This window comes from Microbacterium sp. CH12i (assembly GCF_000685355.1).
Lineage (GTDB): Bacteria > Actinomycetota > Actinomycetes > Actinomycetales > Microbacteriaceae > Microbacterium.
Genome location: NZ_JHET01000006.1, coordinates 56,688 through 111,586 on the forward strand (window position 1 = coordinate 56,688; position 54,899 = coordinate 111,586).

Annotated in this window: 57 protein-coding genes, 3 tRNA genes and 7 pseudogenes (2 of these 67 cut by a window edge); 32 read left to right on the forward strand and 35 right to left on the reverse strand. The window is 63.6% G+C overall.

From position 1 onward, the window contains the following. Positions 1–406, forward strand: partial view of an NAD(P)-dependent oxidoreductase gene (locus tag DC31_RS06715; protein ID WP_036278465.1) — the 3' portion only. 233 nt of this gene lie to the left of the window's left edge; 406 of the gene's 639 nt are visible here — the last part of the coding sequence; the start codon falls outside the window, past its left edge; it ends in the stop codon at positions 404–406. Positions 407–432: 26 nt separating this feature from the next. Here the strand turns inward: DC31_RS06715 and DC31_RS06720 are convergent, their stop codons facing one another. Both DC31_RS06720 and DC31_RS06725 read right to left on the reverse strand, forming a co-directional pair. Next, positions 433–1,740 carry a DUF4032 domain-containing protein gene (locus DC31_RS06720; RefSeq protein WP_036278466.1) on the reverse strand — a complete coding sequence of 436 codons (1,308 nt, stop codon included), beginning with the start codon at positions 1,738–1,740 and terminating at the stop codon, positions 433–435. Between the two features lie 70 nt (positions 1,741–1,810). After that, entirely contained in the window at positions 1,811–2,914 is a 1,104-nt protein-coding gene (locus DC31_RS06725) for an ABC transporter ATP-binding protein (protein ID WP_036278467.1), read from the reverse strand. A gap of 215 nt (positions 2,915–3,129) precedes the next feature. On the opposite strand from DC31_RS06725, the gene DC31_RS06730 reads away from it, so the two are divergent. Together DC31_RS06730 and DC31_RS06735 are read left to right on the forward strand one after the other, a co-directional pair. Then, a complete protein-coding gene (locus DC31_RS06730) occupies positions 3,130–4,071 on the forward strand; it encodes a DsbA family protein (RefSeq protein WP_036278469.1) in 942 nt (313 codons plus the stop codon). Positions 4,072–4,113: 42 nt separating this feature from the next. Then, positions 4,114–4,186, forward strand: a tRNA-Thr gene (locus DC31_RS06735). 14 nt (positions 4,187–4,200) lie between these two features. On the opposite strand, the gene DC31_RS06740 is transcribed toward DC31_RS06735, so the two are convergent. Further along, entirely contained in the window at positions 4,201–5,469 is a 1,269-nt protein-coding gene (locus DC31_RS06740; protein ID WP_036278856.1) for a cation:proton antiporter domain-containing protein, read from the reverse strand. Positions 5,470–5,477: 8 nt separating this feature from the next. Continuing rightward, positions 5,478–5,789, reverse strand: a complete 312-nt coding sequence (locus DC31_RS06745) for a hypothetical protein (RefSeq protein WP_036278470.1) — start codon at positions 5,787–5,789, stop codon at positions 5,478–5,480. 90 nt (positions 5,790–5,879) lie between these two features. Here DC31_RS06745 and DC31_RS06750 point away from each other — a divergent pair, with 90 nt between their 5' ends. Beyond that, a complete protein-coding gene (locus DC31_RS06750) occupies positions 5,880–6,602 on the forward strand; it encodes a tyrosine-protein phosphatase (RefSeq protein ID WP_051606532.1) in 723 nt (240 codons plus the stop codon). Here the strand turns inward: DC31_RS06750 and DC31_RS06755 are convergent. After that, positions 6,588–7,223, reverse strand: coding sequence for an SOS response-associated peptidase family protein (locus DC31_RS06755; RefSeq protein ID WP_036278472.1), 636 nt, complete (start codon positions 7,221–7,223; stop codon positions 6,588–6,590). The genes DC31_RS06750 and DC31_RS06755 overlap by 15 nt on opposite strands. A 93-nt stretch (positions 7,224–7,316) precedes the next feature. Here DC31_RS06755 and DC31_RS06760 point away from each other — a divergent pair, with 93 nt between their 5' ends. After that, complete coding sequence (locus tag DC31_RS06760) at positions 7,317–8,228, forward strand: DMT family transporter (protein WP_036278474.1); 912 nt, start codon at positions 7,317–7,319, stop codon at positions 8,226–8,228. A gap of 6 nt (positions 8,229–8,234) precedes the next feature. On the opposite strand, the gene DC31_RS06765 is transcribed toward DC31_RS06760, so the two are convergent. Continuing rightward, positions 8,235–8,774: a nitroreductase family protein gene (locus DC31_RS06765; RefSeq protein WP_036278476.1), complete on the reverse strand. Its 540-nt coding sequence runs from the start codon at positions 8,772–8,774 to the stop codon at positions 8,235–8,237. Then, the gene (gene msrB / locus DC31_RS06770; protein WP_036278478.1) at positions 8,771–9,181 is read right to left on the reverse strand and encodes a peptide-methionine (R)-S-oxide reductase MsrB; all 411 of its coding nucleotides are present in this window, start codon (positions 9,179–9,181) and stop codon (positions 8,771–8,773) included. The genes DC31_RS06765 and msrB overlap by 4 nt, the downstream gene beginning before the upstream one ends. Before the next feature lie 69 nt (positions 9,182–9,250). Here msrB and DC31_RS06775 point away from each other — a divergent pair. The 4 genes and pseudogenes from DC31_RS06775 (at position 9,251) to groL (ending at position 12,872) form a co-directional block, all read left to right on the forward strand. Then, positions 9,251–10,242: pseudogene (locus DC31_RS06775) on the forward strand (DUF2332 domain-containing protein). Positions 10,243–10,251: 9 nt separating this feature from the next. Further along, entirely contained in the window at positions 10,252–10,509 is a 258-nt protein-coding gene (locus DC31_RS06780; RefSeq protein ID WP_036278480.1) for a DUF3263 domain-containing protein, read from the forward strand. 318 nt (positions 10,510–10,827) lie between these two features. Continuing rightward, positions 10,828–11,142: a LytR C-terminal domain-containing protein gene (locus DC31_RS19265; protein WP_235201381.1), complete on the forward strand. Its 315-nt coding sequence runs from the start codon at positions 10,828–10,830 to the stop codon at positions 11,140–11,142. Positions 11,143–11,254: 112 nt separating this feature from the next. Then, positions 11,255–12,872 (forward strand): annotated as a pseudogene (gene groL / locus DC31_RS06790) (chaperonin GroEL). A gap of 68 nt (positions 12,873–12,940) precedes the next feature. On the opposite strand, the gene DC31_RS06795 reads toward groL, so the two are convergent. The 8 genes from DC31_RS06795 to DC31_RS06820 form a co-directional block, all read right to left on the reverse strand. Further along, entirely contained in the window at positions 12,941–13,228 is a 288-nt protein-coding gene (locus DC31_RS06795) for a WXG100 family type VII secretion target (RefSeq protein ID WP_036278483.1), read from the reverse strand. Between the two features lie 110 nt (positions 13,229–13,338). Then, positions 13,339–15,048: a sensor histidine kinase gene (locus DC31_RS06800; RefSeq protein WP_081813757.1), complete on the reverse strand. Its 1,710-nt coding sequence runs from the start codon at positions 15,046–15,048 to the stop codon at positions 13,339–13,341. An 18-nt stretch (positions 15,049–15,066) separates the two neighbouring features. Beyond that, on the reverse strand, positions 15,067–15,753 hold the full coding sequence (locus DC31_RS06805; RefSeq protein ID WP_036278484.1) for a response regulator transcription factor: 687 nt from the start codon (positions 15,751–15,753) through the stop codon (positions 15,067–15,069). Positions 15,754–15,826: 73 nt separating this feature from the next. Next, positions 15,827–17,470 carry a DNA repair helicase XPB gene (locus DC31_RS06810; RefSeq protein WP_036278486.1) on the reverse strand — a complete coding sequence of 548 codons (1,644 nt, stop codon included), beginning with the start codon at positions 17,468–17,470 and terminating at the stop codon, positions 15,827–15,829. A gap of 27 nt (positions 17,471–17,497) precedes the next feature. Next, positions 17,498–17,986, reverse strand: coding sequence for a hypothetical protein (locus tag DC31_RS19270; RefSeq protein ID WP_051606535.1), 489 nt, complete (start codon positions 17,984–17,986; stop codon positions 17,498–17,500). Next, positions 17,983–18,909 carry a helicase-associated domain-containing protein gene (locus tag DC31_RS19275; RefSeq protein ID WP_051606537.1) on the reverse strand — a complete coding sequence of 309 codons (927 nt, stop codon included), beginning with the start codon at positions 18,907–18,909 and terminating at the stop codon, positions 17,983–17,985. The genes DC31_RS19270 and DC31_RS19275 overlap by 4 nt, the downstream gene beginning before the upstream one ends. After that, a complete protein-coding gene (locus tag DC31_RS19280) occupies positions 18,906–19,298 on the reverse strand; it encodes a hypothetical protein (RefSeq protein WP_051606538.1) in 393 nt (130 codons plus the stop codon). The genes DC31_RS19275 and DC31_RS19280 overlap by 4 nt, the downstream gene beginning before the upstream one ends. A 2-nt stretch (positions 19,299–19,300) precedes the next feature. Further along, positions 19,301–19,576, reverse strand: coding sequence for a hypothetical protein (locus DC31_RS06820; protein WP_036278488.1), 276 nt, complete (start codon positions 19,574–19,576; stop codon positions 19,301–19,303). 94 nt (positions 19,577–19,670) lie between these two features. On the opposite strand from DC31_RS06820, the gene DC31_RS06825 reads away from it, so the two are divergent. Both DC31_RS06825 and DC31_RS06830 read left to right on the forward strand, forming a co-directional pair. Beyond that, positions 19,671–20,051, forward strand: a complete 381-nt coding sequence (locus DC31_RS06825; RefSeq protein WP_036278862.1) for a cold-shock protein — start codon at positions 19,671–19,673, stop codon at positions 20,049–20,051. Further along, positions 20,044–20,634 (forward strand): DUF3027 domain-containing protein, encoded by a 591-nt coding sequence (locus tag DC31_RS06830; RefSeq protein ID WP_036278490.1) that lies wholly within the window; start codon positions 20,044–20,046, stop codon positions 20,632–20,634. Before DC31_RS06825 ends, DC31_RS06830 begins: the two co-directional genes overlap by 8 nt. 16 nt (positions 20,635–20,650) lie before the next feature. On the opposite strand, the pseudogene serC reads toward DC31_RS06830, so the two are convergent. After that, positions 20,651–21,762 (reverse strand): annotated as a pseudogene (gene serC / locus DC31_RS06835) (phosphoserine transaminase). 102 nt (positions 21,763–21,864) lie between these two features. Here serC and DC31_RS06840 point away from each other — a divergent pair. The 4 genes from DC31_RS06840 to DC31_RS06855 all read left to right on the forward strand — a co-directional run bounded on the left by DC31_RS06840 (position 21,865) and on the right by DC31_RS06855 (position 24,562). Next, positions 21,865–22,566: a metal-dependent transcriptional regulator gene (locus DC31_RS06840; RefSeq protein WP_036278492.1), complete on the forward strand. Its 702-nt coding sequence runs from the start codon at positions 21,865–21,867 to the stop codon at positions 22,564–22,566. A gap of 326 nt (positions 22,567–22,892) precedes the next feature. Beyond that, positions 22,893–23,639 carry a M23 family metallopeptidase gene (locus DC31_RS06845; protein WP_036278863.1) on the forward strand — a complete coding sequence of 249 codons (747 nt, stop codon included), beginning with the start codon at positions 22,893–22,895 and terminating at the stop codon, positions 23,637–23,639. Positions 23,640–23,957: 318 nt separating this feature from the next. Then, positions 23,958–24,455, forward strand: a complete 498-nt coding sequence (locus DC31_RS06850; RefSeq protein ID WP_036278864.1) for an HNH endonuclease — start codon at positions 23,958–23,960, stop codon at positions 24,453–24,455. A gap of 35 nt (positions 24,456–24,490) precedes the next feature. Then, a tRNA-Arg gene (locus tag DC31_RS06855) sits at positions 24,491–24,562 on the forward strand. A 10-nt stretch (positions 24,563–24,572) separates the two neighbouring features. Here DC31_RS06855 and DC31_RS06860 read toward each other — a convergent pair. From DC31_RS06860 to DC31_RS06875, 5 genes and pseudogenes are all read right to left on the reverse strand, one after another. Beyond that, positions 24,573–26,941 (reverse strand): annotated as a pseudogene (locus DC31_RS06860) (phosphoketolase family protein). A gap of 44 nt (positions 26,942–26,985) precedes the next feature. After that, positions 26,986–27,882 carry an SDR family oxidoreductase gene (locus DC31_RS06865; protein WP_036278494.1) on the reverse strand — a complete coding sequence of 299 codons (897 nt, stop codon included), beginning with the start codon at positions 27,880–27,882 and terminating at the stop codon, positions 26,986–26,988. 181 nt (positions 27,883–28,063) lie between these two features. Then, on the reverse strand, positions 28,064–29,038 hold the full coding sequence (locus tag DC31_RS06870) for a DNA topoisomerase IB (protein WP_036278496.1): 975 nt from the start codon (positions 29,036–29,038) through the stop codon (positions 28,064–28,066). A 55-nt stretch (positions 29,039–29,093) separates the two neighbouring features. Beyond that, the gene (locus tag DC31_RS18675) at positions 29,094–29,258 is read right to left on the reverse strand and encodes a hypothetical protein (RefSeq protein ID WP_200872879.1); all 165 of its coding nucleotides are present in this window, start codon (positions 29,256–29,258) and stop codon (positions 29,094–29,096) included. 158 nt (positions 29,259–29,416) lie between these two features. After that, entirely contained in the window at positions 29,417–29,731 is a 315-nt protein-coding gene (locus tag DC31_RS06875; protein WP_036278498.1) for a hypothetical protein, read from the reverse strand. Positions 29,732–29,981: 250 nt separating this feature from the next. Here DC31_RS06875 and DC31_RS06880 point away from each other — a divergent pair, with 250 nt between their 5' ends. Beyond that, on the forward strand, positions 29,982–30,860 hold the full coding sequence (locus DC31_RS06880) for a 1-phosphofructokinase family hexose kinase (RefSeq protein WP_235201382.1): 879 nt from the start codon (positions 29,982–29,984) through the stop codon (positions 30,858–30,860). Positions 30,861–30,999: 139 nt separating this feature from the next. Then, entirely contained in the window at positions 31,000–31,797 is a 798-nt protein-coding gene (gene surE / locus DC31_RS06885) for a 5'/3'-nucleotidase SurE (protein ID WP_051606540.1), read from the forward strand. Between the two features lie 51 nt (positions 31,798–31,848). On the opposite strand, the gene DC31_RS20225 is transcribed toward surE, so the two are convergent. The 3 genes from DC31_RS20225 to DC31_RS06895 all read right to left on the reverse strand — a co-directional run bounded on the left by DC31_RS20225 (position 31,849) and on the right by DC31_RS06895 (position 33,038). Further along, positions 31,849–32,016: a DUF1731 domain-containing protein gene (locus DC31_RS20225; RefSeq protein WP_327036832.1), complete on the reverse strand. Its 168-nt coding sequence runs from the start codon at positions 32,014–32,016 to the stop codon at positions 31,849–31,851. Positions 32,017–32,093: 77 nt separating this feature from the next. Next, positions 32,094–32,747 carry an NAD-dependent epimerase/dehydratase family protein gene (locus DC31_RS06890; protein ID WP_327036833.1) on the reverse strand — a complete coding sequence of 218 codons (654 nt, stop codon included), beginning with the start codon at positions 32,745–32,747 and terminating at the stop codon, positions 32,094–32,096. 72 nt (positions 32,748–32,819) lie between these two features. Then, positions 32,820–33,038: a hypothetical protein gene (locus tag DC31_RS06895; protein WP_036278500.1), complete on the reverse strand. Its 219-nt coding sequence runs from the start codon at positions 33,036–33,038 to the stop codon at positions 32,820–32,822. 427 nt (positions 33,039–33,465) lie between these two features. Here DC31_RS06895 and DC31_RS06905 point away from each other — a divergent pair, with 427 nt between their 5' ends. Beyond that, the gene (locus tag DC31_RS06905; protein WP_036278504.1) at positions 33,466–33,783 is read left to right on the forward strand and encodes a DUF7882 family protein; all 318 of its coding nucleotides are present in this window, start codon (positions 33,466–33,468) and stop codon (positions 33,781–33,783) included. A gap of 22 nt (positions 33,784–33,805) precedes the next feature. Next, positions 33,806–34,186: a hypothetical protein gene (locus DC31_RS06910; RefSeq protein WP_036278507.1), complete on the forward strand. Its 381-nt coding sequence runs from the start codon at positions 33,806–33,808 to the stop codon at positions 34,184–34,186. Between the two features lie 3 nt (positions 34,187–34,189). Here DC31_RS06910 and DC31_RS20500 read toward each other — a convergent pair. Next, a pseudogene (locus DC31_RS20500) lies at positions 34,190–36,364 on the reverse strand (MMPL family transporter). A gap of 73 nt (positions 36,365–36,437) precedes the next feature. On the opposite strand from DC31_RS20500, the gene DC31_RS06920 reads away from it, so the two are divergent. After that, positions 36,438–37,031, forward strand: coding sequence for a MarR family winged helix-turn-helix transcriptional regulator (locus DC31_RS06920; protein WP_036278509.1), 594 nt, complete (start codon positions 36,438–36,440; stop codon positions 37,029–37,031). Positions 37,032–37,038: 7 nt separating this feature from the next. On the opposite strand, the gene DC31_RS06925 is transcribed toward DC31_RS06920, so the two are convergent. The 3 genes from DC31_RS06925 to DC31_RS06935 are packed head-to-tail and all read right to left on the reverse strand — an operon-like array spanning position 37,039 to position 38,614. Continuing rightward, on the reverse strand, positions 37,039–37,380 hold the full coding sequence (locus DC31_RS06925) for a histone-like nucleoid-structuring protein Lsr2 (protein ID WP_036278511.1): 342 nt from the start codon (positions 37,378–37,380) through the stop codon (positions 37,039–37,041). Positions 37,381–37,427: 47 nt separating this feature from the next. Then, entirely contained in the window at positions 37,428–37,754 is a 327-nt protein-coding gene (locus DC31_RS06930) for a DMT family transporter (RefSeq protein ID WP_036278513.1), read from the reverse strand. A gap of 2 nt (positions 37,755–37,756) precedes the next feature. Then, positions 37,757–38,614 carry a LuxR C-terminal-related transcriptional regulator gene (locus tag DC31_RS06935; protein ID WP_036278514.1) on the reverse strand — a complete coding sequence of 286 codons (858 nt, stop codon included), beginning with the start codon at positions 38,612–38,614 and terminating at the stop codon, positions 37,757–37,759. A gap of 112 nt (positions 38,615–38,726) precedes the next feature. Between DC31_RS06935 and DC31_RS06940 the strand changes: the two genes are divergently transcribed. Then, positions 38,727–39,074, forward strand: a complete 348-nt coding sequence (locus DC31_RS06940) for a DUF485 domain-containing protein (RefSeq protein WP_036278516.1) — start codon at positions 38,727–38,729, stop codon at positions 39,072–39,074. Next, positions 39,071–40,705, forward strand: coding sequence for a solute symporter family protein (locus tag DC31_RS06945; RefSeq protein WP_036278518.1), 1,635 nt, complete (start codon positions 39,071–39,073; stop codon positions 40,703–40,705). The genes DC31_RS06940 and DC31_RS06945 overlap by 4 nt, the downstream gene beginning before the upstream one ends. Positions 40,706–40,776: 71 nt before the next feature. Here DC31_RS06945 and DC31_RS06950 read toward each other — a convergent pair whose 3' ends face one another. After that, the gene (locus DC31_RS06950) at positions 40,777–41,238 is read right to left on the reverse strand and encodes a methylated-DNA--[protein]-cysteine S-methyltransferase (RefSeq protein ID WP_235201383.1); all 462 of its coding nucleotides are present in this window, start codon (positions 41,236–41,238) and stop codon (positions 40,777–40,779) included. A gap of 258 nt (positions 41,239–41,496) precedes the next feature. Here DC31_RS06950 and DC31_RS06955 point away from each other — a divergent pair. Both DC31_RS06955 and DC31_RS17540 read left to right on the forward strand, forming a co-directional pair. Continuing rightward, a pseudogene (locus tag DC31_RS06955) lies at positions 41,497–45,158 on the forward strand (AAA family ATPase). Beyond that, a complete protein-coding gene (locus tag DC31_RS17540; RefSeq protein WP_081813758.1) occupies positions 45,151–45,369 on the forward strand; it encodes a hypothetical protein in 219 nt (72 codons plus the stop codon). The pseudogene DC31_RS06955 and the gene DC31_RS17540 overlap by 8 nt, the downstream one beginning before the upstream one ends. Positions 45,370–45,446: 77 nt before the next feature. On the opposite strand, the gene mscL is transcribed toward DC31_RS17540, so the two are convergent. The 3 genes and pseudogenes from mscL to DC31_RS06970 form a co-directional block, all read right to left on the reverse strand. After that, a complete protein-coding gene (gene mscL, locus DC31_RS06960) occupies positions 45,447–45,854 on the reverse strand; it encodes a large conductance mechanosensitive channel protein MscL (protein ID WP_036278519.1) in 408 nt (135 codons plus the stop codon). A gap of 26 nt (positions 45,855–45,880) precedes the next feature. Continuing rightward, positions 45,881–46,153: an FmdB family zinc ribbon protein gene (locus DC31_RS17545; protein ID WP_036278520.1), complete on the reverse strand. Its 273-nt coding sequence runs from the start codon at positions 46,151–46,153 to the stop codon at positions 45,881–45,883. A gap of 16 nt (positions 46,154–46,169) precedes the next feature. Then, a pseudogene (locus DC31_RS06970) lies at positions 46,170–46,722 on the reverse strand (5-formyltetrahydrofolate cyclo-ligase). On the opposite strand from DC31_RS06970, the gene DC31_RS19285 reads away from it, so the two are divergent. From DC31_RS19285 to DC31_RS06990, 5 genes are all read left to right on the forward strand, one after another. Continuing rightward, positions 46,630–46,836, forward strand: a complete 207-nt coding sequence (locus DC31_RS19285) for a hypothetical protein (protein WP_235201411.1) — start codon at positions 46,630–46,632, stop codon at positions 46,834–46,836. The pseudogene DC31_RS06970 and the gene DC31_RS19285 sit on opposite strands and share 93 nt — an antisense overlap. Further along, positions 46,818–47,705: a UTP--glucose-1-phosphate uridylyltransferase GalU gene (gene galU / locus DC31_RS06975; RefSeq protein WP_036278521.1), complete on the forward strand. Its 888-nt coding sequence runs from the start codon at positions 46,818–46,820 to the stop codon at positions 47,703–47,705. The genes DC31_RS19285 and galU overlap by 19 nt, the downstream gene beginning before the upstream one ends. 21 nt (positions 47,706–47,726) lie before the next feature. Next, positions 47,727–48,356 (forward strand): GNAT family N-acetyltransferase, encoded by a 630-nt coding sequence (locus tag DC31_RS06980; protein ID WP_036278523.1) that lies wholly within the window; start codon positions 47,727–47,729, stop codon positions 48,354–48,356. Positions 48,357–48,452: 96 nt separating this feature from the next. Next, positions 48,453–49,310: a hypothetical protein gene (locus tag DC31_RS06985; protein WP_036278525.1), complete on the forward strand. Its 858-nt coding sequence runs from the start codon at positions 48,453–48,455 to the stop codon at positions 49,308–49,310. 52 nt (positions 49,311–49,362) lie between these two features. Continuing rightward, positions 49,363–49,435 (forward strand) — tRNA-Ala (locus DC31_RS06990). A 61-nt stretch (positions 49,436–49,496) separates the two neighbouring features. Here the strand turns inward: DC31_RS06990 and DC31_RS06995 are convergent. Continuing rightward, complete coding sequence (locus DC31_RS06995) at positions 49,497–50,378, reverse strand: metallophosphoesterase family protein (protein WP_036278869.1); 882 nt, start codon at positions 50,376–50,378, stop codon at positions 49,497–49,499. A 26-nt stretch (positions 50,379–50,404) separates the two neighbouring features. Further along, a complete protein-coding gene (locus tag DC31_RS07000) occupies positions 50,405–51,325 on the reverse strand; it encodes an AEC family transporter (RefSeq protein ID WP_036278533.1) in 921 nt (306 codons plus the stop codon). 127 nt (positions 51,326–51,452) lie between these two features. On the opposite strand from DC31_RS07000, the gene DC31_RS19895 reads away from it, so the two are divergent. Then, positions 51,453–51,587 (forward strand): hypothetical protein, encoded by a 135-nt coding sequence (locus DC31_RS19895; protein ID WP_268748221.1) that lies wholly within the window; start codon positions 51,453–51,455, stop codon positions 51,585–51,587. Here the strand turns inward: DC31_RS19895 and DC31_RS07005 are convergent. Continuing rightward, positions 51,559–52,452: an IclR family transcriptional regulator gene (locus DC31_RS07005; protein ID WP_081813760.1), complete on the reverse strand. Its 894-nt coding sequence runs from the start codon at positions 52,450–52,452 to the stop codon at positions 51,559–51,561. The genes DC31_RS19895 and DC31_RS07005 overlap by 29 nt on opposite strands. Positions 52,453–52,504: 52 nt before the next feature. Between DC31_RS07005 and hutH the strand changes: the two genes are divergently transcribed. After that, on the forward strand, positions 52,505–54,040 hold the full coding sequence (hutH, locus tag DC31_RS07010; RefSeq protein WP_036278535.1) for a histidine ammonia-lyase: 1,536 nt from the start codon (positions 52,505–52,507) through the stop codon (positions 54,038–54,040). A 22-nt stretch (positions 54,041–54,062) separates the two neighbouring features. Beyond that, a protein-coding gene (gene hutU, locus DC31_RS07015) for a urocanate hydratase (RefSeq protein WP_051606624.1) crosses the window boundary here: on the forward strand, positions 54,063–54,899 show its start. Its footprint extends 846 nt past the window's final position; the window shows 837 of its 1,683 coding nt (coding positions 1–837); the start codon lies at positions 54,063–54,065; its stop codon lies beyond the right edge, outside the window.

The following is a 54,899-nucleotide window of genomic DNA, read 5'->3' on the forward strand; positions in this document are numbered from 1 at the left end:
AAAGGTGCGGCCGGCAACTGCAGAGTTGTTCGCCGCACTGCCTGACAACGTGCGACTTGGGGTTGTCGGCGGTGCCGGGGGCAGCCTCGTCGCTCCCGGCGGTGCGCGTGTGATCGACTCCGGCTTCCCGGAGGAGTTCAAGGCAGAGGCTTCTGAAGCGATCGGTGTGCTGGAAGACCTCCAGGCGAGTCCGGAGAACAAGGACTGGTTCTTCGTGCACCCGGCCGGCACCTTCGGTGCATGGAACCTGGGCGAGCGCACCGGGAAGTACCGCACCGGCGGGCCCGTACTCGTGACAGACGAGAAGGGCGATTCGTACATCTCGGGCCCAGACCTCGGCGTCGCCTTCCTCGATGAGATCGAGAACCCAAAGCACCACCGCGAGAACTTCACCATCGGGTACTGATCCGCGGCACGCTCAACCGCTGAAGGCTAGACGAGGTCGCGCCAGTCGACCTCGTCGTCTTCGTCGCCGGCAAGCGACATCGCCCCGGTAATGACGGGGAGCGACATCGTCTCTGTCGGTGGCCCCATGATCGTGGCTTCGTCGCGGCGATGACGCAGGACCTCGTTGATGTAGGAGGTCAGCACTTCTGCGAGCGGTACCGAGCGTCCGCTGGCTTGCGAGAGGTACCAGCGGTGCTCCAGCACCTGGTGGAAAACCTCGGCGGGCTCCAGCTTCGCTCGGAGCTCGTACGGGATTGCGCGCACGACAGGCTCGAACACACGCGTGAGCCACTCGTGTGCGTACATCTCCTCGTCCACCCATTCCTTTTTGGAGCGTGCGCGGAACTCGTCGAGATCGTTGAGCAGCCTACGGGCCTGGTTCTCTTCGACGTCAAGCCCGGTGAGACGGATGAGGCGGCGCTGGTGGTGTCCGGCATCCACGACCTTGGGCTGAATCTCGACGACCGTGCCGTCAGAAGTGGTAGACATCGACATCTCATCGATGTCGAAGCCCAGAGCGTTCAGCCGCTCGACGCGCTCTGTGATGCGCCAGGTTTCATTCGCGGAGAACGACTCCTGTGCGGTGAGCGCAGCCCACAGCGCATGGTACGACGACACGATGCCATCGGCGATGGCGACTGCATCCACGCCGTGCTCCAGGCGTCCGCCGGCCGCGAGATCCATGATCTCGCCAGCGATGTTCGTACGGGCAAGGTCGAGGTCGTAGTGTCGCTGACCGTCGGTGAGGCCCTCTTCGTGCAGTTCGCCGGTCTCGGCATCCACGAGGTAGGCGGCGAAAGCGCCCGCGTCTCGGCGGAACAGAGTGTTGGACAGGGACACATCGCCCCAGTAGAACCCGACATTGTGCAGTCGCACGAGCAGCAGCGCGAGGGCGTCGACAAGGCGAGTGGCGGTGTCTGGCCGCAACACGCGCGTGAAGAGCGCACGATAGGGCATCGAGAACCGAAGATGTGAGGTGACCAGCGCAGCGGGGAGAGCGGCGCCTTCGCTATCGATTCGACCGGCGATCACGGCGACGCGATCAACGCATGGTACGTCGAGACGCGCCAGGTTGCCGAGCATGTCGTACTCCCGCTGCGCCATCTCAGCCGTCGTCTCCTTGATAGCGACGACACGGCCGGAGAGGTCAGCGAATCGCACCAGGTGCCTGGAGAGTCCCTTGGGCAGCGAGACGATGTGCTCGGATGGCCACTTCGCGAGCGTTGTCGCCCACGGCAGCGACAACAGTTCGGGATTGATCTTGCTTGCGGTGATGCGCAGTGCGTCTTGCATGATGCTCCCGGAGAAACGACGCGGCGCGGGCGACCCGAAGGTCAGCCCGCGCCGCACACGATGGAACTTATTACGCCGAAACGACCGGCTTGTCGTTCAAACGCAGGCCGGACTCGATGTCGAACGCGTGCACGTGACCCGCGGTCGCGGCGAGCGTAACCGTCTGGCCAGCACTCGGGTGGCTACGACCGTCGACGCGCGCGACGAGGTCGGCGCGCTTGCCGTTGATGTCAGCGTGACCGTAGAGGTAGCCGTCTGCACCGAGCTCTTCGACCAGGTCGACCGTGACCGAGAGACCCTTGCCGTCGGCCGGGCCGACGACGATGTCTTCGGGGCGGACGCCGACCGTGACCTGGCTGCCGTTCGCGCGTCCGACCGTGTCGCGGTCGAGCGGGACGACCTCAGTGCCGAACTGCACGCCACCGTCGGCGAGGTCTGTCGCGAAGAGGTTCATGGCTGGCGAGCCGATGAAGCCAGCAACAAACAGGTTCTCGGGCTTCTCGTACAGGTCGCGAGGCGTGCCGACCTGCTGCAGGAGACCATCCTTGAGAACCGCAATGCGGTCACCCATGGTGAGCGCCTCGGTCTGGTCGTGGGTGACGTAAACCGTGGTGACGCCGAGGCGACGCTGCAGCGACGCGATCTGCGTACGGGTCTGGACGCGGAGCTTGGCGTCAAGGTTCGACAGCGGCTCGTCCATGAGGAACACCTGGGGCTGACGGACGATGGCTCGACCCATCGCGACACGCTGACGCTGACCACCGGAGAGAGCCTTCGGCTTGCGGGTCAGGTACTCCTCAAGGTCGAGGAGCTTCGCGGCCTCAAGCACGCGGGAGGCACGCTCTTCCTTGCCGATGCCAGCGATCTTGAGCGCGAAGCCCATGTTCTCAGCGACGGTCATGTGCGGGTACAGCGCGTAGTTCTGGAAGACCATCGCGATGTCGCGGTCCTTCGGAGGCACATCGGTGACATCACGGTCGCCGATGAGAATGCGGCCATCGTTGACCTCTTCGAGGCCAGCGAGCATACGAAGCGAGGTGGACTTACCGCAACCGGAAGGGCCAACCAGGACGAGGAATTCGCCGTCTGCCACTTCGAGGCTGAGCTTGTCGACTGCCGGGCGGGTGCCGCCCGGGTAGAGGCGCGTGGCCTGGTCGAAAGTTACAGATGCCATTATTTTCTCCTTCACCGGCAGGTACGTGCCGGACGATCCGTTGTGATGGATGCGGTGAATTTGGGTCCACCGGGGCCCGTCATCGGGCCATATTCAGTATGGCATGAACGGCGGCACCTGGGTATTTCCCAGACAGGCTGGTTAACATCGAAGACGGTCTGCTTGTGAAAGCGGACGTCGGGGAACCCGTCCCCACCAGACTTTCAAGAGGAACGATGTCGAGCGACGAAACGCCGAACGTCCCCACCCCCCGCAGTTCTCGTGAGGCGGTTCGGGAAAAGGCTCAGCAGGTGAACGCCCGCCAGTCCAAGGCGCGCATTTTGCGTGGAATCATCATCGGCGCTGTTGCGATCATCGCTGTCGGGGCAATTGGCACCGCAGTGACCATGGCAGTAACATCGTCGGTCACAAAGCCGACACTCAGTCCGACCGGCATGGATGGCGACGGCATCGTCGTGCACAACATCACGGATGCCAGTGCTGAGGCAGTACCTGCGACACCAATGCCGCTCGAGACCGAGGCGGGCGCGACTACTGATCCGACCCCGGAGCCGACCGTCACACCGACTGCAGTGGACGTGCACATCTACGTCGACTATCTCTCGCCCGGTGCGGGAGAATTTGAACGAGCTAACGCCCGTCAGCTGGCTGGCTGGATCAAAGAGGACGCCGTCACGGTCACCTACCACCCGGTGTCGATGCTCACCGCGAGCTCGAACGGCACGAAGTACTCGTTGCGATCAGCGGCGGCTGCCGCTTGCGTCGCTACGCACTCGCCGGAGCAGTTCTACGCGTTCAACCACGAGCTGCTCGTAGACCAGCCCGAGGTCGACAGCGACGGCCGCAGCGACGTTGAGCTCGCAGACCTTGCGGTCGCCGTGGGCGTCGACAGTCCTAAGATCGTCCGCAACTGTATCGAGGATGGCGACTTCGCTTCTTGGGCAAAAGAAGCCACTATGCGCGCATTGGACGGGCCGCTCGCCGGATCTAAGGACCTCGTCCTCACCAGTGCGCCCATGATCGTCGTCAACGGCGAGGCGTATATCGGTTCGTTGAAGGACCCGGCGGAGTTCTCGCAGTTCGTCCTCACGGTAGCCAGTGACACCGACGCCACTCCGACACCGACCCCGACTCCGACGGAGACACCCGCTCCATAGGTTCGGAGCCCGCCGCCAGCATCGCTAAGCTGGATGGCGTTCGCCGACTTAGCTCAGCTGGTAGAGCACCTGTCTTGTAAACAGGATGTCGCGGGTTCGAACCCCGCAGTCGGCTCTGTAGATGCCTGTTCAGGCTTCGATGGGTTTCCGCCGCCGCAACAGCAGCGGCGCCGCGGCGCCGTGCAGCAGGATGCTGCCCACCACAGTTGCCACCATCACGGTCAGCACTATCACACCTTCGTCTTCGGGCAAGGCGTTGTACGCGAGGAGCCCGAACACGATCGATGCGGTGCCGCGCGGACCGAGCACTCCGACCAGAAGCCGATCGCCGCGCGACACCGTGCTGCGCATCAGCGCCAGGTACACCGGGACGACCCGCAACAGCGTGAGGGCGAGGAGTGCGAGAACCAGAATCTGCCAGTCTGGTCCGGATGTGATGACGAGGACGGCGGCCCCGCCGAGCACAAACCACACGAAATGGGATGCCAGCACGCCGACCTCGTCGACAAGCAGCAACTCGCTGTGATCGATGCCATCGCTTTCGTTGCCGCGCACTCGAGTCAGGCGGTACCCGATCCCGGCGACGAAGGCCGCGACGAAGCCATTCGCGTTCAAGATCGGGATGCTCGCGACTCCATAGGCGATGAGCGGGAGTAACACCATCACGTAGCGCACACCGACCGCGCTCGCGAGCTCGCGAGCGCGCGCTACGCGAACGAGGTAACCGATTCCTGCGCCGAGGACGATGCCGATGACGATCGCAATCAGAGTGGCTGGCACTGCGTTGAAGAACGACCCGAGAAACTCCAGCACCGGCTTCTCGACGTCGGCCTCAGAGATCTCGGACTCTGACTTGTTGGCAATCGTTGACCATACGACCGCGAGCGCCAGCGACATGCCGAACAACGGCGAGATCACGCCGTCGTTGTACCCGCTTTCGACGTTGACAATCTGCCTGACGCGCGCGGGAACATACCGACTGCGCAGCAGGTGGGCGGCCGGTGCGAAATCGGTCGGCAGGATCACGCAGGCGATCACGATCATCACTAGGAGTCCCGCATGGGGGACGAGTAAGACGCCGCTCACGACCGTCAGCACGATCGAGAGCGGGAGGGCGATGAGCACCAGCCGGGCGATGATCTTCCCTTCGCGGCCGAAGATGCCGCCCTTCACCTCAGTGGCATCGACGAAGAGCAGGATCGCGAGAATGATCTCTACGACTTTCTCGGATACGGAGGAGTCCAGCGCATCGCCGAAGGCATCGACGTTCCAGATGACGGTGGCCGCGCCGAACAAGAGCAAACCTGCGGGTCCTGCCACCCCCCACCGTTCGAAGCGATGGGACACGAGCGCCCACAGCAGGATGGCAGCCAGCCCGATCAGTACGAGATGTGGCATCGCATCACCTACCGGCTGCTGTTCGGCCGACGCCCGCGTTGCGGGCGGTTGTGCCATGCCTCGATTGCCTCGGGCGTGAGATCTTCGCGATCCCATAGGTAGCCGGAGACATTGCCGATCGGGTCGATGAACGCATCGCTCGCCGACGACGCTTCACCAGCGTCGCGGCGGCGCATCGTCTGGCGGAGCGAGACTGGCGTGACGCCGAGCAGTGTCGCGACCTCATCGATTGTGGCGTAGCGCGCGGCGAACCGCGGCTCTGCCGTGCCATCGCGGAGCGCGCGTGGGCGTGACTTTCCGCTCTCGTCTGCCGTCGTCATGTTTGTGTACCGATCTGCCGGTCGAATCAGCTCGTGTCGTGACGCCCCAACGATAGCCGACCATGGCGGCGCCGCCGCTAGGGTGGCGGCATGAATGACCCCGTCACGCGCATTGATCTCCCGGGCACGTTCAACTTCCGTGAGGTTGCTCCCGGTGTCCTGACGCCGGGTCGGCTCTATCGCTCGGATGCTCTGCATCGCCTCAACCGCGCGGGGCGCAGTCGACTGCGCGAACTCGGCATTCGGCAGATCATCGATCTGCGCTCCCGGTTCGACCGGCGCATCGGCGGCCGAGACCGTCTTCGCGGCACCGGCGTCAACTACCTGTCTGTGCCAATCGACGGCGCTCCACACAACCCCGACCCACGCACGCTGTCGTTGCGTGATGTGTACCAGATCGTGCTGACCCGGCATCAGAATGACCTGGGCCGAGTCATCCGCACGATCGCATCGGCGGACGGCCCCGTCATCGTGCATTGCACCGCGGGAAAGGATCGCACGGGCCTGGTCGCGGCGCTCACGCTCACGGCGCTTGGCATCGAGCGCGACATCATCTTGGCTGACTATGCAGCGACGGCGGCGAACCTTTCGGGTGAGTGGACCGAACGGATGCTGCGTAAAGTGCGACGCTTCCGCATTCCTCTCACCGACAACCTCGTCGAAGTGCTTGCAGGATCCCCCGCCGAGATACTCAGCGAAACGTTCAATTGGCTCGACGAGAAGCACGGCGGCGCGGGCGCCTACCTGGAGAAGGCCGGCGGCGTTCGCTGCTCGGAGTGGAGAGCTGAGCCTGCAGCGTTAGGGGCGAGCTGACCGCGCTGTCGCTGCGATCCGCGCGGTCAGCTCATCAGACGCGAGGATTGCTTCGTCGATGACCTCTCGGGTGGCCGCGGCATTCAACCAGTCGTCGCTGAACAGCGGGGGGATCAGCACAGGAACCCGATCATGGATCTCGGCCAGATGCGCAGGCGCTGGCCGCATCACGATGGAGTAGCAGGTGAACCACTCGCCGTCTGCGGTGCGTCCGCGCTGAGTGACCGCTGCCATGCCGAACAGCGCGCGGTTGTCGAGCGCGAACTCGTGCCACACCCGCTCGGGCTTCTTCAGCTCATACCACTCGGTCGACGGCACGATCGCGCGGCTCTTCAGCCCGCTCACCCGCTCTTGAAGGCGCTCAGATCTGGTGTTGATCGACGGAAACTTCGCCGGCTCGCCGTTCACCAGATAGCCCCACCACGCGGGCTCTAACGCGGCCGTGCCGTTGCTCGACACAACGAGCGGGTTTAGGTTGCGGAGGTTCTTGCCGGTGGGGCGTAGCGTCTCATCGGCGTTCTGCTCTCCCCACGTGCGTAGGCCATCGAGAATGTCGGCATCAGCTTCGGCGAGCAGCTCGGCATCGGTGAAGCGGGGATCAAGCCCATAACTCGCGCACATGCCGCAATCGTAAACCCGGCCTCGGACAGCCGGCGGAGAAGCCAACTCGGGTAGTGTGCTCGGGTGACTCAGACACGCAGAATCCCCGCCCCAGTGGCGCTGGGGGGCGCGGTGTCGATCGGCGCGATGACCGCGATCCAAGCGCGCGTAAACGGCGTACTCGGGGTGCGGATCGATGACGGCATCGTCGCCGGTCTGGTCTCTTTCGCCGTCGGCCTGGTCATTCTGATCGTCGTCACGCTCGCGTTGCCGTCGGCGCGCGCCGGCGCAGTACGTCTGTGGCGCGGCATCCGCTCGCGCACCATTCCGACCTGGATGCTGCTCGGTGGCACCTGCGGAGCGCTCACTGTCTCCACGCAGGGCGTGACGGCCGGTGTGCTCGGAGTCTCGCTATTCACCGTCGGAGTGGTTGCAGGCCAAACCGTGCACGGGCTGGTTCTTGACCGCATCGGCTTCGGGCCTGCCGGGGTCGTCGCCGTGACTCCCGGCCGAGTGCTGGGTGGAACATTCGCGCTCGCCGCAGTGGCGATCTCACTCAGCGGTGATGTGCTCCAGACCACACCACTGTGGCTGCTCCTGCTGCCCTTCGCCGCCGGTGTCGGCATCGCATGGCAGTCCGCGACGAACGGACGGCTCGCGCAGCGTGTGCAATCGCCGATGACGGCGACTCTGATGAGCTTCATCGCCGGCACCACGGTGCTCCTCGTCGCAGCATCCATCAGTGTCGGATTGCGGGGGATGCCGGAGGCTCTGCCCGCTGAACCGTGGCTGTACCTGGGCGGCCTGCTCGGCTTCGTTTACATCCTGCTGGGTGCGGCGATCGTCGCGCAGACAGGGGTGCTGCTCCTCGGGCTCGGCTCAGTACTCGGGCAACTCACGACGTCCGTGGTCATCGATCTGTTCTGGCCCGCGGCATCCGGACCTGCCCTCTGGCAGCTGCTCGCGATGATCGTGGTCGCCGTGGCATCCGTCGTCGTGGCGCTGCCGTGGCGGCGCCGGCGCTGACGGGCGCTACTTCTTCGGCATCGGGCTCAGCAGTGCGCGCGCGTCGACGCTCTTTCGGCGTCCTGGACGCTTGCGCTCTGGCTTGCCGCCGACGTACAGCCAGCCCAGCAGCTCTTCGTTCTTCTTCAACCCGTGGGCTTTCGCGACTGCTTTCGCCCGCGTATAGCCGCCGGTTCGCCAGATGACGCCCCAGCCCGCCTCATCGAGAAGCAGGCTGAGAGTGTGTGCGACACCGGAGGCGACGGCCTCCTGTTCCCACCGGGGAACCTTGTCGCTCTTGTGATAACTGGTGACGACCGCGATAAGCAGCGATGCGCGCAACGGCTTCGACGAAGGTTCTTTGTAGCCCTCCGCCTTGGCAATTGCCTTGCCCAGTGTCATACGGTCGTTCCCGCGCAACTCGATCAGTCGCCACGGTCGCAACGAGGAGTGATCAGCAACCCGCCCAGCCGCAGCGATCAGCGGCAGCAGCTCGTCGCGAGTCGGTGCTTCCTCGGTGACCTTCGACCAGGACTGCCGCGCCTGGGCAGCGTCGAGTGCGCTCACGCCTCGGAGTCTCCAGGGGTGAAGGTGAGTGCCAACGAGTTCATGCAGTATCGGTCGCCAGTGGGCGTGCCGAAACCGTCCGGGAACACGTGGCCGAGGTGCGAGCCGCAGTTCGCGCAGCGAACCTCGGTGCGCTTCATGCCGAGCGTGTCGTCTTCGATGAGCTGAACCGCTTCAGGACGGATCGACTCGTAGAAGCTTGGCCACCCGCATCCGGAATCAAACTTCGTGCCGCTCTTGAACAATTCGACGCCGCAGGCGCCACAGGTGTAGAGGCCGGAACGCTTCTCGTCGAGCAGTTCTCCAGTCCAGGCCCGCTCGGTGGCGGCGGTGCGCAGCACCGCAAACTCTTCCTCGCCGAGCTCTGCACGCCACTCGTCGTCGGTCTTCTTCACGCTGTAGTCCATTGATCCTCCTGAGTCTCCTCCATTCTCCACCTCCTAGAGGGTTCTGGCGTCGTCCGTGACAATGGAGGGATGACACAGACGGTGCAGGAGCGATACCGACGATTCGCCCGTGAAGAAGCACCGGGACGTTCAGCGCTCTACGAGCAATGGGCAGCGGGGATAGCCGAGGATGTCGAATCGCAAGAAGTGCTGGCGCGCATTCCCGAAACGCGACGTCAGCCGCCCGTCGTCTTCGCAGTGACACGGATGCTGGGTGCCCCCCTCGCCGGATTCGAGGAGTGGCGTAGGTTCCTGCTCGCGCACGCCGACGAGATCGTCGCCGAGTGCGAGGTGCGCCGCGTGCAGACCAACGAGCCGCTGCGACTCGCCCCGTTACTGCCGATGCTTTCGGAGATTGACGGTCCGATCGCGCTGCTGGAGATCGGCGCATCCGGTGGGCTCTGCCTCTACCCAGACCGCTATTCCTACCGCTTCGTCAATGCCGATGGCGTCGTTCGCGTCGCACTTGACCCGGACGACGGACCGTCCACTGTCGTCCTCACGAGTGAAGTGCGCGGCGATCTGCCTCCGCTGCGGTTGCCGCAGATCGTCTGGCGTGCGGGTATCGATCTCGATCCGCTCGATGCGGCAGTCCCGCGCGATCGTGCCTGGCTGCGGGGCCTGGTATGGCCGGGGGAGACCGGACGGGAAGAGCGGATTACCGCTGCTCTTGACATCGTCGCGGCCGATCCGCCCACGTTGGTACGTGCGACGCGGGCGAGCATCTCGCGGTGCTCGCGGCATCCGCCCCGAAGGATGCCACCCTGGTGATCACGACCCCCGGGGTGCTCGTGCACATCCCATGGGCAGCGCGGCACGCGCTTATCGCACAGATCAGACAACTGTCCGCTCGATGGATCACGATCGATGCCCCCGGCGTGCACGATGCCTGGCACCCTGCGGTGCACGCGAGTACCTGGCCAAGCTCTGTCGTAGCTCTCGACGGCGAAGTGCGGGCGGCAGCTGATCCGTTGGGACGCTGGTGGGAGTGGCGCCCGGGTTCCGTAGAGGTTCGCGCTTAGCCTGGACGCATGCTCGGAGACCTCACTGATCGCGACCGCGCGATCCTTGCGCTCGAGGCCGAGTGGCCGCGGCACGGCGGGACGAAAGAAGAAGTCATCCGCAGCAGACTCGGCATGAGTCCGGCGCGCTATTACCAACTGCTGGGTCGCCTGATCGATACGGAGCAGGCGCTCGAGCACGATCCGCTACTGGTGCGAAGGCTTCGGCGGCTGCGTGAGAGCAGGACTGACCGACGTGTTGCGCGGATGCGGGGATTTGCGGGCTGAGCTGGCGACGCTCGCCCGCTGTGAGTGGATTCTCGGGCGCGGGCAGATAGCATCGACGAGTGCCTAAGCCCGTCAGAGATCGCTTCGATGATGTTCCCCGTTCATCCGGACGTGTGGGGGCGCATCGCGCGGAAGCACCAGGAATGAACGGCTGGGTCGTTCTGCTCTGGTCGTTCGTCGCCGCCCTCGTACTCGTCGTTGTCGGCATCTTCGTCTCGCTCGTGTTGATGGGGCGCATCTCGCTGTTCCCGTCGGCGGAGCCACGGCCCCGCGACCCCGGAGGTCACCGGCGTTGTCGATACGACGTACTCGGTTCTGGTGCTCAACGCCACGCCGGAGGAGGGTCTCGACGTGCAACTGCGAGACACACTCATCAACGCGGGCTGGCCTGCGGGCAGCGTGAGCGCCTCAATCGCCGAATCTCAGGACTTCACGGACACGACGATCTACTACGTCTCGGCTGCGGATGAGCTTGCTGCGATCGGCTTGGCCGATCTCATCGGTGGCGCGCAGATCGAGCAGTCCGATTTCCTCTCAGACCCAAACGACCCTGATCAGAAGCAGCTCGTGATCGTTATCGGCCTCGATCGCTCTAGTGTCGAGCCTGCACCCGCAGACACACCCGCTGAATAGTCCGCACCTCGCAGCTTGCACTCGATGGGGTCGAGTGCCAGAATGGGCGTTAGCACTCGCATACCCTGAGTGCTAATCAGAACGTCTACGTCCAGGAGGGACGACAAAACTCATGGCAAAGATCATCGCTTTCGATGAGGAGGCCCGCCGCGGCCTCGAGCGCGGCTTGAACATCCTCGCCGACGCTGTCAAGGTGACCCTCGGCCCGCGCGGTCGCAACGTCGTGCTTGAGAAGAAGTGGGGCGCTCCCACGATCACGAACGACGGTGTGTCGATCGCCAAGGAGATCGAGCTCGACGACCCGTACGAGAAGATCGGTGCGGAGCTCGTCAAGGAGGTCGCCAAGAAGACCGACGACGTCGCAGGTGACGGAACCACCACCGCGACCGTTCTCGCTCAGGCACTCGTCCGCGAAGGCCTGCGTAACGTTGCAGCTGGCGCCGACCCGATCTCGCTCAAGCGCGGCATCGAGAAGGCCGTTGCGGCCATCACTGCAGAGCTGCTCGCCAGCGCCAAGGAGATCGAGTCCAAGGAGCAGATCGCCGCTACGGCATCGATCTCCGCCGCAGACCCCGAGATCGGCGAGCTCATCGCCGAGGCGATCGACAAGGTCGGCAAGGAAGGCGTTGTCACCGTCGAGGAGTCGCAGACCTTCGGCACCGAGCTTGAGCTCACTGAGGGCATGCGCTTCGATAAGGCTACCTGAACCCGTACTTTGTGACGGATGCAGACCGCCAGGAGGCAGTCTTCGAGGAGCCCTACATCCTCATCGCCAACTCGAAGATCTCGAACATCAAGGATCTTCTTCCCGTTGTCGACAAGGTGATCCAGGACGGCAAGGAACTTGTCATCATCGCTGAGGACGTCGAGGGCGAAGCTCTCGCGACTCTCGTGCTCAACAAGATCCGCGGCATCTTCAAGTCGGCTGCCGTCAAGGCTCCCGGCTTCGGCGACCGTCGTAAGGCTCAGCTGCAGGACATCGCAATCCTCACCGGTGGACAGGTCATCACCGAAGAGGTCGGCCTCAAGCTCGAGAACACCACGCTCGACCTGCTGGGTCGTGCGCGCAAGGTCATCATCACCAAGGATGAGACGACCATCATCGAAGGTGCTGGCGAGGCAGAGCAGATCGAGGGTCGCGTAACCCAGATCCGCCGCGAGATCGAGAACACCGACAGCGACTACGACCGCGAGAAGCTCCAGGAGCGTCTTGCCAAGCTTGCCGGTGGCGTTGCTGTCATCAAGGCAGGGGCCGCAACCGAGGTCGAGCTCAAGGAGCGCAAGCACCGCATCGAAGACGCCGTTCGCAACGCGAAGGCAGCTGTCGAAGAGGGCATCGTCCCCGGTGGTGGCGTGGCGCTTATCCAGGCTGGTACCAAGCGCTCGACGCTCTTGAGCTCACCGGTGACGAGGCAACGGGTGCGAACATCGTTCGCGTCGCTATCTCGGCTCCGCTCAAGCAGATTGCGCTTAACGCTGGGCTTGAGCCCGGTGTCGTTGCTCACAAGGTCTCCGAGCTTCCCAGCGGTCACGGCCTCAACGCCGCGACTGGTGAGTACGTGGAGATGTTCGCAGCTGGCATCATCGATCCCGCCAAGGTGACGCGCTCGGCGCTGCAGAACGCAGCCTCGATTGCTGGACTGTTCCTCACTACTGAGGTCGTCATCGCCGACAAGCCCGAGCGGGCGCAGGCTCCGGCCGGCGACCCGACGGGTGGCATGGACTTCTAAGTCCTAGTACGCATCAGGAAGACCCCCGAACCGCAAGGTTCGGGGGTCTTCCTCGTTCTACGACGGCCTCAGCGGAACAGGGTCGCCGAGTACTGATCGGCGTCGGAGTACTGCGAAGCGGCAGAGCCGAGCGCGGTGCCAATTGACTCCAACACCTGCTCGACGTGCATCTGCGCGGCACTCCACTGATCACTGCAACCCTGGAACGCCAGGGCCGCGGTGCCCGTCCAGGATGACTGCAGCTGGGTGAGCTGCGCTTTCAGCGCGAGTGACTCGCTGCGCAGCCGCTCCATCGTGGCTCTCGTGGCACCGGTGGCTGCGAAGACAGCCTCGGTGTCGACGGTGTAGACGGACATGGGAACTCCTCTCATCGGAGCCCCGACGCTACGCGGATCGGACACATGCATGGACGCTCCCCGCACCTTCGGTGGAAGAGTTCCTCCCAGGCCGATCCGTGCAGAACGGGTCAGCGGTCGTCGAGCTTCAGCCGCTCGAGTGGCTGAGTGTCTTCCAGCAGATGCTCGGGGATTGCCTGCGCCGGAGCGAGCGGCAGCGTCACGGTGAATGTCGCCCCGCCGCCAGACGTCTCATCCACGCCCACACTGCCGTGCAGGGCTGACACGATCGATGCGACGATCGCAAGACCGAGACCAGACCCACCAGTCTCGCGGGCGCGTGACGTGTCGGCGCGCCAGAACCGCTCGAAGATCTGCTCGCGGATTTGTGGAGGAATGCCTTCGCCGTGATCAACGATCGAAATGCTTGCAGTGCCTGCGACCCGATCTGCGTCGACGACAAGTTCGATGGGACTGTCATCTGCTGAGAACCTGCGGGCGTTGCCCAGAAGGTTTGTAATGACCTGGCGCACCTTGTTCTCTTCGCCGAGCACGATCGGGGGAGTACGCACTGGGGTGTCTTCAGACTCGGTGAAGTCGATCTGCGGCATCACCGGCTCAGCGGTACGCGCCCGGCGACGCAGGCGCGCCAGGGCGCCAGCGCGGGCGCGTGACGTGTGCGTGCTGGAGGTCTCCGGTAACGGAGGCAGGGGCTTCACCCGAACAGGGGCGACGGCATCCGAAGTTCTGTCGATGACGGTGATCGTGCGGCCGGGAGCGGCGGCACGAAGGTCGAGGGCGGCGTCTCTGGCGACGGGCCGCAGATCGATGGGCTGAATCTGTAGTTCCGGTTCCTCATCGAGTCGCGCAAGATCGAGCAGGTCCTCGACCAGCACGCCCATCCGGATCGCTTCTTTCTCGATGCGTTCCATCGCCCTCGCGGTGTCCTCTTCGCCACGGATCGCGCCCATCCGGTACAGCTCCGCATAGCCGCGAACGCTGACCAGGGGAGTGCGCAATTCATGACTGGCATCCCCGATGAAGCGACGCATGTGCCGCACGGAACGGTCACGCTGCGCAAGCGACTGGTCAATGCGCTCGATCATGGTGTTGATCGCAAAGTTGAGGCGGCCGACCTCGGTGTTGGTTTCGACGTCTGTGAGGCGCTGGCTGAAGTCGCCGGCCGCGATTGCCATCGCAGTCGTCTCCACCTGGCTGAGCCGGCGGAACGTCAGTGTCACGAGCCCCCTGATGAGCAGCGCGGCGATCAAGATCGTCACCAGCGCTACGGTCGTGTACACGCCGAAGTACTGGCCGATGATGCGGTCGGCCTCTTCCAAGGGAAGTGCCACGAACTGCACGTAAAGGGTGCCGTCGGGTCCGTCGGTGACGACGACCGAGCCATGAAATTCGTTGCCGTGCTCGTCCTGCAGCGTGAGTCTCTCCCCTTCGAGAGCATGCGCTTTCGCGATGCTCATCGTCTCGTTAAAGATTGGGGGCGCAGCATTCGATGGTCCACCTGCCTGCGCCAAAAAAGCTCCGTCGGCGGCGTAGATGGCGAAGAAGTAGTCGGACGTACGCGGTGCACTTTCGGCTTCGGTGACGGTCAGCGCGCCGTCCACGACCTTCATGTCAAACCAGCGAGTCGCCAAATCGCTCGTGACCAGCGATGGCAGCTGAGCGTCGATGTTGTCGATCAGGGAGTTACGCAGCAGCGGGACAGTGCCGATACCCGCGACAAAGAGACCGAGCGCGAGGACAGCGACCGTGACTCCGGTGACCTTCGCGCGGAGGCTTATCCGCCGCCACCAGCTGGTGACCGCATCAGTCTCGTGCGCCATGCGGATCCCTTTCGAGGACTACTTGCCCACCTTCAGCATGTACCCGAAACCGCGCTTGGTCTGGATGAGAGATTCTTCGGTGTGCGGATCGATCTTGCGACGCAGGTACGAGATGTAGCTCTCGACGATGCCCGCATCTCCGTTGAAGTCGTACTCCCACACGTGGTCGAGGATCTGTGCCTTCGACAGCACACGGTTCGGGTTGAGCATGAGATAACGCAACAGCTTGAACTCGGTCGGGCTGAGTTCAATGGGCTCTTTGCCGACGAACACGTCGTGCGTGTCCTGATCCATTGACAGCTCTCCGGCGCGAATGATCGACTCTTCATCGGCCTGCATGGTGCGGCGGAGAATGGCCTGGGCTCTGGCGACGATCTCGTCGAGGGCGAACGGCTTGGTGACATAGTCGTCGCCACCGGCGTTGAGCCCCTCGATCTTGTCTTGGGTGTCGTCTTTCGCGGTCAGGAACAGGATCGGTGCGGTGAAGCCTGCGCCACGGAGGCGCTTGGTCACACTGAACCCATTCATGTCGGGGAGCATCACATCAAGGATGATGAGGTCTGGCTCCTCTTCGAGCACGGCCGAGATCGTGGCGGCTCCGTTCGCAACGGTCTTCACTTGGAATCCCGCGAAGCTGAGACCTGTGGAGAGCAGGTCGCGGATGTTTGGCTCGTCGTCGACGACCAGGATGCGCGCATCAGTCATGTCCCCATTATGGTGACTCTGGCCATGCAGTTGCTGACTATCTGTCGGAGCGGCGGATCCGGCTCTGGTCGAGCTACGCCGCGGTGAGTGCGTCGGCGTCGAGGATTGTGTAGCTGTAGCCCTGCTCCGCAAGGAATCGCTGACGGTTCTGCGCGTAGTCCTGGTCGACAGTGTCGCGCGCGATCAACGTGTAGAAACTGGCTGTGCGCCCCGACTCTTTCGGCCGCAGTAGGCGGCCCAGACGCTGTGCTTCTTCCTGACGAGAGCCGAAAGATCCCGACACCTGGATTGCGACGGATGCCTCCGGAAGGTCGATCGAGAAGTTCGCAACCTTCGATACAACGAGCAGTTCGATCTCGCCTTCGCGGAACTGCTGGTAGAGCCGCTCGCGTTCGTCGATTGGCGTGGCACCGGTGATCTGAGGTGCGTTCAGTGCGTCGGAGAGGGTGTCGAGCTGGTCAAGATACTGACCGATCACGAGAATCCGCTCGCCTGGATGCTTCGCGATGAGCTCACGCACGGCCGAGATCTTGGCGGGCGCGGATGCCGCGAGCCGATAGCGCTCGTCGTCAGTTGCCGCCGCATACTCCAGACGATCATCCGCGGGAAGGTCGACGCGCACCTCGTAGCAGGCGGCGGGGGAGATGAACCCCTGCGCTTCGATCTGCTTCCACGGGGCGTCGAAGCGCTTGGGACCGATGAGGCTGAATACGTCGCCCTCACGGCCGTCTTCGCGCACCAGCGTTGCAGTGAGGCCGATTCGGCGACGCGCCTGCAGGTCGGCGGTCAGCTTGAATACGGGTGCGGGCAGCAGGTGCACCTCGTCGTAGATGATCAGGCCCCAGTCGAGAGCATCCAGCAGCGCGAGGTGCGCGTATTCTCCTTTCCGCTTCGCGGTGAGGATCTGGTAGGTCGCGATCGTGACGGGCTTGACCTCTTTTACCTGGCCCGAGTACTCGCCGATCTCCTCGGCTGTCAATGACGTGCGCTTGAGCAGCTCATCGCGCCACTGCCGGGCAGAGACGGTGTTGGTGACCAGGATGAGTGTGGTGGTCTTCGTCGTGGCCATCGCTCCGGCACCGACGATCGTCTTTCCTGCGCCACAGGGCAATACGACCACGCCTGAGCCGTCCTTCGCGAATGCGTCGACGGCATCCTGCTGATAGGGGCGGATATGCCAGCCGTCTTCTGCGAGGTCGATCTCGTGTGGTGTGCCCGGCGTGTAGCCGGCGAGGTCTTCAGCGGGCCAGCCGATCTTGAGGAGTTCTTGCTTGATTTGCCCGCGCGCCCATGCGTCGACGGCGTAGCTGTCGGGCGAAGGATGCCCCACCAGCAGCGGCTGAATGCGCTTGTTGTTCGCAACCTGGGTGAGAACTGCCGGATCGATCGAGCGCAGCAGCAGCGTGCCCTTATCGTCGCGTTCGATGACGAGGCGTCCGTAACGGTTGACGGTCTCGCGGAGATCGACCGAGACGGACGGCGGCACAGGGAAGCGCGACCAGCGGTCGAGCGTCGCCAGCATGTCATCGGCGGTGTGTCCGGCGGCGCGCGCGTTCCACAGGCCGAGCCGAGTGATGCGGTAGGTGTGAATGTGCTCGGGTGCACGCTCAAGTTCTGCGAAGATCGCCAGCTCATGGCGGGCGCTCTCAGCGTCGGCGTGTGCAACTTCGAGCAGGACGGTGCGGTCGCTCTGGACGATCAGTGGGCCATCAGACATAGCAGACCAGTCTACCGCGCAGCGGTGTCACGGGGCGGAACCGTCAACGACCCGTGCAGAGCGGATGCTCTTGACTGGCAAGGTGCGCTCCACATCGGCGGCACGATCACGGCCACGAAGTCGGCCGCCACCGAGTCCGCTCGCTTCCAGCAGTAGCTCACGCGTTGAACCGTCGGGCATGCCCACTTCGACGAGCAGCACCGCCTTCGTGCGCACCGCCGCTTCAAGCTCACGGTCAAGCCACGCAGCATCCGCGTCCGGACCCTGCTGAGCGCGTAGCCGCGCGATGAGCGCGCCGTAAGAAGAGGTCTGCGCAGAAGCGTGGGCTGGGGCAGGGTTGCGATCGATGATCTGTGGCCGACCATCCGGTCCGACGATCGTGGCCGGATAACGCGCGTCGGTCAGCGCCCAGTAGACCGTGTCGCGCCCAACGCGAGAGCTGAGGCCCTCAGCATCGCGTGACAGCCCGAGCGGGCGGAGAGCCTGATCAATGCCGAGGGCATCAAGCAACGTCACGTCACTGCTGGTGACGCGGGTGCGACCCGACTCTGCATCCGTGAAAACTCGCACGAGGCCATGGCGCTGCGCGGTCTGGCTGACGAGGTACTCGAGGGGTTGCGGGATCCGGTCAGGGAGAGCTCGCTGAGGAAATCGAGGATAGAGGCCGCAGTCTCGCCTTCGGCGAGAGCATGAGAGATGGATTCGGCGGTGAATCGGTACGAGGATGCTTGCGCCGCGGACTCACGCACGGCGATGCTGCGCAGCCGAACGTCTAGCGCTGAGGCGAGAGGCCCTGGAGCGATCGCAGTGAGGTCGTTCTGCAGGAAGATCCGGTCAACCTCGGTCGGAAGCATCTGGTTCAGGGCCGCTGCATCGGCGGGAGCGCCCTCGCGCAGCGTCACAGCCCACCCAGGTTCGGTGTCGCCGTCGGCGATGAGGCCCAGCATGCCTGCTCGTTCGCGGAGCACTGCGCAGCGCTCGTCCCACGACGGGTCCCACGGGTGCTGATCTGCCCACTGCGACACCGGTAGCCATCCGCCGGATGCGCTGTGCAGCCCGCGCGGGAGTGCCGTCCGGAAGGCCTCAGCCAATTGCGCCCAGCGCTCGGCAGCCGCGAGTCGCAACCACTTCTCGCCGGCGGAAGTGAGGCGCAACTGACGCTCGTCGGCCGTGACGAGCGCGGCGTCGAGAGCGATAGCTGCGAGTTCATCCACGATGTCTACAGGGAGCCCGACATCCGTCATGCGTCGCTTCTCGCCGGCCGCGAGATTGCCGCTCGTGAGTAACGCCAACGGCGTCTCTCTGGCCATGAGCAGAACGTCGGCGAGGGCGGCGACGCTGGTAAAAGCGCGCTCAGCGGCGTGCGCCGCCGCTGTCCCCGGTGCGGGATCCGCCGCTGTCACATCCTCGGAGACACTGTCGAGAGCTCGATCGATCACCGCATCGGCGACCGGGGGTGGTGGGGTGCCGTCTGGGCGAAGAAGTGCCAGCTCGATGAGCGTGGCAACAGCACCGCCTTCGTCGGCGACGACATCTGCACCCGCGTTTTTTTTTTTTCGGCAGCTGCATTGTCGACGCCTGCACTGTCGGCAGCTGCGTTGTCGGCAGCTGCGTTGTCGGCAGCGCGGCGGAGCGCGGTGGCTTCGGCGCGGGTCAATTGCGGCAGCATCCGCTCAATGGATGCCGGATCAAGCAACGCCTCTGCGGCGTCGAAGAAGTCGGCCCAAGACGCTTCGGGTCGCACTCGGCGCGCCTCGAAGAGCGTCGCCAGCTGTGAATCGGACGCGGCAGCCAGCCACACTGCGAGTGGACGTGCGTGGGTGCTCATCGTCAGGGGCGCTTTGCGGCGCGTCCCTTCCGTATGAAACTCATAACCAGCAACGTGATGATCATTACGAACGCGAGAGGCAGACCCCACAGCGGGATAGCGGCGACAAGCGGCCAGGCGCCAGTGCCGAAAGCTGATTGATCCATGCCGAGCGCGCTTCCGATGATGATCGCGAAGAAGCAGATCACCGAGAGAGCGGCAAGCGTCAGCGCCGTGAAGGCGAGGATGCGATCCACTCGGCGGACGGGAACTTCCGGTCCGGGATTCTGCGTGCTCATTCGTCTCAGCCTAGTGCCTCGATCACCGGTAAGCTGGGGCAGACGCATGCGTGCGCGCCTTCTTTCCGACACCATCACACAGCGAGGTTTCCCCATGCCCACCGGCAAGGTCAGGTTCTACGACGACGAGAAGGGCTTCGGCTTCATCGCCAGCGATGATGGCCAGGATGTCTTCCTGCACGCCTCAGCCCTGCCCGCAGGTGCTGCGGTCAAGCAGGGTGCCCGAGTGGAGTTCGGTGTCGCCGACGGTAAGCGCGGTTTGCAGGCGCTTTCTGTGCGTGTGCTCGACGCTCCCGTCAGCCTCGCGAAGGCGAAGCGCAAGCCCGCCGACGACATGGCAATCATCCTTGAGGATCTCGTGAAGCTCCTCGATGGTATCGGCGGCGATTTGCGACGCGGTCGCTACCCGTCGTCAAGCCACGGACACAAGGTCGCGGCGATGCTGCGCAAGGTTGCTGAGGATCTCGATGCCTGATGCTGACGCTCGTCTGATCGGCGCGCACGATCTCGCGCTCGCAGCGCTGCACGAGATCACCCCTGCCTCAACGGTCGGCCCCGCGGCCGGTTACCTTGCCGAGGACGACGGCTCCGTATCGCTGCGCTTCGAGAACCGTCTTCCCGGCTACCCCGGGTGGTACTGGACCGTCACGGTCGCCCGTGTTGACGACGACGAGCCCACCGTGCTCGAGGTTGAACTGATGCCAGCCGACGGCGCGCTGCTGGCGCCGGAGTGGGTGCCGTGGGCAGAGCGTCTCGCTGAGTACCGTGCGCACCAGGTCGAACTTGCCGAGCAGGCAGCCGCTGCTGCCGCTGAGGCCGGAGAATCCGTCGATACTGACGCGGCATCCGTCGAGGGTTCTGGCGATAGCGAAGATCTCGACGATGATGACGATCTCGACGAGGACGATGACCTCGATGAGGATGATGACGATGACGATGTGTCCGAGTCGCGCGTCTTACACGCTGGTGACCTCGACGGTGTCGACATCGACGAGCTCGATGAGTCCGGCGACGATGACGAGCCCGACGACGAGTCTGACGATGACGAAGAAGAGTAGCTCGCGCTACTGATTCTTAGGCGCCCGTGTTCTCCAGCACGTAGTCGATCGAGCGGATGAGCTGACGTACATCGTCGGGCTCGATTGAGACGAAGGTTGCCACGCGCAACTGATTGCGCCCGAGCTTGCGGTACGGCTCGGTGTCGACGATTCCGTTCGCGCGCAGTGTCTTGGCGATGCCGGCCGCGTCGATGCTGTCATCGAAGTCGATGGTGACGACGACGGGGGAGCGGTGCGTGGGATCCTTCACGAACGGGGTTGCGACAGTTGAGGCCTCGGCCCACTCGTACAGCGCCTTGGACGACTCGGCTGTGCGGGCATCGGCCCAGGCGAGCCCGCCGTTGTCGTTGATCCACTTCAGCTGGCTGTCGAGCAGGTGCAGTGTCGTCAGCGCTGGTGTGTTCAGCGTCTGGTTGAGCCGCGAGTTATCGACGGCGTTCTTGAGGCTCAGAAACTCGGGGATGTAGCGATCGGATGCAGCGATCCGCTCGATGCGCTCGATGGCGGCCGGTGACACCGCGGCAAACCAGATGCCGCCGTCCGAGCCGAGGTTCTTCTGCGGCGCGAAGTAGTAGACGTCCGCCTGCGTCACGTCGAAGTCGATGCCACCGGCAGCGCTGGTTGCATCGATCACGGTGAGGGCGCCATCAGCGGCGACCCGCTCGATCGGAGCTGCGACACCAGTGGAGGTCTCATTGTGCGGCCATGCGTATACGTCGACGCCCTCGACGATCTCGGCAGCGATACGTGATCCGGGCTCGGCTGTGCGAACGTCAGGCTTGTCGAGCCACGGTGCGGCGGCAGCTTGGCGAACTTGCCGCCGAACTCGCCGAAGGTGAGGTTCTGGCTGCGACGCTCGATGAGGCCGAAGGCGGCGGCATCCCAGAATGCGGTCGATCCGCCGTTTCCGAGCAGAATTTCGTAGCCGTCGGGAATGCGGAACAGGCTCGCGAACTGCTCGCGAACGCTGCCGACGAGGTTCTTTACCGGTGCTTGCCGGTGCGACGTGCCGAGGATGCTGGCCCCAGAAGCGACCAGCGCTTCGAGCTGGGCTGGGCGCACCTTGGAGGGACCGCAGCCGAAGCGGCCGTCGACGGGCAGGAAGTCACGCGGAATCTCGATCGCCATGCGTCGATTCTAAGGGCGCTGACGCATCCCGCTTTCACTGTTACCCGCCGCTGAGGTCGCGGTGGGAATGTAGGCTTGCCTAAGAAGACCCCGGAGGGCCAGATGACGGACTTGATCGACACAACGGAGATGTATCTCCGCACCATCCTCGAACTCGAGGAAGAGAACATCGTTCCGTTGCGTGCACGCATCTCGGAACGTCTCGGACATTCAGGTCCCACCGTCTCGCAGACGGTCGGACGTATGGAGCGCGACGGGCTCGTTGTTGTTTCCGAGGATCGTACTCTCGAGCTCACCGATGCCGGACGCCGCAAGGCCGTTGATGTGATGCGTAAGCATCGCCTGGCTGAACGTCTGCTCTCTGACGTCATTGGTCTCGACTGGGCGTTCGTGCATGAAGAGGCATGCCGCTGGGAGCACGTAATGAGTGAGCAGGTCGAGCGCCGTCTCGTTGAACTGCTTGGCCACCCGACGGAGTCGCCATACGGAAACCCGATCCCGGGACTTGATCAGTTGGGCGGTGCGCCTTCGCGCACGTTCGACGAGGGCGTCGTGGGGCTTGTGCGCAAGCTCAACCATGCGAACGAACCCATCGAGGGCACCGTTCGGCGCCTCGCCGAGCCTGCACAGGTCGATCCTGAGTTGCTTGAGCAGTTGCGTAGCGCCGGCGTCGTGCCCGGTGCACACGGTAACTACCGCTTCAATGAGGGGTATGTGCTGATCCAGATGGACGGCAACGACGAGGGGCTAGAGCTCCCTGTCGAGCTTGCCTCGCACATCTTCCTGGTGGGCGAACCAGTCTGAATCTTGTCCCGAAAGAGGGCGTCAGAAGGCCTTCCCGGAGGATTGCCAGCCTCTCAGGGTGACAGAATCGTTATCTTCCGGTAACCTCGGACAGGTCGTCAGAAAAGAAACCCCGCTGACGAAAAATCCCGTGAACACCGCCTTAACGGCTCTTCGACTGCCTTGAACTGCAGAATCCCGATGAGCAAGCGCACCCGAGCGCTGAGGCGCAGGAGGATCACCTTTTGGCCGCTGATATCGAACCGACCGCGAACACATCTGAAAAGACCCCGAAACGTGGTCGGGCTACGAGCCCTCGTGGCGCCGCGCGAACGATGATCAAGCCGATGCGCTCGATTGCCATCTTCGGTGCTGTTGGCGCACTGGTCGCAGCTGTCGCACTTCCCGCTTATGCAGCGTCCTCTACGCCTGTCGACGCCACGGCGACTCTGCAGCAGATTGCCACCGACGATGCGCAGTCACTCGTCGTCGCGTCTGAAGCCACTGCCGCGCCGCTCCAGCGGTCGACGTACAGTGCGACGACGCAGGTGGAGATCGACACGAAGAAGGCTGAGGAAGCCGCTGCAGCGGCTGCGGCCGCCGCTGCATCTGCAGCAGCCTCCTACTCATCCTCGTCATCCGGCGGCAGTATCGACATCGGCAGCTATGCACTCGTTTCTCCCGGTTCCGGCGAGGTCCGCTACCCGCTTCCTCCTGGTTCGTACCGGCAGGGACGCACGACTGTTGGCTCCGATAGTGGTGGCCACGACGGTGCGGACATGCTCGCCCCGGCTGGTACGCCGATCTACGCGGCGGCGGCCGGTGTCGTTCGTGTGTCGTCAGAGAGCTACTACGGTTACGGCGTCGCCGTCGTGATCGACCACGTCATCGGCGGGCAGAGTGTTTCGACCACCTACGCTCACATGACCAATGGAACTCGCCAGGTGCAGGCAGGTCAGACGGTTGCGGCCGGCCAGCTCATCGGCGGAGTCGGCAGCACTGGTAGCTCTACGGCGAATCATCTTCACTTAGAAGTGCACGTGAACGGCAGTATCCTCGAGCCGTACGCGTGGCTCGCCGCGAACGCTGGCTAATCCTGATTCTCGGAGCGACACGCGTCTGAGTGTTCACTCTTCGTTTCGTCATCGGTGGGGGCGATGGGCTAATCTGATCCCGTCGTCGCACAGATGGGAGAAGCCGATGGAACGAATACCGAGCATCCGCACCATGGATGCACTCGGTCGTTACGTCCTTCGGCATTGCCCGCAGGGATGCACCGGGCTTGTGGTGTGCGAAAGGCGCTGTCTTTAAGACGGCGCCTTTTTTTGTCCCTGCGTACGCTCTACTGTTTTTGCGGCGTCATGTGATTCGAGAGTGCCGGGAAGCCGTCCCGGCGTATCGAGAGGATGACGATGCGCACACTTGTTCTGAATGCCGGGTATGAGCCGCTCGCGGTGGTGTCCTTCAAACGAGCCCTGGTGCTGGTGATGAATCAGAAGGCCACCGTAATCGAGCGTGTGGACGGTGATCCGGTCTGGGCCGCCCATGGATCCTATGATCGCCCGACGGTCATCATCCTCCGTAGATACGTGCGCCTGCCGATGAGTAGACGCGTGCCGGTCACGCGACGCGGGGTGTTGCGCCGAGACAATCACCGATGCGGCTACTGCGGGAAGACGGCATCCACTATCGATCACGTGCTGCCACGTTCGCGTGGGGGAGCGAACTCGTGGGAGAACCTCGTGGCCTGCTGCTTGCGATGCAATAACGTCAAGAGCGACCGCACTCCCCAGGAGATGCGTTGGGAGCTGCGGTTCGCACCGCGCCCACCCCACGGCACAACGTGGACGGTGCGCGGAACTGAACGAAGCGATCCGTGCTGGGAACCGTACCTTGCGCTGGCCGCGTAGGTGTCCCCCTATTCCTGGTTAGACTGGTTCTGCCAGCCTCTGTAGCTCAATGGAAGAGCAGTTCCGTCCTAAGGAAAGGGTTGGGGGTTCGACTCCCTCCAGGGGCACTCATAGGAATTAGCGCGGTGCTGTGGGCCAGCGCCATCCGCTGATGTCGGGGTCGTCCTCACCGTGCAGGCGTGTGTAATCTCGAGCCCGCTGTCGCCGCTCCAGCAGATTCGCGATCAGTGGCGCGTACGATGCGTCCGCGCCAGAGGGCCGCTCAAGTGCGTCTGCGGCGAGCCGGAAGCGGTCGAGGTCGTTCAGCATGACCATGTCGAAGGGTGTTGTGGTGGTGCCCTTCTCTTTGTAGCCTCGCACGTGCAAATTGGCATGACCGCGACGGCGGTAAGCGAGACGGTGAATGAGCCACGGTACCCGTGGTAGGCGAAGACGATCGGCTTGTCGGTCGTGAACACTGCGTCGAAATCCTCGTCCGACATGCCATGTGGGTGCTCTTCCTCGGACTGCAGCCTCATCAGATCTACGACGTTGACCACGCGCACTGCGAGCTCCGGCGCTTCCTCTCGGAGAATCGCGGCAGCGGCGAGAACCTCGAGCGTCGGGACATCTCCGGCCGCGGCGAGCACCACATCGGCCTGGTGATCGTTGGTCTCGGTGCTCGCCCAGTCCAGGATTCCGAGTCCGCGAGTGCAATGTGCAACGGCTTCATCCATCGACAGCCACTGCGGTGCATCCTGCTTACCGGCGACGACTACGTTGACATAGTCGACTGTGCGAAGGCAGTGGTCGTACGTGCTGAGCAGCGTGTTCGCGTCGAATGGGAGGTAGACCCGCACGACGTCGGCGCTCTTGTTCACGGCGAGGTCGATGAAACCGGGATCCTGATGTGTGAAGCCGTTATGGTCCTGACGCCAGACGTGGCTGGAGAGCAGATAGTTCAAGCTCGAAATGGGCTGGCGCCACTCGATGGACCGGGAGGTCTCCAGCCATTTGGCGTGCTGATTGAACATCGAGTCGACGATGTGCACGAAGGCCTCATAGGAGTTGAAGATCCCGTGCCGACCCGTCAGAAGGTAGCCTTCCAGCCATCCCTGGCATTGGTGTTCGCTGAGCACTTCCATCACACGCCCGGCACGGGCGAGGTGTTCGTCCAGCGGACTCGTTAGGGCGTTCCACTGCTTGTCAGTCGCCTCGTACACGGCAGGTGCAAGACGGTTCGATGCGGTCTCGTCGGGCCCGAAGATCCGGAACGTTCGAGGATTTCGGCGGATCACCTCAGCCAGGTAGCCGCCCAGCACTGCGGTGGCTTGCGCGTCTGAGGCGCCGGGATGGTCAACGGTGACGGCAAAGTCTCGAAACTTCGGAAGGTCCAGGTTTTCGCGGAGGGCGCCCCCGTTGGCATGCGGCGACGCCGACATCCGATGCTCCGCGTTCGGGATGAGACGGTCGATGTGCTCGTTCGGTGCTCCGTCCGCGCCAAACAGCTCGTCTGGATCATAGGAACGGAGCCACTGTTCGAGCTGGTGCAGATGCTCTGCGTTCTCCCTGGCCGACGGCAGCGGAACCTGATGGGCGCGCCAGGTACCCTCGACGGGTAGTCCATCCACATACTTGGGGCCGGTCCAGCCTTTCGGCGAGCGGAGGATGATCATCGGCCAGCGTGGACGCGTCATATCACCCTCGCGAGCGGCGTCGCGGATGTGTGCAATGCGGTCCAGCGCGTCATCCATGATGGCCGCGAAGCGCTGGTGCACGTCGCCGTGTTCATCGTCCGCGGTGAACTCGACCAGCAGTGGATCATGGCCATAGCCGCGCATCAGATCGAGCAGTTCCTCTTCGGGGATGCGGTCAAGCACCGTCGGGTTGGCGATCTTCCAGCCGTTCAGATGAAGGATCGGCAGCACAGTGCCGTCTGTGAGCGGATCGAGGAACTTGTTCGCGTGCCAGGCTGTCGCTAACGGTCCCGTCTCTGCCTCCCCATCTCCGATCACGCAGAAGACTGTCAATTCGGGGTTGTCGAACGCTGCCCCGTACGCATGGCTCAGCGAATAACCCAGCTCCCCACCTTCATGGATGGAGCCCGGCGTCTCTGGCGCAACGTGACTGGGGATGCCGCCCGGGAAGGAGAACTGACGGAACAGGCGTCGCATCCCCTCCTCATCCCGGGTGATGTCGGGATAGATCTCCGAATAGGTGCCATCCAACCACCCGTTGGCGACCATTCCCGGACCACCGTGGCCCGGCCCAGTGATGTAAAGCGCATTCAGCCCCCGGTCTTGGATAAGCCGGTTGGCGTGCGCATACACCAGGTTCAGGCCCGGCACCGTACCGAAATGGCCCAGCAACCGGGGTTTCACATCCTCCTTGACGAGCGACGTGCGCTGCAGCGGGTTTCCCTGCAGATAGATCTGGCCCACACTGAGGTAGTTGGCGGCTCGCCACCACGCGTCCAGCTGTGCGATTCGCGATTCGTCCATGAGCATTCGATTCCCCTTTTCGTCCGCATCGGTCAGATGTATTCGTGATGTCACGGAGTCGGCATTCCGCCGTTGACGTTCAGAGTTTCGCCGACCACGTAGCTGGATTCCGCAGAGGCGAGGAAGACGTACGCAGGTGCGAGTTCGGCGGGCTGGCCCGCTCGTCCCAATGGAGTGTTCTCGCCGAACTCTGCAATCTTCTCTTGCGGTTGCCCCTCGGTAACCTGCAGCGGCGTCCAGATTGGCCCGGGAGCGACCGCGTTAACTCGAATGCCCTTGGGAGCAAGTTGCTTCGCGAGTCCCTTCGTGAATGCATTGATCGTCGCCTTTGTCGCCGCATAGTCGACGAGGATCTCGGAAGGCGAATATGCCTGGATCGACGTCGTGTTGATGATCGTCGCGCCCGGCTTCAAGTGCGGAAGCGCCGCTTTGGTAATCCAGAACATGGCATAGACGTTGGTCTTGAATGTGTCATCGAACTGCTCATCGGAGAGAGTCGTCAGGTCCTCATTGAACACCTGCTTGCCGCCGTTGTTGACAACGATGTCAATCCCACCAAGTTCGTCCACCGCTTTTGCGACCAGCTCTCGGCAATACGAATCATCTCGTAAATCCCCGGGAGCGGTGACAGCGATGCGCCCGGCATCCTCGATCAGACCAGCGATGCGCCGTGCATCCGGTTCCTCATCCGGCAGATAGGACAACACCACATCGGCGCCCTCCCGCGCAAACGCGATCGCGACGGCCGCTCCGATACCAGAATCCGCGCCTGTGATTAGTGCCTTCCGACCTTTCAGCCGGCCGGTGCCCCGATAGGTGTTCTCACCATGATCGGCCCGAGGCTGCAACTTCGCGTCGAGGCCCGGCTCAGGCTGCTCCTGTTTCGGCGCATCAATATCTCCGTACAGCTTCGTCGGGTCGGCGACGGTGTATTGATCTTTCGACATGACATCTCCTCACGGTTCCACACCGCGGCGAGGTGGTGCGCGGTGATGATCCCGCTCACGATACGACGTCTTCGCCGATCACACCCGGGGGTTGCGCCGACAGCGCTAATGCGCCCTGCCCCGCTGCCTTGCCTCGCGCGAGCGGCCCTTTAGGTCGCGCCGGTGCCGCGAAGGCGGGTTCTCACCCGGCGGAAACTCCGTCCAGCAGCGCGCGGATCGCGCGTTCCGGGCTCACTCCGAGATCCAGCAGGTGCCCTCTGGCGTACTGCCGGAATACCCGCGGATCGATGTAGCTCGCACGCGCGATGGCCGGCGTGTTGCCTAGGCCATCGGCGGCAGCACTGACCGCGAGCACCTCAGCGTGCTTTCGATCCCGTTTAGTGTCGACCGGACCGATACGGGCCAATGCTTCAGCGGCGATGATCGTCCCACGAAGCGTGCGGAAGTCTTTGGCCGTGAATGCTCCGCCGGTGACATCGCGGACATGAGCGTTCACTTCGGCTGGCCGGAGAGGCACCTGACGCCGGCCACGCTGGTACCACAGCAGCGGCGATGACTGTCGTCCGGTGTTGAGCGCGCCGATGGCAGTTGCGAGGTCCTGATCCACGATGTCGAGATGTGCGCGTTTCCCGCTCTTCGCGGGAAACGAGAGGGTGACGGTGGATGCTTCGACGCGGGCATCCCTCCTCTGCAACGTGGTGAGCCCCCGGCTGCCGTGCAGGGTCAAGTACCTTGTCGATCCGACCCGCGGTGCCGCGGTGTCCAGGATGCGAAATGACACCGCGAGCGCGTGCTCTCGGTCCGGTTCGTCCCGACGCAGGGCCTTCGTGACGCGCGCGCGTGCCAGCGGGAGAGTCGAGGCGAGCATGAGTGCTCGCGAGAATTTGCGTCGGTCGTGCCGAGTCCGCCACGCCGGGTGATAGATGTACTGCCGGCGACCAGCTTTGTCTGTCCCCACCGTCTGGATGTGCGCGAGCGGATCGACGGAGATCCAGACGTCGGTCCAGGCCGGTGGGATCGCGAGGTCATGAATCCGCTCAAGATCTAGCCTCGCGGGGGCATCACCCCGCCAATCAATGTATCGGAACCCCGTTCCGGCACGCACGCGCCGCAGTCCCGGGTCGACCCCAGCGCGCACCCGCAACAGCCGAACCATTCGAATACCCCGTGATTCAGACTAGACAGCTGGGATACGCCGTGATGGAAGCGAACTATGCAGCATTCCTCCCGCTGATGACGCGGAAGAGGAACGCGATGAGCGCGATCACACCGACGATGATTGCGACCCAGAGCAGCCAGTTGAGCGCGGCGTTCAGGCCTCCGACGATTGCGAGGACGATCGCGACGATAACAATGATGACGAGAGCGATATTCACGAGAATTCCTTCTGGTCTGGCCGGTCCTTCCGGGTGTAACGAAACCGGCGTCAGGTCTCACGATGGCACGATATGGAGCATCCGCAATGGGGCTTGACGTCCACCATTTCGCGGTGCTAAGAATCGGCGTTCGACCGATAGAGCGACGTGGGCCTCGCTCAGCGCGGACTCCGACCTTGCCGGGTCACGGGTGGCGCGTGCGGTATCTGGATCGGTCTGGTCGACCGCGATTCAGCGCCCCCGATCACATCGCATACGGCGTCGAGCGCGCCCTCGAGATGCTCGAACTCGCGATTCACCGTCGAACCACGAAGCCACACCACCTCGAATCGCTCGTTGCGCCGTTCGATGAAGGCGACCACGTGCTCGGGATGGTCCTCCGGCATACTCGCATCGCATGCGCGCCACGCCCCGTCACCAAGTCGGGTCAGTTCTACACAGTTGTGTGCACGGTCGTCACTCTTCGCGATCATCTCGCTCCTTGTTCCACGTGCAGTTTCTATCCGGATCACTGCCGTGGCGAGGGGCTTGACACTCGATCCGTGCGGACGTAATGCGGGGCTGAGGTCGGATGTTGCGCACACCCGCGGCGGCGATGCAAGGGGGTTCTCACAGTGCGAGCGGCACGCCTACGGTGACCTGCATGAGTGATGTGATGATCTTTGCCCCCTCGCCGACGCTAACGATCACGCTCGAAAACCATGGCGGCGCGACCAGATCCACGTGCACGCTGGCGGACAGGGTGTGTGGCAGGCGCGGATGCTCCGGCGGCTTGGCCTGTCGGTCACGATGTGTTGTGCGCTCGCCGGTGAGAGTGGTCAGGTCGTGCGGCACCTGCTGCAGGACGACCAGATCAAGGTGCTTCGCGTACAGCGCGAGGGTCGCGCATCCGCCTATATCCACGACCGTCGTGACGGCGCTCGCACCATCGTCGGCGAGGAGTTCGGCGACCCGCTCGACCGCCACGACCTCGACGAGCTATACAGCCTGGTGCTCCGCGAAGGCATGGGATCGGGCGTGGTGATCCTCAGCGGTCCGGCCGACGAGGACGCGCTGCCGCCCGACACGTACCGGCGCCTCGCGGCAGACCTCCGGGAGGCCGGATGCACCGTCATTGTCGACCTCGCGGGCCCACGCCTGAACAGTTCCCTCGAGGGCGGAGTGCACGTGCTCAAAGTGAGTGACGAGGAGCTGCGAGCCGAGGGGCTCGTGGATGAGGCATCCGACATCGCAGCCCTCGCGGGCGTGATGCAGGGTCTGCGTGAACGCGGTGCCGAAACCGTGATCGTGACGCGCGCAGCCGATCCGTTCCTGCTGCTCGACAGCGATGGACTGCTGGAAATCACCAGCCCCGCGATGCAGGTGCTCGACAGCCGCGGGGCCGGAGACTCGCTCACCGCGGGCGTCGTCGCCGGGATAGTGCGCGGTGAAACGGCTCGCGTGGCGGTCACGCTCGGTGCCGCCGCGGGAGCCATGAACGTCACGCGCCACGGCCTGGGCACGGGCGATGCCGAGGCCATCGCCCGGCTGCGCAAGACCGTGCGGACCAGAGCTCTCAACGCCGGCGCGGCGGCGCGGAGGTCGACGGATCGCAACGGGTAAGCCCCGAGCGGCTGGCAGCGCTTGTGGACCAGGCGGAGGTGGCCGACGAGGTCGCCGGGCGGGATGACATGGCCGAGCCGGGGGCGGATGCTTCGTCCGGGCCGCACCCGTTACCCGACGCTGAGTCGGAGGGACGAGCATGACCCGCGTCCTGGTCACCAACGACGACGGGATCGACGCTCCGGGCTTGCACGCACTGGCGCGCACTCTGCGCGGGCGCGGGCTCGAGATCGTGATCGCAGCTCCCGCCGCGCAGTCCAGCGGTTCGAGCGCGTCGATCATGGCCGACGAGAAGAGCGGACGCATCACGATCGAACGGCGCACCCTCCCGGGGCTCGACGACGTCCCGACATTCGCAGTGCACGGCGGGCCGGGGCTGATCGCGCTCCTCGCCGCGCACGGTGCGTTCGGCGAACGCACGGATGTTGTGGCATCCGGCGTCAACCACGGAGCGAACGTCGGCCGTGCGATCCTGCACTCCGGCACCGTCGGGGCAGCACTCACCGGCGGACTTAACGGCGCGTGGGGTATGGCAGTGTCGCTCGATGTGGGGCTGTCGCCTTCGTCGTTCCTGTGGGATGAAGCATCTGACGCTGCCGCCGACTTGCTCCCGGTGCTCATTCAGCACCCGCGCGGCACAGTCATCAACGTGAACGTGCCAAACCTCACGCCCGTCCGCGGCAGCATCGAAGCGAAGCTCGCGCCATTCGGTATCGTGCAGACAACTCTCACCGAACGCGACGAGCACACAGTCCGCCTCGCCGTCGAAGACCTCCCGCACACCCCCGAGCCCGGCACCGACGCTGCGTACCTCGCCGAGGGGTGGATCACCGTCAGCGGCATCGACCCGGTCTCACACGTGCGGCTGGGGCTGCTGGATAGTGCCGAGCGTGGCTCATCGATCAGCGACCGTTTGAACCTTCACGACCCGGCGTGAGGCGTCCGAATCTTAGTTCGCGGAATTCGTTTGCTATGCGTACCGCTTCCACTAGCCTTCGGCAATTGCGGCGCGCACCGCCGTTTCGGCGGAACGGTGGGTGAAGGTAAAGCCGTTTTGAACAAGCACATCAGGGCGCACATCCGCATCGGCAGTGAGGAGCGACTCGGTTGCCGCCTTCCCGAGCACAAGCTTCAATCCCCACGCCGGAGCGGGCACCCAAAACGGTCGCCGAAGCTCACGGGCAAGGGATCGACCAACGTCGCTTGCGGTCGCCGGAGTCGGCCCGCACACATTCACCGGACCTGAGATCTGCGTGTCGATGATGTGCAGAATCGCACGCACCTCTCTTCGAGCGATACCCATGGCCATACTTGCGTTCCCTGTCCGAGCGGACCTCCAAGGCCAAACGATGTAAGCGCGATCATGGGGCGGAGCACGCCGCTGCGATGAATCACCGGCGCGGTGCGCAGAAGCGCGACGCGTGTTCCAGGCTCGGCGCGGCGAGCCGCTGCTTCCCACTCGACGCAGAGTCTGGCCAGAAACGTGTGGCCTGGCGGACTGGACTCTGAAAGCTCGATCCCGGGGACCGACCCGTAGTAGCCGACCGCTGAGCCTGACACCAGCGCGGGAGCGTCGGTGCCGAGCGCCTTCAACGCCGCGACCATCGTGCGGGTCGAATCGAGACGGGATGCGAGGAGCTGCTTGCGATACGACTTCGTCCACGGCATGCGTCCGACACTCGCGCCGTTCAGCAGAACCACGGCATCAGATCCTGCGAGGTGCCGCGGATCGAGGCTTCCCTCGGCTGGGTTCCACTCCACCTCGCTGGGACCAAGGGGCGGGCGACGCACCAACGTCAGGACCTCGTCACCGCGCTCACCGAGCGCACGAACAAGCGCTTTCCCGATCAGCCCTGAGGCTCCGGCAACCACCACGCGTCGACTCATAGCCTCTCCCAGCCTTCGATGTCACCAGCTATCACAGTAAGGCCGGCGGGCGCGGCGGCGCCAACGGTCCGATTATTCGGCGTCGTCGTCCGCCTCTTCCATCTCGGTCTGAGGTCGTCCGATGATCCCGATGCCGACAGCCTCGTGGCTGGGCTCTTCCTCAGAGTGGGGCGGAGCTTTGGGCTCCTCACCGGGTTCCTTTTCGGTGCTCGGCTCTTTCATCTCCTTCGTCGTCGGTTCCTTCGACTCGTCGGTGGACTCGGGAGTAGTCGGCTGATCTGATTCGCTCATGAGCACATCTTCGCGCAGTCGAGGCAGAACCGCATCGGGTTGACAAAGCCTGGGGCATTGGTCAGGCCCCATCTGTGATGTCGCCGCCGCACCACGAAGCCGCGCTCTCCGGTCGATATCCCTGGCCGCTCATGGAAGTTCGCGATTCGCCGCACGCTTCGCACGTTCGTCACACATCAGTGCCCCGATCTCGCCGCGAGCCTGACCTTCTACACGATGCTCGCGCGGTTCCCGCAGTGATGCGAGCTGCAAGCAGGTATCCCCGCCGAAACGCAGGTGCAAGTGCCGTTGCGTGACGCGAGCCGGATCCATAAGGCCGTGCGACTCGATCGTAAGGATGAGGCCAAGGGCGCGCGAGATCCGCCTCCTCGATGACGACCGACAACGTTCTCCACTAGATTCATAAAATTTCCACTAGATTCGTAAAATGGGAAGTCTGTTCTACGGCGACTCCGCGACGCCGATCATCATTGATGACCGCGTTCTCGCGCACCTCAAGGTTGTGATCGCGACCAAGTTGCGACGTAACGAGAGCTTCACGCTCTCGTGGGTGCATCCAGAAGCCGTGGAGCAGGGGCGTAGCACGATCTGGTTGCACCCGTCGATTCCCCTGCGATTTGTGTTCGAATTGCCGGATGCGCCGGAATTGAGCCGCCGCTGGATTGAAGATCTCGCGAACTCCGCGAATGCCAGCGGAGAGATCACGCTGGTCGACGAGCACATCGAGACTGCGCCCGCGGGCTAACAGCGTCTCCTACGATGAGTGAGTGCAACTCATCGATACTCTCGCCGCGGTCGGTGAGGTGCTGTCATGGATCGGCCTCGGAATGGGAGTTCCCCTCCTTGTGATCGCCGGAATGGTTGCGCTCGCGGAGGGGCGGTGGGAGCGAGTGGATATCGCGACCGTCGATCGTGACGGTGTTGCGATCGCACGCTGGTTCGCCGGTGGGGACTTTCACGAGCGTGCACTCACTGCTCGTGAGGCAGCGGCGGACGAATGGCATCGAGGTTTCGTCAGCGTGCGCAACCCGAGTCACGCCCGGTTGAATCCTCCGGTGCTCAAGCGTCTGCTGCTCACTCTCGGACTGGTGTTCTCCGTAGTCGGTGTCATCGGGTTCATTGTCTCGATGATCCCTGCCTTCTTCTGAGGCTTACTCCGCCCCGCGATGCAGCTTCGACGGCCACCAGATCGTGCGACCGATGTCGTACGCCAAGGCGGGCACCAGCAACGATCGCACGACGATGGTGTCCAGCAGCACGCCGAAGGCGACGATGAATGCCAGTTGCACGAGGAACAGGATCGGGATCACCGAGAGCGCCGCGAATGTGGCAGCCAACACGAGCCCCGCCGAGGTGATCACCCCTCCGGTGACAGAGAGTCCACGCAAGACTCCCTCGCGGGTGCCATGTTTCAGCGACTCTTCTCGCACCCGTGTCATCAAGAAAAATGTTGTAGTCGATTCCCAACGCGACGAGGAACACGAAGCCGAATAGCGGCACGGCGGGATCAGCGCCGGGGAAATCGAAGATGCCGTTGAACACCAGCGCCGACACGCCCATCGCCGTGCCGAACGACAGAACCGTGGTGAGAATCAGCAGCACCGGGGCAAGGATCGAGCGCAGCAACAGCATCAAGATGACGAGAATCACGACGAGGACGATCGGAATGATGAGGTTCCTGTCGTGGATCGAGGCGTCGTTCGTGTCGACGGCGGTCGCTGTGACTCCGCCGACAAGGGCATCCATGTGATCGAGTTCGACACGCAAATCCCGAACAGTGTGGGCCGCGGCGTCGGAGTCGGCGGCATCGGTTAGCGTGCCCTGCAGCATCACATCGCCATCGACGACAGTGGGCTCTGGGGTGGGTGTTCCGGGCGGGCCGAATGCAGTGATGCCGTCCTTGTCCACGCTCGCCGTACCGCTCGGGGAATCAGCGCTGGTCACGGCAACCGAGTCGATGCCGTCGTTGGCGAGAAGCACATCTGCAGCCTTCTGCATTGAGTCCTTCGCGACCACAACGTAGACCGGACTCCCGGATCCACCGGGAAAGTGCTCACCGAGTGCGACTTGACCATCGCGAGCTTCAGACGCGCCCAGAACCAAATCTGACTGTGGGATGCCGGTGGCGTTGAGCTGGGTGAATCCGGCAGCTCCAGCAATCAGCACAAGGGTGGTGACGATCCAGATCAGGCGGGGTCGATTCTTGATCGCACGCGTCAGTCGTGCCCACACGCCGGTGCTCGCCATACCATGCTCGTCAGCGACGGCTTCGGGATCGAACTTGGGCCGGCGCGGCCAGAACACGGCGCGACCGAAGACAAACAGCAATGCTGGCAGCAGGGTCAGTGCCGAAAGCATCGCGAACGCGATGCCGATAGCGGCTACAGGTCCCAGTGTGCTGTTTGATTTCAGGTCACTGAGGAGTAGGCAAAGGAGACCCGCGATCACCGTGCCGCCGGAGGCAACGATCGGTTCGACCGATGCTTTCCATGCGGCCAGCGTCGCAGCCCCCTTGTCGCGGGTACTGCGCAGCTCTTCTCGATACCGCGCGACGAACAGGAGCGAATAGTCGGTCGCTGCGCCGATCACGAGGATGAAGAGGATGCCCTGTGTCTGCCCGCTGAGCAGGAGGATCTCCCACTTGGCCAGCCACCACACGAGTAGCAGCGCTACGCACAGGGCGAACAGGCTGGTGGAGAGGACGACGACAGGCAGGAGTAGAGAGCGGTAGACGAGGATCAGGATGATGAACACCGCGAGCAGCGCGACTCCCAGTAGGAGCCCGTCGATTCCGGCGAAGCCGCCAAGAGATCTGCGGAGAAGCCAGCAGGCCCGGTGATGTAGACCGTCACACCATCTGGAGCAGCCTGACGTAGCTCGTCCCCGAGCGCCGTGACAGTGTCGCCGAGCTCGGCGTCGCTCGAAATCGGGATGAACGCCTGCACCGCCCGCTCGTCCTTCGAGGCGATGCCCGGGGACACCTCATCAGCGATGCCATCGATCTTGGATGCCGCGGTGATCGCTTCATCGATAGTCGAGAGCTGCTCGGCGCTGAGCGTTCCGTCCCCGACGAATACGGCGATGGCGGGAATCGCGTCGGAGTCCTTGAAGTCGCCGAGAAGCTTCTGCACCTGGGTGGCATCGGCAGATTCGGGAAGGTATGTCGTCTGATCGTTTGACGACACCTCCGACACCTTGCCGAACAGTGGTCCGCCGAGGCCGGCGCCCACAACCCACGCAAGAATGAGGAAAACCGGGATCAGCACCCGCAACCACGAGTGACGACGCACGCGAGGGCGTGAAGTGGAAACGCTTTCGTCAGGCATATCATCCTCTGTTTCGCTAGCCAGGCAAGAAGAAACCCTAGCACGTAACGTAATGAGGGATAGCATCGACTTTATGACTGCTGTTCCATCCGCCGAGTCCGAGCCGCGCCCGTTCGCGTTCGGGTCAGGGATCTACGACGTTGACGTCAGTGATCCGCGAGGTGAGCTGGTCGATAGATCAGGATTGACCGGCAGCGACATTCGCGAGATCAGTGGACTTATGCAAGCGCTCGGCGGCCTTCGCGACGCTGAGCAGAAGCTCTCCGAAGCATCGTTGCGCTATATGAAACTCAATACGACAGACATGCGGGCGCTGCACTTTCTCATCGCGTGCGAGAACAGCGGCGTCGTGGCAACGCCGGGTGCTATCGCCTCCCACCTCTCCATTTCGACCGCTTCCACGACGAAACTGCTCGATCGGCTGGAGCGCGGAGATCACATCACGCGTTCACCGCACCCATCCGACCGCCGAGCGCTGGCGATCTCGATCACGCCTGAGACGCGTAAGTCAGCTATCGAGACAGTCGGGCGACAGCATGCGCGTCGGTTCATCGCGGCGGCCAGGCTGACGACCCAGGAGCGGGAGATTGTGCGACGTTTCCTGGTGGACATGACAACAGAGATCGCCCTCGGCGATGTGCCGTGGGCGATCTCTGCAGAAGATTGATCGGCGGTTAGTGCTCCGCGCGATATGCCTCGACGACGGTCGCCGGGATGCGACCGCGCTCGGAGATGGCGTGGCCGTTGGCCTGAGCCCACGCACGAATTGCGGCGGTCTCAGGAGAAGCGCTCGCCCGCTTACGCGGACCCCCACGTGAAGCCGAGCTCGCCGAAGCGCGGCGAGCCGCTGCAATAAACGGTTCGAGCGCTTCGCGGAGAGCATCCGCATTCTCGGTGGTCAGATCAATCTCGTATGCGGTGCTGTTGAGCGAGAAGTGAACAGTCTCACCCTCACCTATTCCGAGCACACTTCCATCGATATCGTCAACCAGCTGATGCACAATTCGTCGGGCCATGTAATTAGCATACGCATCGAAGGAATGTTTATCCAACAACTCCGTCGTTATTCGTGACCGGGATCGATGATCTTGAGTCCCACAATGCATCCGACAAGTCCGAGGAGCAGCAGAATTCGCACCCACGAGATATCGGAATCTCCGGTGATCATCGCGTATATGACGGTCAATGATGCGCCGATTCCCACCCATACGGCATAGGCAGTACCGGTGGAGATGTCTTTCATAGCCCACGCTAAGCCGAACATTGACACGGTGAGTGCAGCGAAGAAGATCACGCTCGGCCAGAGCTTGCTCAGTCCTTCTGATTTTCCCAATGCGGTCGCCCAGACAGCTTCGAGAACACCCGAGACGATGAGAACGACCCACGCCATGATCAGGGCAGGAATCCCGCACGACGTGCGCGTGCAACGGCGGCGTGCCGAGTCGATGCGTCGAGCTTCGACATCGCCGTGCCCAGATATGCCTTGACGGTGCCCCCACGCAGGCCGAGCTGCGAAGCGATCTCTGCGTTGGTCGCGCCCAGCGCCGCGCATGCCAGCACGTCGGTCTCACGTGGTGACAGATGCACAGTCTGCACCGGACCTGTTGCGATCGGTGGTTCGTCACCGGCGGCGGCAAGCAATTTCTTCTCGAGCTGAGAGAGACGGTCGTGCAGGTCACGATCGGTGACGTCTGCTGAAATGCTGCGCAGTTCGGCGAAGCTCTCGCGCAGTTCCTCGCGTTGTGAAGGCGTGACTGTCTGCGAACGTGGAGAGAGCGACCGCATTCGCCGATCGATTTCGTCCCGAATGCGCAGTTCGGATGCCACGGCTTCGGCCACGGTCATCGCAGGTGCAGTCGTCACGCCGCCGACGGGTGTCTCCTGCCAGGCTCCGGCATAGAGCACGCCCCGCGAGCGTCCGTTCACGACGATCGGAATGGCCAGCAGAGTACGTAGCCCTTCGCCCAGCACGAAGCCGTCGTAGTCATGCGTGATCTGCTGCGATGAGCCATAGTCGCTCGTCATCCGCGGGCGCAGTTCTGTCATCGCTCGTCCGCCGAGGCCGCGCGCAGGTCGTACCCGCAGCCCATCGAGACTGTGCGTGCGGTTTCCGACGATGCTTGTCACCGAGACGATGCCGTCTTCGATGAGACCGCCGAATGCGACAGGGAAGCGTGTGCGTCGAGCGAGCTCATGCACTGCATGAGCGACGAGATCAGAATCCGAGTCCAGTGTGAACGTAGAACTCACCAGGCAATACCTACTTTCGGGGGTGACGACAGCCTGCCCCGTTTCGTAGCGTCGACCCTACCACTCGCGCGGCACCGTCGTGCGAGTCCGCTACATGAGGCAAGGAGGCCCCATGACCGACCGAATCGACTCTGAATCGGCAGGTGCAATCGACTACATCGCTGTCGAAGAATCCCCACGATTGCAGAAATTAAAGCGCACGCAGCGCTCTTTCATCTTCCCGATGGCCGCGCTTTTTCTGATCTGGTACTTCGTCTACGTGCTGCTGGCTGCATTCGCCACCGAGTTTATGGGGCAGCGGGTGTGGGGGGATATCACCATCGGATTGCTTTTGGGCCTCGGGCAGTTCGTCTCGACATTCGCCATCACAATGGGCTATGTCGCATTCGCAAACCGCAAGCTCGATCCGATAGCGCAAGAGATCCGCGAAGAGCTTGAGAAGGTCGAGGCGCAGGCATGAACATCTTCCCCACCGAGGCTGTGCCTTCCGCTGAGAACAATCCCGTCCTCAATATCGCCATCTTCGGCGCCTTCGTTGCGGTAACGCTTTTCATCGTCATCCGCGCAAGTCGCAACAATAAGACCGCCGCTGACTACTACGCCGCCGGTCGATCTTTCACTGGCCCGCAGAACGGCTTCGCCATCGCTGGCGACTATCTTTCTGCGGCATCCTTCCTTGGTATCTGCGGTGCAATCGCGGTGAATGGCTACGACGGATTCCTGTACTCGATCGGGTTCCTTGTGGCGTGGCTCGTCGCCCTGTTGCTGGTGGCCGAGATGATGCGCAACACCGGCAAATTCACGATGGCTGACGTGTTGTCCTTCCGCCTCAAACAACGACCGGTTCGGATGGCCGCGGCCATCACCACGCTCGCCGTCTGCTTCTTCTACCTGCTCGCGCAGATGTCAGGAGCCGGCGGTCTCGTCTCACTGCTGCTCGGCATTGATGGCAAGGTCGGGCAGTCGATCGTCATCGGTGTGGTCGGGCTTCTGATGATCGTCTACGTGCTGATCGGTGGGATGAAGGGCACCACCTGGGTGCAGATCGTCAAGGCCTTCCTGCTCATCGCCGGTGCCATTGCGATGACGATCTGGGTGCTGGCACTGCACGGCTTCAACTTGAACACCCTCCTGGAGGCTGCAGTCGCCAACTCGCCTAACGGCGACGCGATCCTCGCTCCTGGACTGCAATACGGCGCCAACCCCTGGGACTTCCTGTCTCTGGGCCTCGCGCTCGTACTGGGAACGGCTGGTCTCCCGCACGTGCTGATGCGCTTCTACACGGTGCCGACCGCGAAGGAGGCTCGTCGCTCCGTCGTGTGGGCGATCTGGCTCATCGGCGGGTTCTACCTGCTGACGCTGGTGCTCGGCTACGGTGCTGGTGCACTGGTCGGCGCAGAGACGATCCAGAATGCGCCGGGCGGAGTCAACTCGGCGGCGCCACTACTCGCGGCGAAGTTGGGTGGACCGATCCTGCTCGGATTCATTTCCGCGGTCGCATTTGCGACGATCCTGGCGGTGGTCGCAGGTCTCACCATCACGGCGGCTGCGTCGTTCGCGCACGACATCTACGCGAACGTCATCCAGAAGAACAAGAAGAACGCCGAGGGCACGCCGGTCGCCGCGGACCCCAACGCTGAGGTCAAGGTGGCCCGCCGGACGGTGATTGTGATCGGCATTTTGGCGATCATCGGCGGCATTGGCGCGCAAGGGCAGAACATTGCTTTCCTCGTTGCACTCGCTTTCGCGGTTACGGCATCTGCCAATCTGCCGACGATTCTGTACTCGCTGTTCTGGCGCCGCTTCAACACGCGCGGTGCGGTGTGGAGTATGTACGGCGGGCTCGGCTCAGCGATCCTGCTGATCGTGCTCTCGCCGGTGTTCTCCGGCTCGGAGACCGCGATGATCCCGACGATCGACATCGCGATCTGGCCGCTGAACAATCCCGGTATCGTCTCGATCCCGCTGGGATTCATCCTCGGCTGGCTCGGTACGATCACGAGCCGAGCGCCAGAGTCGCCTCAGCTCGCTGCCGAAATGGAAGTGCGCTCACTCACCGGATTCGGTGCCGAGAAGGCGACGGATCACTGACGCCCGCTGAACGCTGAGTGTGAGGAACGACACGAACCCCCGGCGGCCTACCCGCCGGGGGTTCGTGTCATCTATCGCTCGAGGTCGAGCAGATAGCGCTTGTGCTCGGGATGAGCACCGTACTGACCGGGACTGCCGTCCGAGCGCACCACCCGGTGGACCGGGACGATGATCGAGAACGGCGTCAGCCGGCACGCGGTGCCGACGGCACGAGCAGCGCCCGGGCTCCCAGCCAGTACTGCGACCTCGCCATAGCTCATCGTCTCGCCCCACTTGATCGTGTTGATCGCTTGCAGCGCCGCGCGATGGAATCCGTCGGTTAGGCGCCAATCCAATCGCAGGTGTTCGTCGAAGCGCACCGGTACTCCTCCGAAGTAATCGTCCAGAAGGTGCGCCAGCTCGTCGGCCGCACCGGGATCGGGCACGGGCACATCGTGCAGACGTGTCGAGATGTCTTCCAGCAACCAGGGAACGGTGGGATCGGCAGACTCGGACAGGTCGAAGCGCACGATTCCCTCGTCGGAGAACACCACGAGGCGTCGCCGAACGGAGTGGGAGCGAAGTCGTAGCGGAATGTCATGAGCCCATCCTGACGGGTGTGGAGGCATCGCACCGTGCTGATCCCGCCAGCGGGGGAGAAGTAGCGAAATGGGTGCTGAAGTGCAGGAAAAGTGGCCTAATCCGGTGAAACCCGCCCGGGATACAGGGAGTGCGGGGTGCCGGAGCCTAGTCTGTTCTATGTGTGGCGACGTGATGACAAAGCTGCGGATGCCGCGGCAACGGAAGCCGCGATGACCCTGGGCGACCAACAAGAAGACCAGATGGCCATCGCGGTCGCGCACATCGCCGACTCCGAACGCGCTCGGCTACGCGCCGAGGCTGCCGATCTTGGCGGCCCGTCGCCGCTGATCACCTATCGCGACACCGTCGAAGGTGCGATCGATATCTCCAAGGCGCATCCGGGCAGCTTGCCGCAGTTCATCACCGGAAAATCAACGTTGCTCTCCAATCTCTTCCGCGACGAGGTTGGCCTTCGCACCGCGCGTCTGGCGGCAGAGCGGATCACTGCCAAGCACACCGAACTGCGCACCGTGCGCGGCATCGAGGCCGTTCATCTCGCCGTCGGCATCGCGGGCTGGCGTATCGGCGGGGCGAGCTTCTCCGCGCCAGTGCTGCTGCGCCCACTCGCTATCCGCAGACATCACACTGACTTCGAACTGAAGTTGCAGGGTGCCTTCGAGGTGAACCCCGAGCTCGTGCGCATCGCCCGCGAACACTTCGGCATCACGATCGATGCCGAAGCGCTGGCATCCCTCGCCTACGACGGCGGCATCTTCAAACCTCAGCCGGTCATCGACAGCCTGCGGGCAGCGACCCGTTCGATCGACACGTTCACTGTGTTGCCACGACTCGTCGTGTCGACGTTTGCCGACGTTGGCGCAGCAATGGCCCACGACAGCCGCACGCTGGATCACACGCTGCTCAATGCGCTCGCGGGTCACGTCCATGACCGCGAGCAGGTTATGACCTCGCGTGCGCAGCCGCACGTCACGAGTCCTGATGATCGTGCGCCGGCTTCCGACATGCTTCTGCTTGACGCAGACGCCGAGCAGGAATCGGTTCTTGCCCGCATCGTCGCAGGTCATTCGCTCGCGGTTGCCACGCTTCCTGGCACCGGTGGCACGCAGACAGTCATCAACGCGCTGGGAGAACTTGTGCGTGCGGGCAAGCGTGTGCTCGTTGTCTCGGCGCGGCGATCCACGCTCGACGGTGTGCGTCACCGGTTGAGTGGCATTGCCCTCGACAGTCTCGCGGTGTCGCCGGCCAGTATCCGCCGTGATCTCGTCCGCGCGATTGGGCGCAACGAGAAGGCGAAAGCACCCAAGGTCGGCGATGTCGATGACGCTCTGGTGCGTCTGCGTACAGTGCTGCTCGACTACCGCAAGGCGCTCACGAGCCCCGTTGTGGGACTCGATGCCTCTGTGCTCGATGCCACCCGACAGCTCACGCGACTTGCCTCGCTTCCGACGCCCCCGTCAACGACCGCCCGGTTGAGCACAGAGACGCTGCGCCGGCTCGCAAATGACCGGACTGAGGCGGCCAACGCTCTTATCCAGGCTGCCCGCCTGGGCGAATTCCGTTTCGGCCCGAATGACTCGCCCTGGTACGGCGTGACGTTCAGCAGCACTGAGGCCGCGCGCGCAGCCCATGAACTCGCCGGACGTCTGCATGCCTCGAGCGTGCCCGCCCTGCTCGAGCGTGGATACGAACTCATCTCTCAGACGCGTATGCGTCCGTTCGCGACGATCGATGAGCTGGGGGAGTACCTGCGCTTGCTCGAGGGTATTCGCGACTCGCTCGATCGCTTCAGCCCGACTGTTTTCGAGCGGCCGCTCGGCGAGCTCATTCAAGCTCATGGCTCGAGGCGAGACGCCCCGGCGATGTCTGGTGCGAACCGGCGACGGCTGCGTCGCCTCGCCAAGGAATACGTGCGTCCCGGTGTGCATATCACTGAGATGCACGAAGCGCTGCTTCGGATTCAGCAGCAGCGCACGCAGTGGCAGCGTTTCGTCGATGCTGGTGTCGCACCAGAAGTGCCCCTCGGTCTCTCTGAGGTCTATGGCTCATGGCAGCGCGTCACCGCGGAGCTTGGAGAGCTCGACACGGCGCTCGGTCGCCGTGAGCCGCTCGCGACGCTGCAGGTTGAACGACTCGTGCGCACTCTTGCAGGCTTGGCCGCGCGGTCGGACGTCTTCGACAACTTGGTCGAGCGCGCGATCGTGCGCGACAAGCTCGCCGCCTTCGGTCTTGAGCCGCTGCTGGCTGACTTGTCTGTGCGTCACATCGCCGAAGATCAGGTCGCTGAAGAGCTTGAGTTCGCCTGGTGGCAGTCGCTGCTCGAGCGTGCGCTGCAGGACAACCGTGCACTGCTCGGCGCCAACACCGCAGTCGTTGACCGCCTCGAGCGCGACTTCCGTCTCGTGGACGAAGCCCACGCCTCAATGGCGGGCCCGCTGCTTGCCTGGCAGCTGGCGAACCAGTGGCGCATCGCGATCGTTGACGAGCCGACTGAGTCACAGCATCTGCGGCGCGCGCTCACCCAGGGCACGCCGTCGACGGCAGAGATCATCTCGGCCGCCCCGACGCTGATGAACGTGCTGGCACCGGCCTGGATCTCATCGCCCTATCAGGTGCCCGAGATTCCAGATTCGGTGGAGTTTGACACCGTGCTCCTGGTGGATGCCGCCGCCATCAACCTCGCTGAGGCCGCTCCTGCCATTCGCCGTGCGCGCCAGGTGGTTGCCTTCGGCGACCCGGTGACGCAGCGTCCGACCCTCTTTGACCTGGCGGTCGATCCGGACAGCGAATGGGAACCCGAGGTGCCTTTCGATGAGGTCTCGGTGTTCGAGCGTCTCGCGGAGCTGTTGCCCGTCATGACACTCACCCGCAGCTACCGGGCCGGTGGCGAAGACCTCGCCGAGCTCATCAACGATGCGTTCTACGGTGGCGAAATCACTTCACTGCCGTGGGCAGGTTCGTATCTCGGGCGAGGCAGTCTCACCGTCGACTATGTCGAAGGCGGTACGGGTGCGCCCGATCCGATCTCCGGTGCCGTAGAGAGCCCCGATGCCGAAGTCGCCCGCGTAGTCACTCTCGTCGTCGAGCATGCGGTACACCGGCCGTCCGAGTCGCTGATGGTGATCACCGCGAGTGCCCGCCATGCAGAGCGCGTCCGCGCCGCAGTGACGACCGCGTTCGCTGGCCGCTCCGACGTTGCGGACTTCGTCGGCCGCGATACAGCCGAGCCATTCGCCGTGCTGACGCTCGAAGAGTCGGTGGCTGAGAGCCGCGACCGCGTGATCTTCTCGCTCGGCTATGGGCTTACGAAGCACGGCCGAGTGCTCAGTGATTTTGGCGACCTGTCGACTCCGGACGGCGAACGGCTGCTGACCGTCGGCATGACGAGGGCACGTCGCTCGATGGTGCTGGTGTCATCGATTCGTCCATCTTCGTTCGATGACGGACGACTTGAGCACGGAGCATCCACTCTGATGTCGATCCTCGGCGGCCTTGCCACGCGGAGCCGCGAGTCACGGCTGGAAGACCTTGCGACCCGCTCACGCTCGCTCTCGCTCGCGAACTTCGCCGGCTGGGCGCATCCGTTGATGTCGACTATCGAGGACTGTTGCCGCTCGTCGCTCAGCACAACGGCAAAGCCGTCATCATCGAGAGCGACCCAGAGTCGCTCGGCGAGTCGCTGCGCGAGACCCTGCGGCTACGCCCGCATGTGCTGCGCCGTCTCGGCTGGCACTACGTACGCGTACACGCCTTTGATCTGTATAGCGATCCGGTGACTGCGGCATCCCGTATTGCGGCGGTCCTCGGCATCGCGGCTGACGCGGTCAAGGCCGACAATGACACGCAGCCGATAGACCGTCACGGCGATGTCTGAAGACAGGGCATCTGAAGATAGGCCAGATGCCGTCCCGAAGCGCCAGCGTGTCGTGCGGGTTCCCGGCAGTCGTCGCGCCCGGCTGACGCCGGTGGAGGGCACCGATCCTGCGCCGGATGCGGTGACGAAGGACGCGCCAGCGAAGAAGCCGGTGACCGGCCGAGGACCCAACGACGCCCGACTATTTGACGACGTCCCGCCGCACTACTGAGGCCACCACGAAGAAGAGGCCCCATCTCGCACTTGGAATCAAGCGGAGATGAGAGCCTCGACACCCTCAGATGGTGATCAGAGGGTGTTGTTCTTGCGCAGCTGGTCGCGGATCTCGATGAGCAGCTCCTGCTCGGTCGGCAGGGTCTCCTCCTCGACCGCGGGGTTCTTCGCAGCCTGGCGCTCCTTGTACTTGTTCATCGGGACGACGAAGACGAAGTACACGACGAGCGCGACAGCGAGGAAGCTGATGATCGCTGAGATCAGGCCGCCGAGGGGGAACGTCACAGGATCGCCGTAGATGCTCGTCAGCTGCGGACCGAAGTTGCCTGCGGCATCCGCTTTGAAGAACAGGGCTACCAGCGGTTCGATGATGCTGGCGACGACGGCGTTCACAATGGCTGTGAATGCACCGCCGATGACCACCGCAACAGCGAGGTCGATAACGTTGCCCTTGGTAATGAATTCTTTGAATCCCTGAAACATGGGAGCTCCCAACTGTTACTGAAACCTCAGGTCGAGGCGGGAGCCGGCGCGGACGCCGGAGTGGTGCTCGTCGACGACCCCGACTTCGATGATGTCGAAGCATCCGACTTTGCGCCAGAGCCACTCCGGGAATCGGTGCGATAGAACCCCGAGCCGTTGAATGTCACACCGATCGATCCGTACTGTTTGCGCAGGTCGCCGCCGCACTCAGGGCACACCGTAAGGGAGGCATCGGAGAATTTCTGGACCGCATCGAAGCGGTGGCCGCACGAGGTGCAGGCATAGGCATAGGTAGGCATATTCGTCTCGGAGGGATCAGTGCCGCGCTGGCGACAGATTGAGGGTCCGGGTCGGCGTCACGACGCCGGTCACCGGCTGGTCGTGCACCTCTCGCGGGAGGGAATCGAGTATCTCGGAATCGTAGATCACTGCAAACACCGGCGGGCAGCGCTCCATCGATCCAATGGTCTTGTCGAAGTACCCGCGACCCCAACCCAGGCGCATTCCGCTCGGGTCTACAGCGGCCGCGGGGGATGATCATGAGATCGACGTCGTTCACTGCAATCGGTCCGAGTACCTCGCCGGTAGGCTCAGGAAGTCCGAACATTCCTTCAGTGATGTCTTCAGAATCGTTAGCGACAGCCCAGTCGAGCAGTCCGTCGGCACGGGTCACCGGCAAGAGCACGCGGATGCCACGCTCGACGGCGCTGCGGACGAATGCACGGGTTCCGGGTTCTGTCGTCGTCGACAGAAAGCATGAGATGGAATGGGCATCATGGGCCTCGACGAGAGCGTCGAGCTGTTCGCCGATGCCGGATGCCGCGGCATCCCGTTGAGCGTCAGAAAGAAGCTGACGGCGCTCGCGCAACTCGGCGCGCAGTGCGCGCTTCTCGTGCTCGACATCCACAGACATGCTCCGATTCTACGTGCCATGACATACAGTGCCCCCGCTAAGCTGACGGAATGGGAAACCACAAGATGAAGGCAGTCATTCCGGCAGCGGGTCTCGGCACCCGTTTTCTGCCCGCCACTAAGGCGATGCCGAAGGAGATGCTTCCGGTCGTCGATAAGCCGGCGATCCAGTACGTGGTCGAAGAAGCGGCTGCCGCGGGGATCGACGACATCCTCGTGATTATCGGCCGTAACAAGAACATGATCTCGAATCACTTCGACTCCGTGCCGGAGCTCGAGGTGAAGCTCGCTGAGAAGGGCGACATGGGTCGCCTGGAGCGAGTCATGAAGTCCAGCGACCTCGCAGACATTCATTACCTTCGCCAGGGTGAGCCGAAGGGCCTGGGCCACGCAGTGCTGCGCGCCAAGAGCCACGTCGGCGACAGTTCGTTCGTCGTCATGCTTGGCGACGACCTGATCGATGAGCGCGATGAGCTGCTGACGACGATGATTGCGGTGCATGAGCGCACTGGGTCCAGCGTCGTCGCGCTGATGGAGGTCGATCCGTCGAGCATCCACCTGTACGGCGCCGCTGCGGTTGAAGCTACCGATGATGAAGACGTCGTGCGTGTGACTGGGCTCGTAGAGAAGCCTGCTCAGCAAGACGCTCCTTCTAACCTCGCTATCATCGGCCGCTACGTGCTGTCGCCCGCAGTGTTCCCGATTCTGGAGCGCACTCAGCCTGGTAAGGGCGGCGAGATCCAGCTCACTGACGCGCTTCAGGAGATGGCTGCGGATACGGAAGGCCCCGGCGTAGTCGGTGTCATTTTCCGTGGCCGCCGCTACGACACTGGTGACCGCGTCGACTACATCAAAGCGATTGTGCAGCTTGCCGTCGATCGCGATGACCTCGGAGCCGAGCTTCGCCCGTGGCTGAAGGAGTTCGGCGAGCGCCTGTAGGCGCGCCGGTTCGAGTCAAGGATGGATCTCTTGCAGGGGCACCGTCACGGTCCGGTCGAGTTGCGGCTCATCCGAACCCGTGACGCGCGTGTACTGCAGCAAGAGATGCTCAGCAACCGCGCGTGGCTGCAGCCGTGGGAGGCGACGATCCCGAACGGATCATCGTCGTTTGATATGCGTCTCAGCATCCGCCGACTTTTGCAGCAGTATCGCGATGGCAGTGGATATCCGTTCGTCATGGAGTACGACGGTGAGATCGCTGGCCAACTGAATGTCTGGGGCGTCTCGCGGGGGTCGCTCTGTTCGGCAACAATTGGTTATTGGGTCAGCAAGCGGTTCGCAGGCAAGGGGATCACACCGGCTGCCGTTGCTCTTGCCACTGACGCGGCGTTCGTTGAATACGGCCTGCATCGGATGGAAATCTGCATCCGACCCGAGAACGAAGCGAGTCTGCGCGTCGTTCAAAAGCTCGGCTTCCGTTACGAGGGGTTGCGCCGCCGCTACATCCACATCGATGGCGACTGGCGTGATCACTACGCTTTTGCGCTCACCCGTGAAGATGTGCCCCGGGGCGTTCTGTCGCGCTGGGTGAACGGGCAAGTGCCGCAGGATGCTGCCAGCATCCCACCCTCGGATCGCCTCTCAATCTGAGATTCGCACGCAGTATCTGAAATTTCCACGCAGTCACCAGCGACACGCGCCCGGAGTGAGGGCGAGTTGGGGGCTCGGTCGCATACCGTTGTCCCTATGAATGGGCCGGTGCTGAGTGGGGGCGTTATCGTCCTCGTCGCAGTGCTGCTTTGGATGCTGTATCTGCTGCCCTCGTGGCGTGGCCGCTACCAGTACAACGCGGCCGAGCGGAACGCCGTGCGCTTGAACCAGGCCCTGCGTGTTCTTGCTGAGACGAGCGAGACACCCCAAGAGGTGCGCCTCGAGCTCAACGCCCGTACCGTGCTCGCGCAGCAGAAGCTTGCGAAGCGTGTGCAGTCTGAGAAAGAGACCGCCGAACTCGAACTGCTTCGCGCAGAACTCGCGGCCACGCGCGCCGACCCGATTGTGCGTCAGGCGCGGGCGCGACGTCAGGTGCGGATGTCGGCCACCGTGCTGTTGGTAGTCGGTCTCGCCGTGGCGGGGCTTGGAGTCTGGCAAGTTATCGCGAGTGGCGCGCAGCTGCTGATCTGGATCGGTGGTGTGCTCGCTGTCGCAGCCGCGATCACGCTGCAGAAGATGGCGGCGGTCGCCGGTCGTGCCGCCCATCATCCTGTGCAGGTTCGTGTGGAGGTTGAGGCGCCTCGGGCGTCGCCGCCGCTGCACGATCAGGGTCGAGCATCGTGGACGCCCAGGGCGCTCCCCGAGCCGCTGGTGTCGGTGGCAGGCTCGCTCGCTCAGACTGCCCGCGCCGAGATCGAAGCCAAACAAGAGCTGCAGCGCGCCGAGCGGGTGGCGCGACTGCGTCAGCGCGCAGAAGAGATGGCACCGCCCGCACCTGTCGCGTTGCCTGCGGCAAAAGAGCCTGCTTCGCCGTACGCGCGGATGGGCATTGTGGATGACGCCGAGATCGAAGATCACGTGCGTCAACTGCTCGCACGTCGCGCAGTGGGATGAGCACCCTCGGCGCATAACCTCTTTCGAGCGTGATAATCTAGCTGAGGTTCACGGGCCTATGGCGCAGTTGGTAGCGCGCCTCGTTCGCATCGAGGAGGTCAGGGGTTCGAATCCCCTTAGGTCCACACTGTGTTGAGACAGTCAGAAAAGGCTCCGCCATCGGCGGAGCCTTTTCCGTTTGTGGGGTCAGCGCTTGCGCCCGGCATCCTGAACGATCTGTGCCACCACGTTGGCGTCGTAGTGGAAGACCACATCAGCCGGCGTCAGCCGCTCGATGAAGGGCACGACGCGCACGCGGTCGCCATCGATTTCGACGGATGCTCCGCCGAAGGCGTCGATCGCTGATTCTTCAGCACGATCGCCGAGCGCCAGGGAGATGTTCGTCACGCCGGGGGCAACCGTCACCGGCACCCCTCCGACGATCTCGACGATCGGCAGGTGATAGTGGCCAGAGAGGATGACGCGTACATCCGTGCCGCGCACGATGTCGATGAGGTCGCGACCATCCCTCTCATCGAGTGCGAGAGCCTGCAACAGGTCGGTCTGTGCACGAATCGGCGCATGATGGATCACGACGATGGTGCCATGCACGGCGGGAGTGTCGAGTGTCTCGCGCAGGAACTCTTTCTGCTCGGGCTCGAGGTTGCCGTACCCGGCGCGGGGCACTGAGCTGTCGAGCACAACAATGCGCCAGCCGTCCTGGTCGGCGACAGATGCCACCGGACGGTCCAGATCGATGCCATCGAGCTCTCGCTCACCAGCATCCGGTTGCCCTCCGCCCAGCACCGCACGGAAGCCCTCGCGGCGGTCATGGTTGCCCATCGCGAACACCGCTCGTGCTCCGCGTGCGCGCGCCCAGGGCGTCACAGCATCCCGAATCTTTCGGTACGACTCTTCAGAGCCGTCCTCGCTCACATCGCCAGAGCAGACGACGAGATCGAACTCGCGATGCGCCACGTACGCGAGCGCGCGTTGCAGATGCTCAGCGGTGTCGACCACGCCGTAATGGCGACCGTCATCACCGGAGAAGTGGGTGTCACTGAGATGCAGGATACGAAGAGCGCTCATGATCACACTCTCTCAGTAGCGGACGTTCAACCCAACAACAAATTGGCAATGAGCAGTATAAGTACGCATCCGATTGTCGTGATGAACACGGTGTCGCGGGAGATCGATTCGCCGATGTCGTACCGCTGCGAATAGTTGAAGACGTTTTGTGCGGTGGGAAGGGCTGCGAGCACGACGACGATGAGTACTTCATGAGCCGAGAGTCCGAAGACGAACTGTGCGACTACCCACGCGATGGTGGGCATCACAAGCAATTTGAGGGTGCTGGCCAGGAGCACGTCGCGACGATGCCCCGACGTGCCGAGTATCTTCTGCCCGTGCAGCGAGATGCCATAGCTGATGAGCAGCACAGGCACGCAAGCGTTCGCGAGCAATGTGGCCGGCTCGATGACGATGGGCGGCAACTGGATGTTCAGCACCGAGACGATGGTGCCGAGCAGGGAGCCCAGGATGATCGGGTTCGTCGCTGTTCGCACGAAGGTGCGCCATGCCGACGTCTTTCCGCTGGTGACGGTGTCGAGGATCGTGAGCGAGATTGGTGTGAACACCAGCAGCTGCATGAGGATGACGGGTGCGGGATACGCCGCGCTGCCGAGAAGGTAGAGCGACAGCGGGATGCCGATGTTGTTCGAGTTGACCTGACCAGCTGACAGCGCACCGATCAGGGTCTCGCCGATGCTGCGCTTCCACACGTATTTAGCGACCAGTGTGTAGGCGGCGATGACGACGACAGCGGCGACCGCCGAAACGGGCAGTAACGACGAGAACAGCACCCTGGCATCAGCCTGCGCGAGCACGACGAACAGCAGGAATGGCGAGAGGACGAAGAACGTCAGGCGCCCCAGAACGTGCCGTGCGTGCGGGCCGAGCAGGTCGATGCGACCGATGAGATACCCGACAGCTATGGCGAGTCCCACGACGGCGAATCCGGTGAGAGTCTCGAGCACTCTTCGAGCGTAGTGGGAGAAGCGTGATCGATATTTTTTTTCCTGTTCAGCAGGAAATTTGACTTCCCTAGGTTTGAGGCTATGGTCAGAGGACACGCGCCATCCAACCGAAGGGGAAGCGAGTCACATGTCAGGTAAGGAACCGCAAACACGCGGCAGCAAGAAGGTCGCCCAGACCTCACTGAAAGAGAAGCGTGCCGCGAAGCGCGCGAAGCAGCAGCCGGAGTCGTTCATCAAACCTCGCAAGGGCGCGAACGGCTGATCGACACGACGACGGTTTGAGTCGAGCTCTCAGTGCCTGTCGGGGTCTGGGGGCTCGACTCTTTTGTGCGGTGAGGGTCGGAACGTGTTCGGCCTTGTAGTCGTCGAGCCAGCTCGTGCGCGGTGTCGGAGACGGCCGCGGCGATCGCAGTGATATCTCGGGGAGCCGCACGATCTTCTGGCCAGGTGACGGCGACCGCTGCGACGGGCCAATCGGAGTGATCGATAACGGCGACGCCGACGGATGACAGCCCCGTACTGACTTCGCCGTCTTCGGTGGCGAATCCGGCAGTGCGGATGCCACGCAGAATGTCGCGCAGCTCGCTCGGGCGGCCCGGCCCGAGCCCGGTGCGGGTGGGGAATGCCGTGGCATCCGGGTAAAGCGCCCGCACCTGCTCGCGTGGAAGAGCAGCGAGCATCGCCCGACCGGTCGCGGTCAGATGCGCGGGAAGGCGCACGCCCACTTCGGTGACGAGAGTGGGGCGTCGCGGTGCACGCTCTTCCACGATGTAGAGCACGTCTGCGCCGCTCATCATTGCGAGGTGGGCGCTCTCACCGACCCGGTCGGCAAGTGCAGCGATAAGGGGGCGACCGAGTCGGGCTAGCGGTTGCTGGCGCATGTAGCCGCCGGCGAGCTCGAACGCTGAGGTGCCGAGTCCCCAGCGCTGTTGCTCCCTCAGATGCAACACGAACCCGTGCTGGGCGAGGGTCGCAAGTAGGTGATAGACCGTTGACCTCGGTAGCTCGAGCTCTCTGGCGATCGCAGAGGCAGCTACCGGTGTCGAGCGTGCAGCGAGGTGCCGAAGGATGCGCAGGGTGTGCTCGGCCGCGGGAACCTGCGGAGCATTGTCTGGGATCACAGACACAGGATGCCAGCATCCACTGTTTCGCGCCACTCTGGCGGTGTGGAATCAAGACATGAGTGAAACCGTTGTTGTCGGCGCCGCCCCACTGTCTCTGACCGAGGTCGTTGCTGTCATCCGTCGCGGCGCTCGCGTCGAGCTCGATGCCGCTGCTGTCGACCGCATCGCACAGACCCGTAACGTGGTCGATGCGCTCGCCGCTGACCCCCACCCGCACTACGGTGTCTCCACCGGGTTCGGAGCGCTCGCGTCGACCTTCATCGCTCCCGATCGTCGGCACCAGTTGCAGGCCAGCCTGATCCGTTCGCACGCCGCCGGAACTGGCGACGAGGTAGAGCGCGAAGTCGTACGGGGGCTCCAGCTTTTGAGGCTGCAGACACTCTCTTCCGGTCGCACCGGTGTGCGTCCTGTCGTCGCTGAGAACTACGCGGCGATGCTGAATGCGCAGATCGTGCCGGTCGTGCGTGAATACGGGTCGCTCGGATGCTCGGGAGACCTCGCCCCGCTCGCGCACATCGCGCTCGCCGCGATGGGGGAGGGCGAGGTGCGTGATGCATCCGGTGCTCTGGTTGCGGCATCCGATGCCCTGGCGTCTGCCGGGATCGAACCGCTCGTGCTGGTTGAGAAGGAGGGGCTCGCTCTCATCAACGGCACGGACGGGATGCTGGGGATGCTCGTGCTTGCGCTGCACGACCTGGAGATGCTTCTCACCACGGCTGATCTCGCCGCAGCGATGTCGGTTGAGTCGCAGCTCGGCACCGACGCGGTGTTCGCCGCTGACCTGATGGCGCTTCGTCCGCAGACCGGGCAGGGGGAGTCCGCCGGGAATTTGCGGGCGTTTCTCGCTGATTCTCCAATGGTCGCCAGTCACGCGGGTCCCGAGGACGGCCGGGTACAGGACGCGTATTCGCTGCGCTGCTCGCCGCAGGTGCACGGCACCGCGCGAGACACGCTCGCACACGCGGCGACGATCGCATCGCGTGAGCTCGCCAGCGTCATCGACAATCCGGTGATCACGCTGGACGGACGCATCGAGTCGAATGGCAACTTCCATGGCGCACCGGTTGCCGCCGTCCTTGACTTTCTAGCGATCTCGGTCGCCGACGTTGCCTCCGTTTCGGAGCGTCGCACAGATCGTGCGCTGGATCCCGCCCGCAACCGCGGTCTACCACCATTCCTCGCCCACGAGGTTGGCGTCGACTCTGGGCTCATGATCGCGCAGTATGCCGCGGCGGGAATTGTGTCGGAGCTGAAGCGGCTCGCCGTTCCGGCATCCGTCGATTCGATTCCCTCGTCTGCGATGCAAGAAGACCACGTATCGATGGGATGGGCGGCTGCAAGGAAACTGCGCCGCGCGATCGACGGACTGACCCGAGTGCTGGCGATCGAAGTACTCACCGCCGCGCGCGCTCTCGACCTGCGCGCGCCGCTCGAAGCGGGGCCTGCGACCGGCGCCGTCCGTGACCTGGTGCGCACCGTCGTCGAGGGGCCAGGACCCGATCGGTTTCTCTCGCCTGAGATCGAAGCCGTCACTGAACTCGTCCGATCGGGCGCTGTCGCCCGTACTGCGAAGGAGAACGCGAATGTCTGATACTTCGATTCCTGAGGCTGGGATGCCGACCCCTGCTCCTCTGACAGGTTCACGGGGCGAAGGGCGAGGCGACATTCACGCCGCCCGCGGCCCAGAGCGCAGCGCGAAAAGCTGGGGCGCCGAAGCAGCAAAGCGCATGCTGATGAACAATCTCGATCCTGAGGTCGCCGAGCACCCCGAAGATCTCGTTGTCTACGGCGGCACGGGCAAGGCTGCGCGTAACTGGGAGGCGTACGACGCCATCGTTCGCACGCTCGATGAGCTCGAGCCCGACGAGACCCTGCTCGTGCAGTCCGGCAAGCCGGTTGGCGTGTTCCGCACGCACGAGTGGGCACCGCGGGTGCTCATCGCGAACTCGAACCTCGTCGGCGACTGGGCGACGTGGCCGGAGTTCCGCCGCCTCGAGGCGCTCGGGCTGACAATGTACGGACAGATGACGGCCGGGTCGTGGATCTACATCGGCACACAGGGGATTCTGCAGGGCACGTATGAGACCTTCGCGGCGGTCGCGCGCTCACTCGGTCGCGAGTCTCTTGCGGGGACGCTGACGCTGACCGGTGGCGCGGGCGGGATGGGCGGGGCACAGCCCCTGGCCGTCACGATGAATGGGGGAGCAGTGCTCATCGTCGACGTCGACGAGACGCGTCTCGCGCGCCGGGTGGAGCATGGCTACCTCGATGAATACACGACAGATCTTGATGCCGCGGTCGCTCGCGTCCTCGCCGCCAAAGACGCCGGCAACGCGCTGTCGGTCGGAGCCGTCGGCAATGCGGCAGAGGTTTTCCCGGAGCTGCATCGCCGCGGCATCCCGATCGACATAGTCACCGACCAGACCAGTGCGCACGATCCGCTGGCATAT

What these genes read in the sequence shown, in the direction of transcription:
- DC31_RS06720 (WP_036278466.1), bottom strand. Translation starts at nt 1,740, where the DNA reads ATGCAAGACGCACTGCGCATCACCGCAAGCAAGATCAATCCCGAACTG.
- DC31_RS06725 (WP_036278467.1), bottom strand. Translation starts at nt 2,914, where the DNA reads ATGGCATCTGTAACTTTCGACCAGGCCACGCGCCTCTACCCGGGCGGC.
- DC31_RS06730 (WP_036278469.1), top strand. Translation starts at nt 3,130, where the DNA reads ATGTCGAGCGACGAAACGCCGAACGTCCCCACCCCCCGCAGTTCTCGT.
- DC31_RS06740 (WP_036278856.1), bottom strand. Translation starts at nt 5,469, where the DNA reads ATGCCACATCTCGTACTGATCGGGCTGGCTGCCATCCTGCTGTGGGCG.
- DC31_RS06745 (WP_036278470.1), bottom strand. Translation starts at nt 5,789, where the DNA reads ATGACGACGGCAGACGAGAGCGGAAAGTCACGCCCACGCGCGCTCCGC.
- DC31_RS06750 (WP_051606532.1), top strand. Translation starts at nt 5,880, where the DNA reads ATGAATGACCCCGTCACGCGCATTGATCTCCCGGGCACGTTCAACTTC.
- DC31_RS06755 (WP_036278472.1), bottom strand. Translation starts at nt 7,223, where the DNA reads ATGTGCGCGAGTTATGGGCTTGATCCCCGCTTCACCGATGCCGAGCTG.
- msrB (WP_036278478.1), bottom strand. Translation starts at nt 9,181, where the DNA reads ATGGACTACAGCGTGAAGAAGACCGACGACGAGTGGCGTGCAGAGCTC.
- DC31_RS06780 (WP_036278480.1), top strand. Translation starts at nt 10,252, where the DNA reads ATGCTCGGAGACCTCACTGATCGCGACCGCGCGATCCTTGCGCTCGAG.
- DC31_RS06795 (WP_036278483.1), bottom strand. Translation starts at nt 13,228, where the DNA reads ATGTCCGTCTACACCGTCGACACCGAGGCTGTCTTCGCAGCCACCGGT.
- DC31_RS06800 (WP_081813757.1), bottom strand. Translation starts at nt 15,048, where the DNA reads ATGGCGCACGAGACTGATGCGGTCACCAGCTGGTGGCGGCGGATAAGC.
- DC31_RS06805 (WP_036278484.1), bottom strand. Translation starts at nt 15,753, where the DNA reads ATGACTGATGCGCGCATCCTGGTCGTCGACGACGAGCCAAACATCCGC.
- DC31_RS06810 (WP_036278486.1), bottom strand. Translation starts at nt 17,470, where the DNA reads ATGTCTGATGGCCCACTGATCGTCCAGAGCGACCGCACCGTCCTGCTC.
- DC31_RS19280 (WP_051606538.1), bottom strand. Translation starts at nt 19,298, where the DNA reads ATGAGCACCCACGCACGTCCACTCGCAGTGTGGCTGGCTGCCGCGTCC.
- DC31_RS06820 (WP_036278488.1), bottom strand. Translation starts at nt 19,576, where the DNA reads ATGAGCACGCAGAATCCCGGACCGGAAGTTCCCGTCCGCCGAGTGGAT.
- DC31_RS06825 (WP_036278862.1), top strand. Translation starts at nt 19,671, where the DNA reads ATGCCCACCGGCAAGGTCAGGTTCTACGACGACGAGAAGGGCTTCGGC.
- DC31_RS06830 (WP_036278490.1), top strand. Translation starts at nt 20,044, where the DNA reads ATGCCTGATGCTGACGCTCGTCTGATCGGCGCGCACGATCTCGCGCTC.
- DC31_RS06840 (WP_036278492.1), top strand. Translation starts at nt 21,865, where the DNA reads ATGACGGACTTGATCGACACAACGGAGATGTATCTCCGCACCATCCTC.
- DC31_RS06845 (WP_036278863.1), top strand. Translation starts at nt 22,893, where the DNA reads ATGCGCTCGATTGCCATCTTCGGTGCTGTTGGCGCACTGGTCGCAGCT.
- DC31_RS06850 (WP_036278864.1), top strand. Translation starts at nt 23,958, where the DNA reads ATGCGCACACTTGTTCTGAATGCCGGGTATGAGCCGCTCGCGGTGGTG.
- DC31_RS06865 (WP_036278494.1), bottom strand. Translation starts at nt 27,882, where the DNA reads ATGTCGAAAGATCAATACACCGTCGCCGACCCGACGAAGCTGTACGGA.
- DC31_RS06870 (WP_036278496.1), bottom strand. Translation starts at nt 29,038, where the DNA reads ATGGTTCGGCTGTTGCGGGTGCGCGCTGGGGTCGACCCGGGACTGCGG.
- DC31_RS06875 (WP_036278498.1), bottom strand. Translation starts at nt 29,731, where the DNA reads ATGATCGCGAAGAGTGACGACCGTGCACACAACTGTGTAGAACTGACC.
- surE (WP_051606540.1), top strand. Translation starts at nt 31,000, where the DNA reads ATGACCCGCGTCCTGGTCACCAACGACGACGGGATCGACGCTCCGGGC.
- DC31_RS06890 (WP_327036833.1), bottom strand. Translation starts at nt 32,747, where the DNA reads ATGAGTCGACGCGTGGTGGTTGCCGGAGCCTCAGGGCTGATCGGGAAA.
- DC31_RS06895 (WP_036278500.1), bottom strand. Translation starts at nt 33,038, where the DNA reads ATGAGCGAATCAGATCAGCCGACTACTCCCGAGTCCACCGACGAGTCG.
- DC31_RS06905 (WP_036278504.1), top strand. Translation starts at nt 33,466, where the DNA reads ATGGGAAGTCTGTTCTACGGCGACTCCGCGACGCCGATCATCATTGAT.
- DC31_RS06920 (WP_036278509.1), top strand. Translation starts at nt 36,438, where the DNA reads ATGACTGCTGTTCCATCCGCCGAGTCCGAGCCGCGCCCGTTCGCGTTC.
- DC31_RS06925 (WP_036278511.1), bottom strand. Translation starts at nt 37,380, where the DNA reads ATGGCCCGACGAATTGTGCATCAGCTGGTTGACGATATCGATGGAAGT.
- DC31_RS06930 (WP_036278513.1), bottom strand. Translation starts at nt 37,754, where the DNA reads ATGGCGTGGGTCGTTCTCATCGTCTCGGGTGTTCTCGAAGCTGTCTGG.
- DC31_RS06940 (WP_036278516.1), top strand. Translation starts at nt 38,727, where the DNA reads ATGACCGACCGAATCGACTCTGAATCGGCAGGTGCAATCGACTACATC.
- DC31_RS06945 (WP_036278518.1), top strand. Translation starts at nt 39,071, where the DNA reads ATGAACATCTTCCCCACCGAGGCTGTGCCTTCCGCTGAGAACAATCCC.
- DC31_RS17540 (WP_081813758.1), top strand. Translation starts at nt 45,151, where the DNA reads ATGTCTGAAGACAGGGCATCTGAAGATAGGCCAGATGCCGTCCCGAAG.
- mscL (WP_036278519.1), bottom strand. Translation starts at nt 45,854, where the DNA reads ATGTTTCAGGGATTCAAAGAATTCATTACCAAGGGCAACGTTATCGAC.
- DC31_RS17545 (WP_036278520.1), bottom strand. Translation starts at nt 46,153, where the DNA reads ATGCCTACCTATGCCTATGCCTGCACCTCGTGCGGCCACCGCTTCGAT.
- DC31_RS19285 (WP_235201411.1), top strand. Translation starts at nt 46,630, where the DNA reads ATGGGCCTCGACGAGAGCGTCGAGCTGTTCGCCGATGCCGGATGCCGC.
- galU (WP_036278521.1), top strand. Translation starts at nt 46,818, where the DNA reads ATGGGAAACCACAAGATGAAGGCAGTCATTCCGGCAGCGGGTCTCGGC.
- DC31_RS06980 (WP_036278523.1), top strand. Translation starts at nt 47,727, where the DNA reads ATGGATCTCTTGCAGGGGCACCGTCACGGTCCGGTCGAGTTGCGGCTC.
- DC31_RS06985 (WP_036278525.1), top strand. Translation starts at nt 48,453, where the DNA reads ATGAATGGGCCGGTGCTGAGTGGGGGCGTTATCGTCCTCGTCGCAGTG.
- DC31_RS06995 (WP_036278869.1), bottom strand. Translation starts at nt 50,378, where the DNA reads ATGAGCGCTCTTCGTATCCTGCATCTCAGTGACACCCACTTCTCCGGT.
- DC31_RS19895 (WP_268748221.1), top strand. Translation starts at nt 51,453, where the DNA reads ATGTCAGGTAAGGAACCGCAAACACGCGGCAGCAAGAAGGTCGCCCAG.
- hutH (WP_036278535.1), top strand. Translation starts at nt 52,505, where the DNA reads ATGAGTGAAACCGTTGTTGTCGGCGCCGCCCCACTGTCTCTGACCGAG.